Source organism: Streptococcus acidominimus, assembly GCF_001921825.1.
Lineage (GTDB): Bacteria > Bacillota > Bacilli > Lactobacillales > Streptococcaceae > Streptococcus > Streptococcus acidominimus.
Genome location: NZ_MSJL01000009.1, coordinates 1 through 57,671, shown reverse-complemented (window position 1 = coordinate 57,671; position 57,671 = coordinate 1). Strand labels below are relative to the sequence as shown.

The following is a 57,671-nucleotide window of genomic DNA, read 5'->3' as shown; positions in this document are numbered from 1 at the left end:
CACGCTCTGCTTCTGGAATACCAATTCTCTCAAAGGTTTCCTTGATTTTTTCAGGCACATCATTCCAAGAGCGGGCTGGCTTATCTGATGCTTTTTGGTAGTAAATCAAGTCATCAAAATCAATCTCCGACAAGTCTGCCCCCCATGTTTCAATGGGCATTTTTTTAAAGGCTTCATAGGATTTGAGACGGAAGTCCAACATCCATTCTGGCTCATTTTTGGCTGCCGACAAGGCACGGATTACCCCCTCATTCAAGCCCTTTCCTGTCGATATAATCGGCTCTACATCATCATGAAAACCAAATTTGTATTCGCCGAGGTCAATCGGCTTTGGCTCTACTCTTTCTTCTGTCATTCTTTCCTCCTCTATCTAGTCTATCGTCAATGAACAGCAACTTCAGATCCGCAGCGAAATTGCGGCGCTTTAAGCAGTTGGTATCTATTTCAAACAAGCAATATAGTCATTTAGTTTATATTTTTATTACTTCGTTAACTCGTCTTGCTGTACCCCAGTACTACCTGCGACTCGTTGCCTAGTACTAAAAATAAACTAAACGGCTATAAAAGTAGTATAGTCATTTCGTTTATTTTTAATACTAGCTCAAACAGTCTATTCCTAGACTGGGCGACACGAGTTGCAAGAGTTGCGTCTCTTTTTCCGAGGTTTTAGGCTGAACTCATATTCTATAAAAATCAATTACAAAATAGAAACGAAATAACTATACTTTGCGCCTTACTCTTCTCCTAAGCCTTTTTTGAGGGCATTCCAAGCCAGCGTAGCACATTTGATCCGCTGAGGGAACTTGGCAACACCCGCTAGAAAAGCGGCATCTCCCAGTTCTTTCTGACGCTCATCTGTCTGTCCTTGAACCATCTCTGAAAAAATCTTTGCTAACTCAAGCACTTCTGCCTTGGTTTTACCTAGTACCAGATCGGTCATCATACTAGCTGCCGCGGTTGAAATAGTACAGCCGGCATTGATAAAGGCAATATCTTCAACGATTTCCCCCGCTTCATCCAGTTTCAAAGACAGGCTGATCACATCACCGCAGGTGGGATTATTCAAATCTACCTGATGGGCACCCTCGATGCTTCCTTGATGATGAGGGTGCTTGGAATGGTCTGCCACCACCGCCATATAAAGGCTTTCTAGTTTAGAAAGTGCCATTGAAAAACTCCTTCGTCTTTTCTAGTGCGTCAATCAACTTGTCACTGTCTTCCTTGGTGTTGTAAAGATAAAAACTAGCCCGGACAGTTGACTGCACGCCCAAATGGGCTAAAAGTGGTTGTGCACAATGATGTCCTGCCCGAACAGCTACCCCCTCATAATCAAGCGCCGTTGCTACATCATGAGGATGTAGCCCTTTCACATTAAAAGAAATCACACCTGAACGCTGGGCTAGCTCCTGTGGCCCATAAATCTCAATCCCTTTCATTGCCTGTAATTTTGGAAAGAGATATGACATCAATTCTTGCTCGTGAGTCGCAACATGCTCCATACCGATTTCTTCCAAGACATCAATGGCTTTGGCAAGTCCAATGGCACCTGCCATATTGGGCGTCCCTGCCTCAAACTTCCAAGGCAAGTCTTTCCAAGTAGCAGATTGCTCATAGACAAAGTCAATCATTTCACCGCCAAACTCCACCGGCTCCATCTGCAACAACCACTGCTCCTTGCCATAGAGAACACCGATTCCTGTGGGCCCCAACATCTTATGGCCTGAAAAGGCAAAGAAATCCACATCTAAATCTAGCACATCAATCGCTATATGAGGGGTTGATTGGGCTCCGTCTACCACCATGATTGCTCCTACTTGATGAGCAAGTCGGGTGATTTCCTTAATCGGATTGACCACGCCTAAGACATTTGACACATGAGTAATAGAGACAAATTTGGTCTTGGACGATAACTTGGACTGCAGATCCTCCATGTCCAAGTATCCATCTTTCAGATAGACATAGACCAGTTTGGCTCCTGTCGCTTGACAGACCTGTTGCCAGGGAATGATATTGGCATGGTGTTCCATGATGGAAATCAGAACTTCGTCACCCGGTCGCAGCATTTGAGCTGCAAATTGGGCTACCCAGTTGAGGCTACTTGTCGTCCCCCTTGTGAAGAGCACTTCCTTGGTAGACTTCGCGTGGATAAACTGCCTCACGCGTTCGCGCGCTGCTTCATAGCGACTGGTTGCTCGCTCTGCCAAGCTATGAACACCTCGGTGAACATTGGCATTGTCTGTCTGGTAGTAGTCCAGTATCTCTTCTAATACGACTTGAGGTTTTTGGGTGGTTGCTGCATTATCGAGATAGACCAAGGGCTCATCATGAATCAACTGGTCTAAAATCGGAAATTCTTTTTTGATGGCATGGCTATCTACTGGCATGGCTTCTTACCTCTTATTTAACTTTTCTTCAATCCCGTCAATCATCTCATCACGGGCTTCCTTAACAGGAATTTCTGTAAGCACTGCTCCCAAAAAACCACGTACGACCAAGCGTTCTGCTGTCGCCTTGTCCAAGCCGCGACTCATGAGATAGTACATGTCTTCAGGATCCACCTGACCGATAGAGGCAGCGTGTCCTGCTGTGACATCATTTTCATCAATCAAAAGGATCGGGTTGGCATCGCTTCGAGCCTTATCAGACAACATCAAAACGCGGCTTTCTTGCTGGGCATCCGCTCCCTTGGCTCCCTTGATAATGTGGCCAATTCCATTGAAGGTAAGCGTTCCTCTTTCAAGGATCACCCCGTGCTGGAGGATATTGCCAATCGAATGCCGACCGTAGTTCGTCACTCGTGTATCGATCCCCTGCACTTGCTTATCGCTTGACAGGGCAACTACCTTCATATCCGCATGGCTACCATCACCGTACAGGTCACTGTCAAAATCTGCTACGACATTGCCCTCATTCATAACGCCAAGCGCCCAATCAATGCTGGCATTATGAGCCAGATTTCCACGGCGGCTCATGTAGGTGGTAAGCTGCTGGCCTAGGCGGTCAATCGCCGCAAATTTAATCTGACTACCAGCTCCTGCAATGACTTCTACCGTAATATTCGCCGTTGCTTTTTCACTGCCTGTACCGATACTTTCAAAGCGCTCTAGGTAATTCAACTTGGTATTTTTACCCGTAATCACGAGAATGTGCTTATTAAAGGGTACCGTGCTATCACTGTCTTGGTAGAAAATGCCCTCAACAGGCACATCAATCTCAACATCATCAGGCACATACAAGACCGCTCCACTGTTGAAATAAGCTGTATGGTAGGCTGCCAATTTATCCGTATCATAGGCGACTGCCTTGGTGAAATACTGCTCCATGACTTCTGGGATTTCTTCCAAGGCTGTATAAAAGTCGGTAAAGACAACGCCTGCTTCAACCAATTCTGGGGACAATTGCTCAAAAACGGTCTTCGTGCCTACTTGCACCAGCTTAGGATTGGTACCCAAGGCTGTGAAATCAGGAACCTTGTTCGTTACTTCTGATTCTACAATGGTTCCGTCCCCAAGATTCCAGCGGTGGAATTTCACCCGCTCAATGGTCGGCAAGGCCAGTTTTTCAATCTTTTCAAAAGCTGCTTGACGAAGGTCGCTCAACCAAGTAGGTTCTGCATGTGCTTGTGAAAAAAGTTTAATGGCTTCTTTGGTCATCTTTTTCTCCTTTCTGAACAAGTTTCACCTTAAACTTCTTCTTCATAAGTCAAGCCTAGCTCTTCTGCAATTTTCGCATATCCCTCTTTTTCAAGACGGATAGCAAGTTCTGGACCACCTGATAGCACGACACGACCCTCCATCATGATATGGACAACATCAGGTGTAATATAGTTTAAGAGACGTTGGTAGTGGGTGATAATCATAGCACCAAAACCTTCTCCACGCATGGCATTCACTCCCTTTGAAACAACTTTTAGGGCATCGATGTCAAGACCAGAGTCAATCTCGTCCAACAGAGCAAAGGTCGGCTCCAACATCAAGAGTTGCAAGATTTCATTGCGTTTTTTCTCACCACCTGAGAAGCCTTCATTGAGGTAGCGCTCTGCCATTTCCTCTTTCATGTTGAGCAACTCCATTTTTTCATCAAGCTTGGTGATAAAATCACGGACAGAAATCTTCTCTTCCTCTTCTTTTCCAGCATTCATGGCTGCGCGTAGAAACTCTGCATTGGTGATGCCTGGGATCTCACTCGGGTACTGCATTGCAAGGAATAGCCCCATACGAGCACGCTCATCAACTTCCAACTCCAAGACATTAACACCGTCAAACAAAACCTCACCTTGGGTCACTTCATAGTTCGGGTTCCCCATAATCGCAGCTGAAAGGGTTGATTTTCCTGTCCCATTTGGTCCCATGATCGCAGCAACTTCCCCTGTTTTCAGGGTTAAGTTCACTCCCTTTAAGATTTTCTTGCCTTCGATCTCCACGTGAAGATCCTTGATTTCTAGTACTGACATACCTGCCTCCATTCCGTTTTTATACTCTTTGAAATCAAAAGGTTACTTATACTCGTCAAAAATCAAATTCTAACGTCGTTCATTCACCTGCTGAGTAAAAAGCTCCAGTGGAGTTTTTTAGCCTGTTCCCTTAAAACAAGAAAGAACAGAGTTCTGCCTGCTTCAACAGTCTAGGAATAGACTGTTGAAGGTTGGAAATAAAACGAGTGGAACTCGTGTCAAGCGTGCCCCTTTGGGACATAACTGTTTCAGCTTTAGTCAGTTCCAGATTTTGCATTTTATAGAGTATAGCCGTTTAGTTTATTTTTAGTACTAGGCAACGAGTCGCAGGTAGTTGAAATAGTTGATAACTATTTCAAGTGATAGATAAGAAAAGTGTAACTTTTCTCAATAGTACAACTCAAGATACGAGAGCGTTAAGCAACTCCTAGACAAAATAGGAAATACGACGAAGAAGCTGTGGCTTCTAGGAGTATTTATCTTTTTGTCAGTGAGTTGTAGCTAAAGTTCAATTATACAAGACGAGTTAACGAAGTAATAAAAATATAAACTAAATGACTATATTAGTTAAAGTCAGAATCAGACCTTAACTTTGATCAAGCATGATATTCAAAGAGTACTACCTGATTATTATATCAAAAAAGAGCCAATTAGGCTCTTTCTTTGTTTTGAAATATTCTTATTTTCCTTTTTTCCACTTGTTTGCTTTCTGCGCTCGTTTTTTTGCCAGATATTCCTGACGGGCATCACTATTGCCAATGAAGCGCAGCAGGGTTAGAATCGGGGTTCTGTTTTCCCCAAAGATCCCAATTAACTCGCTGAGAATTTCTACTCCCAGCAAAAGTGCGATCATCAAGAGGACACCGCCCAATCGGCTCGATACATTTAGAAGAAGGGATATGAGGGAAAAAATAAAGGAAATGGCATAGATGACGAGAACCGTCCCTCGATGGGTCAAGCCAAGTGACAGGAGACGGTGATGCAGGTGCATCCGATCTGCCTCATAGATTTTTTGTCCGGACAAGGTTCTGCGGATAATCGCTACTAGGGTGTCGGTAATCGGCACTCCCAGAATAATCATCGGCGTCACTACGGCAACAGCCGTGGAATTTTTTAGACCTTGGAGAGACAAGACCCCTATCATAAAGCCGATAAACAAGGCTCCCGTATCGCCTAAGTAGATGATGGCAGGATGATAGTTATAGGGAAGAAAACCAACAATTGCAGCAACTAGAACAAAGACCGTTAGGGTCAGATAGATATTGCTGTCGTGCAGGAAAAAGTAGGATACAATTCCCATGGTCGTTAGGGAAATAATGGACACACCCGATACCAGACCATCAAGCCCATCAATCAGATTGACCGCATTGGTAATAGCTACAATCCAAAGAATGGTCAAACAAAAAGAGAGCCAGACCGGAAAGTGAAGCATGGGACCGCCAAAAGGGATTTTGAAATTGTCAAAGCGAAATTCGGTAAAGGTCCAGATAATCGTAGCCGCAAGGAGCATTCCTACCATCTTGGGCAACGGACGCAACTCCTTGATATCATCAATCAAGCCAGTGATAATGATGATACCGCTAGCAATAACTAGGGGTAGGATATACTCAAAATAGGTCCCTCGAGGGGAAAGACGTGTCACCACAAAGGGCAAAAAGCACATGGTGGCTATAAAGAAGGCTATAAAAATCGCCAAGCCACCGGCAGTGGGCATTGGAACCTTGTTGATACGGCGGGCATTTGGATTGTCTACTGCATCAATCCTAAGCGCTAAAAAACGGACCAAGGGGGTTACCATAACGGAGACCATCATTGTGAGCAAAACGACAATGATGTACTGCAAAGCAAAGGGTATCATACCAAGCTCACCTTCCCAAGCTCATCAACCGCACCGACCGGTATCAAGAGAACACCGTGTTCCTGAAGGACTGCACGCGAGATAGACGCATCATCTGCATGCTCTAGCATCCGTGACAAGATATAGTCTGGATAGCATGTCGAACGATTTTCGATATTGATTAAGACAGTCATATAGTAACGACCATCCATCTTGTAAAGTTCCGACTCCTCGATAGTGAAATCCACCAGCGAGACAAATTGGACTGCCTCCTGTAAACTTGCAAAGTTCAAGATATAGTAAATGTATTGGCGTTCTACTCTATCGACTTCCTCAACTTCATCTGCTTCGACTTCTTCCAGATGTTGGATAGCCTTATCGTCTCCTGCACTCTTTTCTCGAATTGTCTTTTCGAGTGTCTTTAAAAATTCATCTGGTGTCATTTGCGAGAGCTCATCAAAGTCTGCCATATCCGTAAAATCATCAAAGTTTACATGTTGATCAATCTCTGATTTGGTGACAAAGATGTCCACCTTGTCTGGTTTTGGCGTCACACGAAAACTCAACATCCCGCTCTCGCGGAAGGTTACTGGCAAATCCAATTCATCTAAAACAGTATAGAAAAACTCCTCTGTTTTTTCCTGCGGCACTAGAAAATCCGCGATTTCCATTCCCCGCTCTTCCAAGTCTTCTATTTTGATCGTGATTTTCAAGGTCGAATCACTAATTTGTTTCATCTTCATTTCGCTACTCCGTACTTTACCATTCTTCCCAAATCTGCAAAAAGCATTTGAGAACCCGTAGTCCATTCATTATACAAAAAAATAAGCCCTTTTACAAAAGAAAAGAGAGGGAATAAAACAGAAATCGCTGACAGCTAGCTACCAATCTTTGATACGCTATATAGTCATTTAGTTTATATTTTTATTACTTCGTTAACTCGTCTTGCTGTACTCCAGTACTACCTGCGACTCGTTGCCTAGTACTAAAAATAAACTAAACGGCTATAAAAATCAAAAACCAATAATTAAGGCTCGAAAAAAGAGCCAGACCTGTAAACAACTAAAATTGTAACCCTCATGGCTCTTTCATACAATGATAATCCGAACTCTTGACAGAGTATCCTTTTGATTTTCAAAGACTATTAAAAGATAAGTGTCACCAAATAGTAGAGAACCAAGAGTGTTCCCAAGGCAATTCGATATTTTCCAAAGAAGGTGAAGTCGTGTTTTTTCACATAGTCAGTCAAAAAGCGAATCACCATCAGAGAGACGCCAAAAGCGGTCACCATTGCAAGTAAGAGCAAGAGCCACTGACTCGCGGTTACACTCAAGCCTTTCACGAGGAGTTTAACGACTTTCAACAGACTAGCACCAAACATAATAGGAATCCCCAAGAAAAAGGTAAACTCTGTTGCTACTTCACGGCTAGTGCCAAGGAGAATCCCACCTAGGATTGTTGCACCCGAACGGCTAGTTCCGGGAATTAGGGCAAGGACTTGGAACAAGCCAATAGAGAAAGCTGTTTGATAAGACATCTTGCCTAGCGAGGCCACTCGTGGCTGGCGATCTTTCTGCCACTTTTCTACATAAATAAATGCAATACCATAAGCAATCAACATCAGGGCAACAACGATAAAGTTATATAGATGATCATCCAACCAATCGTCGAATAAAAGTCCCAGAAGGGCTGCTGGCAAGGCTGCAATCACAACTTTTGCCCATAATTGCCACGTCAACTGAATATCACGACTTGATTTGCCGGGCTGAAAGGGATTGAGCCGGTCGAAGTAGATGACCATAACCGCTAAGATTGCCCCCAGCTGGATAACGACATTGAACATGGAGGTGAAATCAGCACTCACGTTCTTAAAGGAAACAAATTCCTGCACTAAAATCAAGTGCCCCGTGCTTGAGATGGGCAACCACTCGGTCACTCCCTCTACAATCCCAAAGAAAATCGCTTTTATAATCTCGACAAACATAGCTTACTCCTTCTTCATTTCATTCATTATATCATAAAAAGAAGATATGAGGGCATGAAAAAGCGAGCGAACATCAGGAAACTTTAAGATACGAGGGCGTGTGACACGAGCTTCACTCGTTTTATCTCCAACCTTCCACAGTCTATTCCCAGACTGTGGAAGCGAGCAAAGCAAAAATAGGAGTTTTGACGCAGAACTACAAGTTCTAGGAAAAACTATCTTTTTTGCACTGCTCGTAGCCCGAGTTCAGTTACACAAGATACGAGGGCGTGTGACACGAGCACTGCTCGTTTTATCTCCTACCTCCCACAGTCTATCCCCAGACTGTTTGACACGAGCATTGCTCGTTTTATCTCCTACCTCCCACAGTCTATCCCCAGACTGTGGGAGCAACTCTTAGACAAAATAGGCGGCCGAACAGAAGCGGTTCGCTTCGTTGTGAAACCCCCACAAAGGCAACTAGATTGGCGTGGTAGCGGCAATCAGATGCCTACTGTGTCTTATCTAGGTTTCTCAACCTTTTGACTACGCTTTGTCAGCGAGTTGAAGTCCGAGTTCAATTACACAAGATACAAGGGCATGTGACACGAGTTACACTCGTTTTATTTCCAACCTTCAACAGCCTATTCCTAGACTGTTTGACACGAGCACTGCTCGTTTTATCTCCTACCTCCCACAGTCTATTCCTAGACTGTGGAAGCGAGCAAAGCAAAAATAGGAGTTTTGATGCAGAACCACAAGTTCTAGGAAAAACTATCTTTTTTGCACAGCTCGTAGCCCAAGTTCAATTACCAGAACGAAAACATATCTTTTTTCAATTAGTTTGCAATCTGTCTACATTTTTTATACAATATAACTACTTTTGGAAAAGGAGAGACTATGAAAAAACGATTGTTACTGCTGCTTGTAGCACTCATAACTGTTTTCCACATCAGTACGAGAGTCCAAGCAGATGATTACCTCCGTGTCGGTATGGAAGCTGCTTATGCACCTTTTAACTGGACACAAGAGACAGATGAAAATGGGGCTGTTCCAATTGAAGGAACCAACCAATTTGCTAATGGTTATGATGTTCAAGTCGCAAAGAAGATTGCGGAGAAGATGGATAAAAAGGTCTTGGTCGTCAAGACCAAATGGGAAGGACTCGTTCCTGCTCTAACTTCTAGCAAAATCGACATGATTATCGCAGGAATGAGCCCGACAGAAGAACGCAAGAAAGAAATTGCCTTTTCTTCTAGATACTATACCTCCCTGCCTACGCTAGTCGTACGCTCGGACAGCAAGTGGGCGGATGCAAGGAGTATCCAAGACTTGGCAGGAGCAAGGATAACTGCACAGCAGGGGGTCTACCTCTACGATTTGATTGACCAAATCAACGGTGTTGACAAGCAGACGGCTATGGGGGACTTCTCTCAAATCCGCCAAGCCCTAGAGGCCGGTATCATTGACGCCTACGTTTCAGAACGTCCCGAAGCTCGTACAGCTCAGGAAACCAATCCTGCCTTTCGCATGGTAGCCTTGACCAGTGGTTTTGAGACCAAGGCAGAAGACGTCACCATTGCTGTCGGTATGCGTAAAAACGATAGCCGTATTGCGACAGTCAACCAAGTCTTAGAAGCCTTTACAGAGCAAGACCAGCTGGCACTCATGGATAAGATGATTGAAAGTCAACCAGTTGAAGCAGCTAGCGGAAAAGCATCAGCATCTTTCCCCGTTCAAGTATGGAAAATCTTGGTCAATAACTGGCCACAGCTACTCCGCGGAACAGGCATGACCCTACTCATTTCAATCCTTGGAACAGTTATTGGAACTGCTATCGGTTTATTGATCGGAGTCTTTCGCACTGCTCCAAAGGCTGACAATAAAGGACTTGCCTTTCTTCAAAAAACACTTGCTATTCTCATCAATGTCTATATCGAAATCTTCCGTGGTACACCGATGATTGTACAATCCATGGTCATCTACTACGGAACAGCCCAGGCCTTTGGATTGAATTTAGATCGAACCTTGGCTGCGATTTTCATTGTATCCATCAATACCGGAGCCTATATGAGTGAAATCGTCCGTGGAGGAATTTTCGCTGTGGACAAAGGACAATTTGAGGCGGCAACCGCCCTTGGCTTTACCCATAACCAAACCATGCGAAAGATTGTCTTACCGCAAGTTGTCCGTAATATCTTGCCTGCTACGGGAAATGAATTTGTCATCAATATCAAAGATACGTCCGTATTGAATGTGATTTCCGTGGTAGAGCTTTACTTTTCTGGAAATACCGTTGCTACCCAGACCTACCAGTATTTCCAAACTTTCACTGTGATTGCCATTATCTACTTCATCTTGACCTTTACGGTCACTCGTATCTTGCGCATGATTGAAAAGCGCTTGGATACAGATACCTATACGACTGGCGCAAACCAGATGCAAACGGAGGTGCTTCATGACTAATACGATTTTAGAAATCAGTCATCTGAAAAAAGCTTTTGGTCAAAATCTAGTCCTAAAAGACATTTCAATGACGGTCAAAAAAGGAGAAGTGATTTCCATTATCGGTTCTTCTGGATCTGGAAAATCGACCTTCCTGCGCTCCATCAACCTTTTAGAAACACCGAGCGAGGGGGAAATCCTCTATCATGGTGAAAATGTATTGACAAAAGGCTATGATTTGACCACCTATCGCGAAAAATTAGGCATGGTCTTCCAGTCTTTCAATCTTTTTAATAATCTGAATGTCTTAGAAAATGCCATTGTTGCCCAAACGACCGTCTTGAAACGCAGCCGTACTGAAGCTGAACAAATTGCGAAAGAAAACCTTACCAAGGTTGGCATGACCGAACAATACTGGACTGCCAAGCCTAGCCAGTTATCCGGTGGACAAAAGCAACGGGTAGCAATCGCCCGCGCCCTATCTGTCAATCCAGAAGTGATTCTCTTTGATGAACCTACTTCTGCCCTTGACCCTGAAATGGTGAACGAGGTCTTAAAAACCATGCAGGATCTTGCTAAGTCTGGCTTAACTATGATTATCGTGACCCATGAAATGGAGTTTGCCCGTGATGTTTCAGACCGCGTCATCTTTATGGACAAGGGACTGATTGCAGAAGAGGGCACCCCACAACAAATCTTTGAAAATCCACAAGAAGCACGAACAAGGGAATTCTTACAACGCTTCCTTGGTCATACTCTTTGAAATGATAGCCGTTTCGTTTCTCTTTTATAATGGAACTTGAGCTAATACTCTATAAAAATCAAAATCTGGAACAGGCTAAAAAGCTCCAGTGGAGCTTTTTACTCAGCAAGGTGAATGAATGACGAGATTTTGATTTTTGACGAGTATAAGTATTCTCACAAAAACACCAGCTGGAAAACCAGCTGGTGTTTTTGTGAGAGTAAAAGAGGAGAAAATCCCCTCTCTTACTTTAACATTAGTTCTCAAATTTTTTATGATTTTTATCATAAAAGTCAATTAGGCCCAAAGCGGTAGCAAATGAAATATTGTCAATCTTTGCACGACCTTGTGCAAGGGCGATAACTGACATCTCACGTGCGTTTGTCTCTTTGCTGATACGGTATCCTGTGATTTTCTTATCGCGTACCCAGCCGACAACTGCGGCCACTTTTTCATAACTAGTCATGAGAAACCCCTTTCTTTTTATTCGTTCAATTCAGTTTATTATATCCTGTGTCACTTGTCAAGTAAAATGTGCAATAAATAGGTATTATTTCGCTTTTAGGGCAGATAATATCTGTGTGCGAACATCTTCCATCCCTTCAGGACTGGCTGGTAGGAAGATTGTGCTGTTTCCTGAGTAGGAAAAATTATTAAGCGTATCCAAATATTGGTTCGTCAAGAGGATAGACATAATCTGCTCCTCTGTCAAGGCAATGTCTGAATCCTTCAACTCTTTAATGGAATCAGCCAAGCCATCGACAATGGCTTTCCGTTGTTGGGCGATCCCCACACCATGTAGACGATCCTTTTCAGCCTCTGCTTCAGCGGCTGTAACAATCTTGATCTTATCTGCTTCTGCCAGTTCTTGAGCTGCTGCCCGCTTGCGCTGTGCGGCATTGATTTCATTCATTGACTGCTTGACTTCTGCATCAGGCTCGACCTTGGTAATCAAGGTTTTGACGATAATATAACCGTAGGTAGACATCTCTTCTGCCACTTGTTTTTGGACTTCAAGGGCGATCTCGTCTTTTTTCTCAAACAATTCATCCAAGGTCAACTTTGGAACAGATGAACGAAGAGCGTCTTCAATATAGGACTTAATCTGCGCTTCTGGACGCATGAGCTTGTAGTAGGCGTCTGTGACATTATTCTCGTTAACACGGTATTGCGTCGCCACGTTCATCGTCACAAAGACATTATCCTGCGTTTTGGTTTCAACGACAATCTCACTTTGGAGCAGACGCAATTGAATGCGAGCTGCAATGTGATCAATTCCAAGTGGAAGCCTCAAGTGAATCCCACTCGTACTCAACTTTTGATATTTACCAAATCGCTCTATAATGACAACCGATTGCTGGCGAACGACATAGAGCGAGCTCAAGGCAAGCGCTGCAACCAACAAAATAATTAGGACGAACACAACACTAAGAATGTTCATTACCATAATACTTTCCTCCTTTTCTTTGAGGAATATTATACTACTTTATTTAAGAGTTGACAAGCAAAAATAAGCAATCTTTACAAAAAAGATATACGCTTACACGAGGAGACTATACAGCGTTTCATTCCCGCGCAGATTGATAAAGGAGGGATCAAATTTCTCCATCCGCTCGATCAAGCCCGCATAGCCGTGCTTATCTCCGAGAGCCACCCCGATAAGAACAGGTCCTGTCCCCTTGCTGGCACGTTTGATATACTCAAAACGAGTAATATCATCATTAGGCCCCAAGATGTCCGTTACAAATTCTCGGAGCGCTCCTGGACGTTGTGGGAAATTCACGACAAAGTAATGTTTGATCCCGTCATAAATAAGCGCCCGTTCTTCCATTTCTGGCATGCGGTTGATGTCATTGTTGCCTCCTGATATGATACAGCAGACCGTTTTGCCCTTGATGTATTCGCTCAAAACTTCCAGCGCCGCAATGCTGGCAGCACCTGCTGGCTCTGCCACTATTCCTTGCTTGGAATACAGGTCAATCAAGGTTTCAGAAATCAAGCCCTCATTGACACCGATTAGATTTTCTACATGCTGCCGCGTCACTTCATAGGTCAACTGTCCTACCTTTTGCACCGCGATCCCATCAGCAAACTTGTCAATCTCCTTTAACTTGACAGGTCCTCCAGCTTCAAAGGCTGCTTTCATACTACGTGCCCCTTCAGCTTCCACACCGATCACTTCAATGGCTGGATTTTTTTCCTTGACATAGGTCGCAACTCCCGCAATCAAGCCACCGCCACCAACTGGCACCAAGAGGGTATCAAAATCGATCGACTCCCGCTCGGCTTCCTCCATGATTTCATAGCCTACCGTTCCTTGACCTGCCTGCACATTGACATCATCAAACGGTGCGATAAAGGTGCGATTTTCACGCTCGGTAAAGTCCTGTGCCGCTTTAGCAGATGCGTCAAAGGTATCACCGACCAGCTTGACATCCACCATATCGCCACCAAAGAAGCGAACCTGACCAATCTTCTGCTGCGGAGTGGTAATCGGCATAAAAATCGTTGCAGGAATTTTTAATTCGTTGCAGGTAAATGCCACCCCTTGCGCATGGTTGCCCGCACTGGCACAGACCACTCCTCGCTTGCGTTCCTCTTCACTTAACTGCGAAATCGCGTAGTAGGCTCCCCGGATCTTGAAAGAGCGCACGCGCTGAGCATTTTCACGCTTGAGATAGATCTTTGCTCCATACTTTTCTGACAAATAGCGGTCATAATCGAGCGGTGTATACACTACTACATCTTTCAGTACCTTATGAGCACGGACAACGTCCTTGGCTGTTAACATAGATTCTCCTTTTACACAAATGGTCTACTATGAAAATAAAGTGAGAAAAATCGCGTTTCTACCACCAATTTCCCTCACTTCCTCTATATCTGTCAGATGTTTACACCGACGTCCCCATCTGACTATTTTCCTTGCTTAATTGTAGATTTTGAAAGCATCATCATCATTTTTGCCGACAAATGGCATCGCTTTCCGAAGTTCTGCTCCTACTTTTTCAATTTCAAGGTTAGCTGCTGCTTTGCGGTATTCTTCCATGCGTGGACGACCCGCCTTGTAGTCTTCAACAAAGTCGTTGGCAAATTTACCAGATTGAATGTCTGCAAGAACGGCTTTCATATTTTCTTTGACTTGGTCAGTAATCACACGAGGACCTGATACATAATCGCCAAATTCAGCAGTATTTGAGATAGATTGGCGCATTTTCTTGAAGCCACCCTCATAAATCAAGTCTACAATCAGTTTCATTTCATGAAGTACTTCAAAGTAGGCAAGTTCTGGCGCATAGCCTGCTTCTGTCAAGACCTCAAATCCTGCTTCCATAAGAGCTGTCAAGCCTCCGCATAGAACCGCTTGCTCCCCAAACAAATCTTCTTCTGTCTCTTCTTTAAAGGTTGTTTCAAGAAGTCCTACACGAGCTGAACCGACACCTTTTGCCCAGTCCATAGCGATATGTTTCGCATTGCCAGTCGCGTCTTGGTAAACTGCATAGAGAGCTGGTACCCCGAAGCCTTCCTCAAAGGTACGACGAACCAAGTGACCCGGACCTTTCGGCGCGCACATGAAAACATCCACATCTGCTGGCACTTTGATAAAGCCAAAATGAATGTTGAAACCATGAGCAAAACCAAGTGCATTACCCGCTTCCAAGTTGGGAGCGACCTCTTCTGCATAAAGGTCTGCTTGGATTTCATCTGGTGCAAGGATCATGATCACATCTGCTTGCTTAGCTGCCTCTGCTACTTCAAATGTGGCAAAACCATCTTCTGTTGCCTTGTCAAACGACTTACCAGCACGCACACCGATGATGACATCATGACCTGTATCCCGCAAGTTTTGCGCATGGGCATGTCCTTGTGAACCATATCCGATCACGGCAATTTTTTTACCGTCAAGTGCTGCTACTGTTACATCTTTTTCGTATTGCATTTCTACTGTCATCTTTTCTCTCTTTTCTATTTTATATGATATGTTTATAGTCGTTTAGTTTATTTTTAGTACTAGCTCAAACAGTCTGGGGATAGACTGTTTGAGGTCGGAAATAAAGAAAACGAAGTTTTCGTTAAAAGTCGCAGGTAGTTGAAATAGTTGATAACTAGACAAGTGATAGATAAGAAAAGTGTAACTTTTCTCAATAGTACAGCAAGACGAGTTAACGAAGTAATAAAAATATAAACTAAACGACTATAAAATCAAAAGCTCACTGGGAGAGCTGAGGCTCAACAAGGTGAGCGAGCGGTGTTAGGGTTTGACTTTGACAAGCATCAATCTCTGCTAAATCCTGTCGCCCCTGTGCGAGCAATGTTTTTGATACCATAAGGTTGAATAACCCGAAGAAGGGCTTCAATCTTATCCCCGTCTCCCGTCATTTGAATGGTAATCGAATGCGGGGCGACGTCTACGACGCTGGCACGAAAAGGCTGGATAATCGCTAAAATTTCTGCCCGCTTAGCTGGCGGTGCCACGATTTTGACCAAGAGTACCTCGCGCTCCAGATGGGGAATATCGGTAATATCTCGCACGCGCACGACATCGATCAGGCGGTTGAGCTGCTTGATGATTTGCTCCACCTCATCCATGGTTTGGACATCAATAATAACGGTAACTCTTGAAATTTCAGTGATTTCAGTCGGGCCGACCGAAATGGATTCAATGTTAATCTGTCTGCGGGATAGAACCCCGGTAAAACGATTCAAGACCCCAGATGAATTTCGCAATTTGGCTGTTAACATTCTACGCATTGAACTTCACCCCCAACATCTCTGCATTACTCTTTCCTGCTGGAACCATGGGCTGAACATGCTCTTTATTAGAAATATGAACCTCGATCAACATCGGTCTATTTTCCCTGATCACCTCCAAATCCTCCACCAAAGTAGAGGGGTTGGTACAGCTGGTATAGCTGATACCATAGGCTTCTGCCAGAAGTCTGAAATTCGGTTCTGCGTCAAAGACAGACTGGCTGCGACGCTCGTCATAGAAAGACTCCTGCCACTGGCGCACCATACCGAGCGAGTGATTGTTGAGCAAGACCACCTTGATTGGGATACCATAGCCGTTTAAAATGGCTAGTTCCTGATTGGTCATTTGGAAACCACCATCACCTACAAAGAGAATGACTTCTTGATTTGGATTGGCTAATTTGGCACCGATAGCCGCGGGGATCCCAAAGCCCATCGTTCCCATACCACCAGAGGTAATCAGCTGTCTGGCATGTTTGTAAGGATAGAACTGAGCTGCCCACATCTGGTGTTGTCCCACATCGGTGACCACGATGGCATCTCCATTTGTCATCTCACCAATTCGTTCGATGACTTTCTGCGGCTTGATATACTCTTCATCTTCGTCATAAGCAAATGGTGCCCGACGCTTGTTCTCGAGCGTGTGTTGGGTCCATTCTTCGTAATCGGTCTCAACTGTCTCTAAGGCCAGTAAGGCTTCAAGACTTGCCTTGGCATCTCCAACGACTGGAATGTGGGTCTTGACGACCTTGCCAATCTCGGCTGGGTCTATATCAATATGTGCAACCCTTGCATGTACTGCAAAGGTGGTCGGATTGCCCGTCAAACGGTCATCAAATCGTGCGCCGATATTGATGATATAATCCGCCTCTGTCAATGCCATATTGGAAGCGTATGAACCGTGCATCCCTCCCATACCGAGCGCTAATTCGTGCTGAACTGGTATTGTTCCTAGACCTAGAAGGGTCGAAACGACTGGGATCCGATAGCGCTCCGCAAAGGCAATCAATTCCTTATGTGCATCTGCATAGTTAACCCCACCACCTGCTAGAATAAGAGGCTTTTTAGAAAGCGAGAGTTGCTGCAAAATCTTCTTGACCTGCAAGCCATTTGGGATAACCGTTGGCTGATAGCTTGGTAAGTGCACTGTATCATCATAGTAAAAATCAACCACCGTTTCTTGGACATCCTTGGGAATATCGAGGACAACTGGACCTGGACGACCTGTTGTTGCGATATAAACAGCCTCTGTAATCACACGAGGAATATCTGCCGCATCCCGTATCTGGTAATTGTACTTGGTAATCGGCATGGTAATACCGATAATGTCTGCTTCCTGAAAGGCATCTTTTCCGATTCCACGCGTTGCGACCTGTCCTGTAAAGACCAGCATTGGCACGCTATCGCCCATGGCATCTGCAATTCCTGTAATGGCATTGGTCGCACCGGGACCACTGGTTACAAGTGCAACACCGATTTTTCCAGTTGATTTGGCATAGCCTTCTGCTTCATGGGTCGCCCCTTGTTCGTGACGGGCTAGTACGTGCTGGATGTCTTTATAGCGGTAAATCTCGTCATAGAGAGGCAAGACAGCGCCGCCAGGATAACCAAAAATGACATCAACACCTAACTTTTTCAGGGTGTCTAGTATTAGATAGGAGCCCGAACGTGGTTCCTCTAATTGAATTTGATTCAACTCTCTTCCTCCTCTCATCAATCGTCAAATATTATCTAATATAGTACCATGTTCTTGCTCGAGATACTAGATAAATTTTACTTATGTACTATAATAGCACAATGATAGATAAAGTCAATAAAATTTTCTGAAAATTCCAAACTTCAGAGAATTTCTTATAATTTCCCAACACTATTGCTTGATCAGTCCGTCTTTTAGTCTTCTTTTTTGATTTTCTCTCTGTCCCAATGCTGATAAAGACGAACTTTTTCTTCAATCCGAGGAAAGTCGAAAAATGTTCAATCCTTTATCGGTCATATTTTCAGAAATGTCTATTTTTTTAATCAAATAGCTTTTCTCACAAAAATTTATGCTATAATATAAGCAAGAATAGACGAAAGAGAGACTTCCTATGACAGAAAAAGATACTCTGACCCACCTCAAACATCGTAGCTCTGTCTATGATTCCATGGTCAAATCCCCCAACCGCGCCATGCTACGGGCTACTGGAATGACCGACCATAGTTTTGATAGCCCTATCGTGGGGGTCATCTCCACTTGGGCGGAAAATACTCCCTGTAATATGCACTTACACGATTTTGGAAAATTAGCCAAGGTCGGAGTAAAAGATGCCGGTGCTTGGCCTGTTCAATACGGAACTATCACTGTGGCAGATGGTATTGCAATGGGGACACCTGGAATGCGCTTCTCCTTAACCTCACGGGACATTATCGCAGACTCGATCGAGGCAGCCATGGGCGGTCACAATGTAGATGCCTTCGTAGCGATTGGTGGCTGTGATAAAAATATGCCCGGCTCTATGATTGCCATTGCCAACATGGATATTCCCGCTATCTTTGCCTACGGAGGTACCATTGCTCCCGGAAACTTAGATGGAAAAGACATTGACCTCGTCTCCGTCTTTGAGGGAATTGGAAAATGGAACCACGGTGATATGACTGCTGAAGAAGTCAAGGCCTTAGAATGCAATGCCTGTCCAGGACCGGGTGGATGCGGCGGTATGTATACGGCTAATACCATGGCGACAGCAATCGAAGTTCTGGGCATGAGCCTACCGGGTTCTTCTTCTCATCCCGCCGAATCACCAGAAAAGAAAGCTGATATTGAAGAAGCTGGTCGTGCAGTCGTCAATATGCTGAAAATGGGCTTAAAACCGTCTGATATTATGACCCGCGAAGCCTTTGAAGATGCCATTACTGTCACTATGGCACTAGGGGGATCTACCAATGCAACCTTGCACCTCCTCGCTATTGCACATGCTGCTAATGTGGATTTGACCTTGGAAGATTTCAATGATTTCCAAGAAAGGGTACCTCACTTGGCTGACCTCAAACCATCTGGACAATACGTTTTCCAAGACCTCTATGAGGTTGGCGGTGTCCCTGCTGTTATGAAATACTTGCTCAAACACGGTTTCCTACATGGCGATCGCATCACCTGTACGGGGAAAACTGTGGCAGAAAACCTAGAAGCCTTTGATGATTTGACACCAGGTCAAAAAGTCATCATGCCACTTGACAATCCAAAACGGGCAGACGGACCACTTATCATCTTGAAAGGAAACTTGGCACCTGACGGGGCTGTTGCCAAAGTTTCAGGGGTCAAAGTGCGCCGCCACGTCGGTCCTGCTAAGGTCTTCGACTCCGAAGAAGAAGCAATTGAAGCTGTATTATCTGACGAAATCGTAGACGGTGATGTCGTTGTTGTTCGCTTCGTTGGTCCAAAAGGTGGTCCCGGTATGCCAGAAATGCTCTCCCTCTCTTCCATGATTGTTGGTAAAGGGCAGGGAGATAAGGTTGCTCTTATCACAGACGGTCGTTTTTCAGGTGGTACCTATGGTCTCGTCGTCGGACACGTTGCACCTGAAGCCCAGGTCGGTGGTCCAATCGCCTATCTCCGTACAGGTGATCTGGTAACCGTTGACCAAGATACCAAGGAGATTTCTATGGCGGTATCTGACGAAGAGATCGAGCGCCGTAAGGCTGAAACCACACTCCCACCACTCTATTCACGAGGAGTTCTTGGAAAATACGCCCATACCGTCTCTTCTGCTTCAAAAGGAGCTGTGACAGACTTCTGGAAACCAGAGGAAACTGGAAAAAGCAAACGCGAATGATGAATAAAAACCAGTCAAGGACTGTTTTTTAGAAAGGATAGTATGAACTATACAGTTGAACTAACCCGCTTCAAGGTCAAGGAAGGGAAATCTGCTGTCGTTGATGAGTGGATGGACTTCCTAAATTGTCATATAGAGGAGACGCTCTTAACGCTTGAGGGCGAAAAGATGTATATCGAGACGATTTTTCGAGAAATCTTAGACGGTCAAGAATACCTCTACTGGTACTCCGTCCAAGGTGTCGGTGGTATCACTGTCGAAAACTCTGATTCCGCCATTGATAAAAAACACCTCGAATATTGGGCAGAATGTATCGATCCTAACTTTGGCTTTAAAGATCTTGATACACAAGTTGTGATGATTCCAAAACCGATGATGGACACCATGGAAAAGCTGTACGAGGAGGAAACATAGTGGGAATTGAAATGTATCTAGGATCCTCTGACCAACAAGCCCAAAGTGTTGGTTCAGTATTGAGAAATCGCCTAAATGCCTATCAGTCTTTACAGGCTAGTTTGAGCCAGTTTATCCATGATAGCGCAAGTTTGTCAGGTCATACCTACGATTCAGCCAAGGCTTATAGTCAACAGATCCTGCACCCCTTAATCAAGGGGTGCATTCTCCTAGATGAAGCGGTGAACACGGCTTGTAGTAACCTGCCAAGTCAATACCGCAGTCAGGTAGACCAAGTGGACTTGAAGGAAGATGAGCTGGTGGAGCAGATTTATAAGGCAGATCTTTTTATCAGTCGCTACATGGAGCTGATTGCGTTAGAGTACCGTCAAGACCCACCCAGCTACTCCTATATCTCATCTCTACGCTCTTCTGAAGATAGGTACCGAAGTTTAAAGCAGAAGCTGGAGGAGAAATTACAGAAACTACGGGCTTTTGATGGCTCTTCTGTGTATTTATTTTCCCATATCCAGCCCTTGATAGCCGCAGTCCAAGCAGGCATGCGCCAAGCCACCAGCTCATGGAATGCCGAAACCAAGGTCTTCACCCTCCCACCTGCCAAGGATATGGAGTGGGTCAAGCAGGTGGATAAGAGGTGGACTTCTTATAAAACTGAAAATGATTATAAATCTATTATAGAGAAAATAAAAAATGGAGAAGATGTAACGGAGCAGGATTTGATTGTGATTGAAAACTATATCAAATCAAATCCTAATGAGGCATTGGATTCATCAATTGTTCATTTCTTGTTTGAAAATGAACTGAACCGCTATACCTCTTACTTTAATGCAGGAAGCTATGCAAGTACTGGCAGATTAGCTGGTGCAGAAGCACTAGCCAGTATTAAGAAAATAAAAAATGGGACATGGTGGCGAAAGCCAGTCTCTACCACCTATTCGAAAACTGGTTATAAAACCTGGAAACAGGTCAGCGGAGATGTCTCACGATTTAATAATGTTAAGGCAGCAAAGCATACGGAAGATTTACTGAATGGTACCGGAACATTTGTTAAAGGTACAGGAGTTAAGGGAGCTGCAAAAAGCGTTGGTCTACTTGGTAGTTCGCTAGCAGTTTTAGATGGTGTATCAACCTACTTTGAACGTGTCGACCAATATGGTGCTACAAGTGCTGCGATTGATGGAGTTGCACATACCGGAACAGCCGTAGGAGCTATGTATGTAGGAGCAGCGATAGGTTCTGCGATTCCAATACCAGTTGTTGGAACGCTTGTTGGAGCTGCAGGTGGTGTAATCGTTAATAATCTATTTAATATTATTTATGATGGATTTTCTCATGGAAAATGGGAATGGGAAAAATGGAATGATTTTTGGTGATATATGTTTTTTAGAAAAATCGTTTATATGGGCGAATGTGGCGAGGGGGCTGTCTATTTTGATACAGAGAGAAATCTTGCTCTGCTTGCCCCGCCAAGTAGGCTTTTGAATACGGCAGGTGCAGGAAAAACAAATCTGTTGATTCCTGCCTTAGTTGCCTTGGGATTTGGTGGAACAGGGTTAGTGGTTGCCAATCCCTTTGGTGGCTATTACAGCTATGCGACACTGATTTATTTAGTTCTTTTATGGCTAATAGAGTGTTTTGGCTTGATTTGGCTCTTGGAACGCGCCCTTTACAAGAATGTGAAGCAGGCGCAATCAACGACACGACAACATTTTCGGACAGCTGTCTATGGCAATCTTTTTTGGAATAACTTTGGTGATAAAAGAGCAACTGTTGGGAAGAAACTATTCTTTGTTTTTGTTATTATTAGTATGATTATTGTAAATATTGCTCTAATTCCTGTTTTTCTAGAATCGATTCTACCAGATATTAATAATAATGCTCAAATTGATAATGGGATCATTTTGACTAGTCTGTTGGGTTTGATGCCAGCTATTTTGGTCATCTTAGTCTGGCAAAATAATCCCATTCGCTGGTTTAATATAGTTGGCAGATACCAGCGACGTGAAATTCCTTGGGGAAAGAGTGTGAACTAGCTAATAAATGTGGCTTATGCGAAAGGATGATTAGAAATGGTTGAAAGAATTTTACCACTGGGTAGTGTTGTTTGTTTAAAAAATGGAGATGGTACAGAATTGATGATTGTAGCTCGAGCTAGCGTCGTTCTTGAACAAGATAGAGAAATTTACTATGATTATGGTGCAGTTGTCATTCCGCAGGGTATGGTCACACCAGAGCAAGTTTTCTTTTTCAATCGCGAGAATGTCGAGACTATTATTTTTAGGGGATTTGAGAATAAAGCCGAGAAGAAATTTGCCGAGTATTATGAGGAAATGCTCTCTCAATCGCCATATTCTAAAGGTGAAGTCTAATATTAAGACTTCCAGATACAGAACTATTATTTCCTTAGTGTCACTAAGGAAATTTTTGGTATAATAAGTATGAGGAAATTCTTCTTAGACTTAGATAAAATGTGGACAATTCTACATTGTTAGAGTAGCTTTAAGTGAATCTGAAATTAGAGCCGTAAGTGCAGACCTTGGAGTTGCTGAAGCGCTTAAGAAAGAAGTGATTATTTATGACAATTTCTTTGGCGTGCAAGGAGAAGAGAAACTAGCTCTTGATGAATTTCTGAAAGAATATTATCCTGACCAACTGGAACGGTAACTGGATCCTGCGAGAAACTTTAATTTTTTGCGGAAAAATCCAAGCTTCTTGAACCTATTTGCATGGAGGAAATTCATGATATGACGGAAATAATTGGCAAGATTTATAATCTAAGTCTTAATAAGAGACAGATACTTAGAGGTTGGTATGTGATTATATCTGATACTGGTACAGAGTACCTAGTAGAAAGAAGTTACAGTCTTAGTTCGAACTGGTATCGTAATGTATATAAAATTGATGGTACCTTGCAGGACTATTTAGTTACTGAAGAGATTAGAGAACAGTTTAGTCGTAAAAATAATTCTTTTTATATAGGTATAGGACTTGTAATTACTAGCTTTTTAAATATTTTTCTAAGAAAATGGTTACCTCTTAATTTTTGGTTTGGTCACTTTAATAGCACATTTGATATGGCTAGAGGAGCTATCAATATAGTGTTAATGATACTAGGAGTAACTATTTGGAGCTACGGTCTATTGATATACAGAAGAATCCACTTGCAAAAAGTATTTCCAAGTCTGAAGAAAATTGGTCAAATCAAGTCTTTAAGTGCTTTAATTATATTAGACAACAAGAGAGAGTTTTGGTAATGAGAAAAATAGCTTATATTATCATGTTTTTAATGACAGTACTCCCATTCTTAGTATTGGCATATATTATTCAATTACGTCTGTTTATTTTAATTCCAGCTTTATGGATAACATACTTGTTTTTTAGGGGTGTCGAAATAAAAGAACATGATAGAACAATAACATTTTCTATGGAGGAACCTAAGCATGAATGAGAAATTACTAACTTTATGAAGTGTAGTATTCTTAGAAGAAAGCAAGATAAAGGACTTTAGGTAATCGGTTCAGCCAAGGCGAGCTTACGTCTCTTCTTTGCGCTCCTCTGTCATTTATTCAATCCGTAAAAGATTTTAAAGACTATCTAACTAGAGGTGAATTTAAAAATGTGGGAACGTAAAAAAATAATATTCATTACAATTATACTATCCATAGGATTATCTATAATGCTTTATAAAAAGAATGAGAGCTATCAGTTTAAGAGAGATTACGAACAGCATGATAGGATTGCTGCTTTATATGATGCCCTAGGAACACCGAAGTATGCCGAAGCTATTAGAGAATTAGGCTATAAAATTCCTAATAATAGCACATTAAGATACGATGGATTCATTTATCCTTTAGAAATAGAAGCATCGTTTTCTATAAAAATAGGGCGTCCAGACAGTAGAGAGGATACAGATTTCAATGTTTGGTTTACTATTAAAAAAGAAGGGACTGTGATAAACGGGTCATATTACTTGAACTCTGATTTTGCTATCTTAAGTAGTAACTATTATGATACGAACAATAAAACGATTTTTATCCCAAAAACGGAAGAAGAAGAAATAAGACAAGAGATAGAGCGAGAAATTGACAGTTTTTTACATTCTTTATACGAATACCTCTATTAGTCTTTTTCTACTGTTTTTTGAACATCTGTATATCAACCTGATATTTGTGCAAACTACCAACCAATAGGACTTCTTGTCAACATCTATTGGCTAAATAATCTCGGGAGTTCTATTATACGGAAATAGCTGTCAGTACTACTGCTAGATATATTGTAGGTAGACTTGGTAATACAATTTAGCTTTTCTCATGGAAGATGGGAATGGGAAAATTTATTTAAATTTTGATGATATATGTTTTTTAGAAAAATCGCTTATATGGGCGAATGTGGCGAGGGGGCTGTCTATTTTGATACAGAGCGAAATCTTGCTCTGGTTGCTTCCCCACTCTAGACGTCCCTCTATCCTAGAGGCGTCCTTTTGGTGGTGTTTAACGCTCATCATTATCGGAATAGTGGGCTATATGTCTTTCAAACCTCTTATAGTCTTTTGGGGAGGGATAATTCTCTATCATAGTTCTATTTTCATCAACAATTGGGGCGAAAAAATAAATAAAGAGTGAGCAAATGTTGCTCACTCTTTATTTTGGGCTAATTCCTAAGGTAATCCGACCAAGGCGGCTGATGCGGGTCATCTTCCAAGCTGGAGACCAGACGACTTCAACGCCTGCGTTTTCAATACCATCAATTTTCTTCAAGGCATCAATCAGATCACCCGGCAGGGTCTCCGAACAAGCACAACCTGCATCTGTGAAGGTCATGACCACCTTACAAAAGCTATTCTCATCTAGATCGATTTCATAAATCAAGCCTAGATTGTAAATATCCAGTTCGATTTCTGGATCATAAATGCTTTCCAAGGTTGCAATTAGCTGACTTTCAAGCGCCAAGGCGCGGTCATTGATTTTAATATCGTCTCTCATCTTCCACCCCACAACAAGATTGTAGTGATACTTACCCAATAGCACCATATACCTTTAATCGTTTTCAGAACTATCTACGGATTTCTCACTTCCAACAACTTTGTCATTGTGCAGAACTCCAGCGACTACAAAGCCATTATTTTTAACTCTCTTCCATGCTATGGAAAGAAAAAACAACAGCTATCTTTCTGATCTTTATTGAGTAGGAACTATTTTCTCATATTTCCTACTATTTTTCAAGAAGGATTGAAAATTTTCACAAAAACAGCCTTGCGGCTGTTTTTAGTCTTTATTATCTAATGCACGTAACAGTTGATCAATCTTGTTCCCATATTCAATGGATTGGTCTTTTTCAAAGACCAAGTCTGGGATTTTATACAGGGCGAGCTTACGGCCTAGTTCCCGTTTGATGGTTCCTGTCGCCTTTTCAAGCCCTGTCTGCGCCTTTTGATTGTCAGAAGCCAGATCACTCATGATAGAGTAGTAGACTTTGGCAACCGACAAATCCCCCAGCATTTGAACATCTGTTATCGTGACACCTTGAACACGGGGATCACGGACTTTCTTTTGCAAAATCTCATTGACTTCACGCTTGATTTCCATGCCCACGCGGTCTGTACGAAAATGATTTGCCATAACCTTCTCCTAACATGTTACATTTCGAACTCTAGAGGATATTGAACAATCCCTCCTAGGTCATTTGATCCATTTGTCAATTCATAGACCATGAAATAAGAAGCCGGAACATCAAATGGAGGAAAAATCCCTTTCTCACTGGCGGATACATAACCAAACTTAGAATAGTATTGATCATCTCCCAAAACGATAATTGCATGATAACCTGCTTGCTTCGCTCTTCTATGAGCTTCTTCAATCAGGCTACTTCCAACTCCCATTTTTTGAAAATCCACGCGTACAGCTAGGGGAGCTAAGCCTAGTTCCACAGAATCTGCAATCCTAATCTCTGAAAGAAGAAGATAGCCTACTATTTCTCCATGGATTTCTGCAAGCAAAGAGAGGTCGGGAAGGTAGTCGGAACTTTCCCATAAACGCCTTACCAGCTCTTGCTCCTGACCGTCTGAATGTTCTGCCCTTGAAAATGCCTCTTGAACCAAACTATAAATGGTCTTAAAATCTGTCTGCTCTGCCTTTCGTATACGAATAGCCACTATTTCTTCACTTCTTCCATGATATAGGCTTCAATGACATCATCAATTTTGAGGTCATTGTAGTTTTCAATCATGAGTCCGCCTTCGCGACCGTTGGTGATTTCTTTGACATCATCTTTGAAGTGTTTTAAGCTGGCAAGTTTGCCATCAAAGATAACAACGCCATCACGGATAACACGGACGCTTGAGTCACGGGTAACTTTCCCGTTAATCACCATAAACCCACCAATGGTTCCCACTTTAGAAACTTTGAAGGTTTCACGGATAAGGGCTTCACCAATGATTTTTTCTTGGTACTCTGGATCAAGCATTCCCTTCATGGCGTCTTCCATTTCCTCGATCACCTTGTAGATAATGCTGTGAAGACGGATTTCTACGTCATCAGCTTCTGCCTGTTGGCGCGCCTGTGGTGTCGGACGGACACTGAATCCGATGATAAAGGCATTTGAAGCTTCTGCCAAGGTAACGTCAGACTCATTGATCGCACCAACTGCTGAATGGACAATGTTGACACGGACACCTTCAACTTCAATCTTTTGAAGTGATGAGGCAAGCGCCTCTACCGAACCTTGCACATCAGCCTTGATGATGACATTCACAGACTTAACCTCACCCGCTTTAAGGGTATCAAAGAGATTTTCAAGACTGACACGTTGGGTTACCTGACGTTGTTTCAAGAGGGCACGTTTGGCACGTTCTTCACCTGCTGCACGCGCTGATTTTTCATCTTCATACACCGCAAAGTGGTCGCCCGCCATTGGCGCCTCATTCAAACCAGTAATCGAAACAGGGGTAGATGGACCTGCCAACTTGACACGACGTCCAAGATCATTTGTCATTGCACGAACACGTCCAAAAGTGTTTCCAACAACGATTGGGTCTTGTACGTTCAAGGTTCCTTGTTGAACAAGGAGGGTTGCCACCGCACCTTTTCCTTTATCCAAATGGGCTTCGATAACCGTACCAATCGCACGAACAGTTGGATCTGCCTTCAATTCTTGGATTTCCGCAACAAGGAGAACTGTTTCCAACAATTCATCAATATTTTGATTGAATTTAGCTGAAATTTCAACAAACTCACAGTCTCCACCCCAAGCTGTCGAGATAACACCATGCTCTGCCAATTCACCGATAACACGCTCAGGATTTGCTCCCGGTTTATCAATCTTGTTGATGGCTACAATAATTGGAACGTTGGCAGCTTTTGAATGGTTGATCGCTTCAATGGTCTGAGGCATCACACCATCATCTGCTGCAACAACCAAGATGGTCAAGTCCGTCACGGACGCTCCACGCGCACGCATGCTCGTAAAGGCCGCGTGTCCTGGCGTATCAAGGAAGGTGATTTTCTTGCCACTTTCTTCGATCTGATAAGCACCGATATGCTGTGTGATCCCTCCTGCTTCACCTGTGGCAACACGTGAATTACGAAGAGTATCAAGAAGCGTGGTTTTCCCGTGGTCAACGTGTCCCATGATGGTCACAACTGGTGGACGTTCGACCATTTCTTCTGGATTGAGGTAGCCTTCTTCAACGAAGAAGCGCTCAATATCCGCATTATCCACTTCCACCTTTTCTTTGGCTTCAATCCCGTAGTCGACCATCAGCAATTCAATCGTGTCTCCATCTAGGGGTTGGTTTTGGGTTGCCATCACTCCCATCATAAAGAGTTTCTTCACGATTTCAGCTGGTTCGCGCTTGATACGTTTTGCGATTTCAGCCACTGTCATCCCCACTGTATATTCAAATTCAGTCGGCAATTCGTGGAACTTACGTTCAGTGACAGGCTTGCTCGCTTGTTGCTGCTTGCCTTTTTTATTCTTCTTGTTTGGATTCCAATTACTATTTCTTTGATTTCTCACTTGATTTTGACTATTTCGATTCTTCTGTTGTTTTCTTGGACCATCTTCTTCGTGATCAAAATCATCACGGCGTTTATCTGGTCGAGCTTGTTTTTTCCGACGTTTATCCGCAGCAGGCGTTGCTTCAACTGCCTCTGGCACTACCTTTTTCGGCTTCGCTTCTACTACTGGTTCTTCAAACTTAATTTCTTTTGGCTTCTGTGGCTGCTTCTTCGCTTCTTGAGCTTGGCGGAAGCGTTCTTCACTTGTACGTGCATACTCCTGCAACTGCTCTGCCTTTAGGGCAGCAGCTCGCGCCTTGAAATCAATTTTGGTACGTGTTTCTTCCACTCTTGAGCCTTGTTCCACACGGTTTGGACGTTGACCACCTTGAGCCGAACGCTTATCAAAGCCTTGATTGCGGCCTCCTCTACGCTCTTGGTCCTTGTGGTCACGACGGGGGTTTTGCTGTCCATTTGACCGGTTGTCCTGCGGACGGCCTCCTTGAGCCTTTCCTTGATTGCGTCTTGCCGCTTGTTCTTTGGCACGCGCTTCACGCTCTGCCTTAAAATTACGGCTTTTTGGGCGATTCGGGGCAGCTTGAGGAGTTGGAGGCACAGCTTTGGTCTCTGCAGATTCTGGTGCCTGCTTTTCTTTCTTGCTAGGCGCCTGCTCAACCTTTTCTGCTAGCTTCTCAACTGTTTTTTTCACTCCAGAAAATCCAGCAACGATCCGTTGCGCAATATCTGCCTCTACGCTTGAAGAGTGACTTTTCACCTCAATGCCTAATTCCTTTGCCTTAGCGACAACTTCCTTACTTTCCTTACCCAATTCCTTGGCAATCTCATACAATCTCTTCTTAGACAATATCTTGTCCTCCTGTTCTATTCCATAATAGACCTCATTTTCTTAGTAAATCCAGCATCTGTTACAGCCAGTGCCTTGCGTGGCTTTCCGACTGCCGAGCTTAATTCCAGCGTTGAAAACGCGGTAACGACTTCTACCTGATAGGTACGACTTTTATCTGTAATTTTTTTACTTAGGTTGGGACCTGCATCATGGGCTAAAAAGACGAGCTTTGCCCTTTGCTTTTGAATGCTTTCAACGACCAATTCTTCGCCTGAAATCAAGCGACCAGCCCGTTGTGCCAACCCGAGTAAATTCAATATTCTTTGCTGGTTATTCAAGACCCAGTTCTCTCCTTTTGACCTTGTGATCAACGTAGGCAATCAGTTCGTCATAGAAGGCTGGTGCTACTTCCATGCCAAAGGCACGGTCAAAGACACGTTTTTTCTTAGCATGGGCTGCTTCAGCATTATCCAGCTTGATATAGGCTCCACGACCATTTGCCTTGCCTGTTGGATCGATAAAGACTTGGCCTTCCTTGTTTTTCACAATCCGCAATAAATCACGCTTATCAATAATCTCTCCAGAAACAACTGATTTTCGTAAGGGGATTTTTCTAGCCTTTGCCATAAGTACCTCCAGACGGGCTTACTCGCCTACTTCTTCTGTTTCTGCAACAGCTGCTTCACCATAGAGCTCCGCTTCCATTGCTTCGTATTCTGAAGCAGATTTGATATCGATACGAAAACCTGTCAAGTGAGCTGCCAAACGGACATTTTGCCCGCGGCGACCAATGGCAAGAGAGAGTTTATCATCTGGTACGACCACTGTCGCATGCTTGCCATCTTCTGTATCAAAGATAACTTGGTCAACCTCTGCTGGAGCAAGGGCATTGTAGATAAACTCTGCTTCATCTGGCACCCACTCGATCACATCGATATTTTCTTCGATTGGGATCATGCGATCCAGTCTTGCATCATAGCGTGCTGGGTGGAATTTACCTGTAACCTTCTTGATATTTGAACCACCACGACCAACAATTGTTCCGATAGCATCTACGTTTGGATTGTGGCTACGCACCGCCACCTTGGTTCGGTCACCTGCTTCACGGGCAACACTCATGATTTCCACCGTTCCGTCATAGACTTCTGGGATTTCTTGCTCCATTAGACGCTTGATCATTTCTGGATGACTACGGCTCACAAAGACATTGACACCACGCGCATTGTCCTCTACCTTGTAGACATAGACTTCGATACGATCATGCGATTGGAAGACTTCTCCAGGAATCTGGTCTTGTTTGGATAATTGAGCCTCGATATTCCCTAGGTTGACATAGATAAAGCGATTGTCAAAGCGTTCAACCGTTCCAGACATGATTTCCTTTTCATGTGCCTTATAGGTATTGTAGGTAATTGCCCGGGTCTGCTTGCGCATTTTTTCCATGATGGTCTGCTTGGCAGATTGGGCTGCTACCCGACCAAATTCTGCTGGTGATTCTTCAAACTTAATCTTATCTCCTAATTCGTAGGCTGAAGAAATGGCCAAGGCGTCTTTCAAGCTAATTTCAAGCCGACTATCAAAGACCTCATCTACTACCTCGCGAACAGTATAGACGCGAAAATCTCCTTTTTTTTCATCAAACTCGATCGCAGCTGACTCCGATTGACCATAGCGGCGTTTGTAGGCTGAACGGAGTGACTCCATAACCGCCTCAATGATGTCTTCTTTTTTTATCCCCTTGTCTTCCTCTAAAATACGGAAGGCTTCTAGCATCTCTTTACTCATTTTGTTTTCCTTTTTTTCAAAAGGTCCTTTCTGTTAAATTTTTACAGCCAGACGAGCTTTTGCGACTGTCTGATAGGGAATGTTCACTTGTTTTTTCCTCGTTTTATCCATGTATTCAATCACTAATTCTTGCTTATCAAAGGAAAGGAGCGTCCCTTCAAACACCTTATTTTTATCAATTGCTTGGTAGAGTTTCACATGGACGTACTGACCGACCGCCTTCTCAACGGCATCCGCATTTTTTAATGGCCGCTCAAGACCGGGACTGGTCACCTCTAGCATGTACTGGTCAGGAAAGGGATCCGGTTGAATTTGATCCAAAAGTGGGCTAATCACTTCTGATAGTTCGGCTGTATCATTGAGGGAAATACCACCCTCCTTATCGACAAAAATAGACAGGACATAGTCGCCCCCCATTTTGCCATACTCCACATCCACCAACTCGTAGGGAGCCTTAATATGAGGAGTAATCGCCTGTGTGACAATGTCTACAATCGTTGCCATTTAAAACCTCCTTCTAGAGACACATCGAAAGGGCTGGCACAAGACCAACCCTCCTTTTCTCTATTTTTTAATAGTATAGCATAATTTTAAGGCTTTGTAAAGGGATATGCACCTTATTTAGCCTTTACTCTCATTAAATCCAGATTTTCCCCAAAAAAGAAAAAGGGAGACTTCCATTTCTGTCTCTCCTTAAAATCTTGCTTCTACACGGTAGATGACTTGCCCTTTTTTTGAGAATTTTTCTTCATACTCGGTCATGACATTGCCTTCCATGACACTGGCATGTAAGTCGAGCCAGACACCATTTAAGGTCATGCCATACTGGGAAAAGCTGACCAGACTGTACTCAAACAGACCTCGGTTATCCGTCTTAAAATGAATTTCACCCTGCTCTGGTAAAATTTCCTTATAGGTATCCAAAAAGCTCTTATAGGTCAAGCGTCGTTTTTCATGGCGTTTTTTCGGCCATGGATCCGAAAAGTTCAGATAAAGGCGGTCAATCTCTGCTGGCGCAAAGTAGTTGGTCAAACTAGAACCATCCACCTGCAAGAGCTTAACATTTGGCGAGCCTGCCTCTACCACACGATCCAAGGCATAGCTTAGAACCGTCATCTGAATATCAATCCCGATATAGTTAATATCCGGATTTTGAGCTGCCATTCCTGTGATGAAGCGCCCCTTTCCAGAACCAACTTCAATATGAATGGGATTGCTATTGCCAAATATGCTTGCCCATTTTCCTTTACAATCCTCCGGGGTCAAAATGACATATTGAGGATATGCCGCTAGTAGATCACTAGCTCCTTTACGATTTCTTACTCTCATACTTCCTTGTAATAGCTCTTACGGAAATACCGCAAGGCATAAATTTCTTTATTTGCCGCTTCCATATCATAGCTTTCGACATGTTTTGCAATTTGGTTAAGATAGCCTAGCTGACCATACCAGTAAATCTTATTCAATACTGTCTGGTTGTATTTGTAGCCATAGCTTTTCAGCCACTCTTCCCAAGATTGTCTTGGAATGTAGTGGGTCAGTAAGTAGGCTACATCCATCATGCGATCTGTTACGCAAGCCGTCTCCCAATCCGTCAGATAGATCAAGCCACTCGTTGTCTCTACCCAATTGGTATGGTGCAAATCCCCGTGAACAAAGGTTGCCACATCCCTACGGAAAGTTGGCAAATGATCCAATAAATCACTACAAATCGATTGAAGATAGCTATTTTTTGCCAGCCGTGCTGGCGCTTCCCGTTGCCACTTACGAACCAAGTCCTGCGGTTCCTGATAGGTATAATTGAGCTGCAAGGCTTGATTGAGCAGCATCTTCGAATAATGCATGCGCACTAAAATCTGCTGAACCTGCTTGCCTCCCATTTCAAAACGGGTCAGGGTATGACCATTCAGCCATTCCTGCTCAACACGTTGCCCAACCCCGAGCTCGCGATTGGCTGATAGGACTGGAGGGGTAATCTGTTCATGCGCCAAGGCTGAAACAATCGGCGGCATTTCATATTTGACAAAAACAGGCGTTCCATCTGTTCGCATACCCTTAAATGCTTTACCACTATTTCCTGCGATCGATTGCAGACGAAGTCCGCTTGTCTCAAATTGCATGCCAGTTCTCCTTTAAAAAATTCTTTACTATTTTACTAGTTTTCATCCCATTAGTCAATCAATTTCTTTGATTTGAACAATAGATATACATGCACCAAGAGGATTCCCACTCCTGCTAATACTAGCAGATAGCCTTTGTCTTCTAATACCAGCATTCCTACAAGTAGCTGTGGAATGAGGACTAGATACATGAGCCATTGCACAATGAAGGTAAAACTTGCAACCTTATCCTGCTGGCTTAGAGGATAGAGGCGTGTCAGATACTGGTAATCGTAGGCATGGTAGAGCGGCAGCAATTGAAAGAGCAGAAGATAATCAAACAGGAGAGCTAAGCCCGTTGCCAGCCAAGATTCTTGAATCAGCAGAAGACTAGCCAAACTCAAGCAGAAGAGGCGAAGGCTGAGCCAGAACAAATCTCCCGAACGCAAAAAGCTACGGACAAATAAGTAGGCCCATGTTCTATCCTGACGTTTCTTGACGACTGCGAGCAGAAGATCCAAATACTGACGCCGTTTAACGACGCTACTGATTCCCTTGACATGCGTAAAGAGAGAGTAAAAGCGTAAGATGCCCTGCTTACGTCTGGTTTCATACTGCACCACCCTATCCCAGTCCAAATGCCCTGACGGGGTCAAAAAAGCCGTCTGAAAGACCAGCCAAGCGTATTTGCCCACGGTCAGAAGCACAAGATAAAGCAGAAAGAATGGCAGAACCCAGCCCAATTTTAAATAGAGCGGCAAGAGCAAGACCTGTCCCAACCCCTGCACCAAGCCCCAGAGCAAGATGGCACGCAGGCGTGCTGCCTGGATGAGGCTAAGAAGGTTCTCTTCTTTTGGCAAGAGGAAGATACGGTCAGCTGGCTCCAGATAGGTGGCAACCCGTCCTGCAAAAAAGAGCAGCAGGGTCGCAACAGCTACCAATAGATAGACCAGCCAGGGATTTGCTGGAAAATGCTCCAAAAGCGAGCGGTATTGCAGGGCTAAAAAACCGAGCAAGACCATTAGCACAAGGACGAAGTGGTCGTTTAAAACATAGCGGAGATACTTGAGGCAGCGCTGGTTAAAAGCGAGTCTGCGCTCCTGAAACAGTTCTTTCATGCTCCTGCTCCTTCTTTGGTAAGCGCAAGATAAAGCTCATTTAGGCTGACATCTGCCCTGCCAAAGGCTGTCCGTAAGGCTTCCAGATTTCCCTGCGCCCGCACCTGACCTTGGTGTAATATGACAAAGCGGTCACACATTTTTTCAGCTGAGTCCAGTACATGGGTCGACATCAAGATAGAAGTCCCTTTCGCTTTCTCTCTTTCTAATAAACCAATCAAGTCATCAATGGCTACGGGATCTAGACCCAAAAAGGGCTCATCAACAATCAATAGGCTTGGATTGACCATAAGTGCGCAAATAATCATGACCTTCTGCTTCATCCCTTTTGAAAAATGAACTGGGAACCACTCCAATTTTTCATCCAAGCGGAAGATCTTGAGCAATTCTTCTGCACGTGCAAAAGCCTGATCCCACTCCAAATCATACGCCATGGCTACCACTTCCAAATGCTCTTTCAAGGTCAACTCCTCGTAGAGGCTCGGGGTCTCTGGAATAAACCCAATTTTTTTACGATAGTCTTGCGGATTGGACTGAAGACTTTCACCGTCAATCAGAATCTGTCCTTGGTAGGGCGACAACAGACCGATGATCTCCTTGATCGTCGTCGACTTCCCCGCACCATTTAGACCGATCAAACCGACCAGTTCTCCATCAGCCACTTGAAAGGAAATATCTTTCAAAACAGGAATATTGAGATAACCACCTGTCACATTTTTTACTTCTAACATACATTTTTTCCTATAATTTGATATACTTATTATAACAGAATTTTGGAAAAGGGGTTTGCTTTATGTCAGATTGTATTTTTTGTAGTATCGTTGCTGGGGAGATTCCCTCATCTACCCTATATGAAGATGAACATGTCCTTGCTTTTTTAGACATCACTCAGGTCACAAAAGGTCATAGCTTGGTCGTTCCCAAAAAACATTCTCGCAACCTGTTAGAGATGGATGAGCAGGCAAGTAGCGCACTATTTGCCAAGATCCCAGCTATCGCTCAGCAGCTGAAAGAAAAACTCGGAGCAAGCGGCGTGAATCTCCTAAGTAATATGGAAGCAAGTGCGGGGCAGACCGTCTTTCACACCCATGTCCACCTCTTGCCTCGCTTTGATGATCAAGACGGACTACACATTTCCTTTGATGCCAAGGAACCAGATTTCCCAGCCTTGGCACAATTAGCAGATCAATTACGGATGGAGACAGTATGAAACTAAGACACCTACTGGCAGCGGGAACAGCTGCCACTATCGCCTATCTTGCAGTGAAACATCGGGAACAAATTGCACGGGAGACAAGAGAAACCGTCGCCAGCACCCGGCGCATGCAGGACAGCTACCAGAATATCCAAGAGCAACTTGCCCTTATCCAATCCTATCAGAAGCCACTCCAAGACATGGCAGGAGACCTCCAATACAAGTTGCGGGTCTACCAACAATCTATCGCTGGCAATCTGAATGAGATCCAATCTCTTCTAAAGTAAAAACCAAGCCATCTGCTTGGTTTTTATTATTGAGCATCAAGTCCAGTAGCCACTGCCGACTCTACACCTTCCCCTGCGGGGAGAGTGATACCCGGCAAATTCGTATAGGTATTGATCACCGAAATAGGGGTCGCTGTCGTTGAAACTCTGACATTGGTTTTTAATTCAGTAGAGGTTGGTAAGTCCAGAGAAGCCTTGATGACATTTTGAATTTCAAGTAGTTCTTCACTGGTTGGAATTTGGTAATACAGACCGTCGATCATCTGCCCATTGCCGACTAGCTGGTGGGTTTCAATCGTCTTTAAGGAATCCTTATAGCCTAAAAGCGACGGGAAAGAAGATGGCGTAATTGATACATTCGTCCGCATATTGTGCGAAATAGCATCTAGGATTGGTTTGTATTGGGTAATTCCGTCTAGGTTCAGCAATTTCTTCACAATTGCTTGGATGACCTCGCGTTGGCGCTTTTGACGACCAACATCCCCCTCTGGGTCATCATAGCGCATCCGAGAATAGACCAGAGCTTGATTCCCGTTGACATGCTGCTCTCCGGGTTCAACCACCGCTGTATAGGCTGGCTCATATTCACTGATGGAAATCGGAAAACCTAGGGTGTTGTTCACGGTTATACCCCCTATGGCATCGACCAGCTCAATCAAACCATCCATATTGATCTCGACATAGCGGTTAATGTCTACGCCAAGCATCTTCTCGACTGTTGCAATTGCCATTGGAGCCTGACCGTAGCTATAAGAATGGTTGAGTTTTTCAACAGTTCCACTTGAGCTTCCGTCAGCATTGGCAATTTCGACCATCATATCACGCGTTAAGCTGACCATGGTCGTCTTTTGAGTTTTGGGATTGACTGTTACCAGAATCATGGAGTCGCTTCGGCCGTCTTCCCAATTGCCACCACGGCTAGCCTGATCCATATCTACCCCCATCAATAGGACTGTCAGAGGTTCTGTCGCTTCAATCACATGATCCTCTTTCTGCCCCTCAATCGATTTGAAGGTCTTAGAAAAACTATCCGTTGAGTAGTTCAATACCGTTGTTGCGTAGAGCGCCCCAGCCCCCACCGTTAAGGTGATAATGGCTAGGAGCATGAGAAAAATTTTCTTACCAATACTCATTTATTCGTCTATCAACTTGCCCATGTAGTACAGGTCAAGCCATTCTCCTTCATCTGTTCTTGCACCTCGTTTTTGAGTGCCTTCTATTTCAAATCCCATCTTCTGATACAGGGAAACTGCACGGTCATTGCGAACCTGAACAGTCAACTCAAGTCGCTTGATCACATCATTTTCACTTGCCCATGTGATGACTTCTTCTAATAAGATGTGCCCGATCTTCTTGCCCCAATACTCTTTTCGTACAGCGATAAAGATAGTACCGATATGGCTAACGCGGTACTGTCTAGAGCCACGAACGGTCACAGCTCCAATGACCTCATCGCCACATAAAGCAAGGAGGTGGAGTTGATTGGGGCTACTGATACTCTGTTCAAAAATCCTAGCCAACTCATCTGGTGTGAAACGAAAACCACTTTCATCCATCACGAGAAAGTCGGTTTCTCCTGCTACTTGATTCATAAAGTCAATAAAGGCTGCTGCATGTGAACCTTCTGCTTCTTCAAAGAAAATCTCTTTCTTAACCTGCGCCATATTCAATCTCCTCTAGCAAGGCTTGACTACGCTTCCCTTGAGGCTCAAGGGATAGCCTACGACCATCACCCACTTTTTCGATAACGATCCTTAAAACATCATCCAAGAGCGAGGCAGCAAGAAGCTCCCCCCATTCAATCACTGTCACACCATCCCCGTAGAGAAAATCATCCAAGTCAATCGAATCAGGATCATCCCCAATCCGGTATACATCTAGATGATAGAGGGGCAGACGCCCCTCATACTCACGGACAATGGTATAGGTTGGACTCTTAATCATCTGCTCAATCTCAAGACCGCGGGCAATCCCTTTCGTCAAAGTCGTCTTTCCGGCTCCTAAATCACCTGACAAGACCAACACATCACCTGCCTGTAACTGTCGACCGATTGCCTCCCCTAGGGCTATCAATTCTTCTTCATTATGACTATACATGTTCCCTATTATAGCACAGAGCAGCCACTTTGTCATTTTATAGTTGTTTATACTCATCTAAAAATCAAAATCTGACGTCATTCATTCACCTTGCTGAGTAAAAAGCTCCAGTAGGGTTTTTAGCCTATTTCCTAAAGAACCTTCACCAGCTAAAACTGAAACAGTTATCGCTCTTTTTTGCACAGCTCGTAGCCCGAGTTCAATTATACAAGACGAGTTAACAAAGTAATATAGTCATTTCTCTTTAAAAAAATCCTATTCAGACAATCTACAACTCGGTAGGAGAGTATCTAAATAATGTATTTTAAAGTAGAACGACTATAAAAATAAACTAAACGGCTATATAAAGTTAGTTTTATGTTCAACTAGCTCATTTTTCGCTCACATAAGAGAAAAACTGCGCTCAAACACCTCACCTTATTGTTCGCACTGACTTTGACTGATTCGGGTAACATAAGTCAGCAGAGTACAAAAAACGGGAGGGAATCGTTTGACCCATCCCGTCTTTATGTCCATTAAAGAATGGCTAAGATAATGAAGTTCAGAATGAACAAGGCTGTTGCTCCCCAGAGGATTGGGTGAATCTCTTTTGCCTTGCCTGTTGAAACTTTGACCAAGCAGTAGAAAATAAAGGCTGCTGCAATTCCGTATGAGATAGAGAAGCAAAGTGCCATAAAGAAGGCTGCAAAGAAGGCTGGTAGCGCATCTTCAAACTTGCTCCAATCCACATCAAGGAATGAAGAGACCATCATGACCCCAACGATAATCAATGCTGGAGCTGTTGCTGCGGCAGGGACGATACCAATAAATGGCAAGATCAGAATGGAAAGCAGGAACAAGACAGCTGTTGTCACCGCAGTCAAACCAGTTCGTCCACCTGCTGAAATACCAGCTGCGGATTCAACATAGGTCGTTGTATTGGATGTCCCGAAAATCGCACCGATAGAAGTACCGATAGCATCCGCAAAGAGAGCCTTGTCCATTTTTGAGTTGAAGCCTTTCCCATTTTCAAGCGCCGCTTCATCTTCTGCTGAGAAAATCCCTGTCTTACGACCTGTACCGATAAAGGTTCCAAGTGTATCAAAGGTATCCGACAAGCTGAAGGCAAAAATGGTCATGAGTACCAATGGCAAACGCTCGGTATTGCTAAAGAGCGACGACATTCCATCAAAGGCTGCTAGGAAGGTTGTACCTAATTCTGCAAAGGCACTTCCGATATGATTTTCTGCAAAGTTAATAGAAGAAAGATCAACCACACCTGCTGGAATACCGGCAAGCGTTGTTGCCACAATCCCAATCAAGATAGCACCGCGGACATTTTTCAGTACCAAGATAGCGGTTAAAATCAAGCCAAAGACTGTCAAGAGAACGCTTGGATCTGTAAAGGTTGAAATGGCTGGAACCACTCCTCCACCTGCTAGGACTGAAAAGACACCATTTGAGAAAGTATCAGCCGTTGCATCTGCAGGAGCTACACCATTTACTGTCATAATATCAGAACCTGAAGTCAAGAAAGTGATCAGATTAGCATTTTTGAAACCAAGGTAGGCAACAAAGACACCGATACCACCACCGATAGCATGTTGCAAGCTAATTGGAATCGCCTTGATAATGCTCTTACGCACCTTGGTCACGGTGATAAAAATATTGAATAAGCCACAGAGGAAGACCATTGCTAAGGCTTCCTGCCAGCTAAAGCCGAGCCCGATAACCACTGTATAAGTGAAGAAAGCATTCAAGCCCATTCCCGGAGCTAGGGCATAGGGAACGTTGGCAAACAAGCCCATGATAAGGGTAGACACAGTACTTGCAATAATGGTTGACAAGAAGACCGCTTGCGAAGGCATGCCAGCAACACTAAGTACGCTTGGATTAACAAATAAAATATAAGACATGGCGAAGAAAGTCGTCAAACCTGCCATGATTTCCGTTGAAACAGTTGTTCCATGTTCTTTTAGGCCAAAAAACTTGTCCATTTTTCAAAATTCTCCTTTATTTACGAACAATAAATACATTATATCCAAAAAACATTCACTTTTCAACTCTGATGTCGTGAAAATGTTTTCTTTTTTTCCAACAACACCTCTTTTTATAGAAGAATGTTCGGATTTTTCTTGCTCTGCCTGACATCCTATAATAGCACTGATGTAGCGAATGAATAGGACAGTTTCCCTGCTCATCCTCGTTATCCCGTAGGAGAAAGGAGGAACAGTAGACATTTATATAGCCGTTTAGTTTATTTTTAGTACTAGGCAACGAGTCGCAGGTAGTTGAAATAGTTGATAACTAGACAAGTGATAGATAAGAAAAGTGTAACTTTTCTCAATAGTACAGCAAGACGAGTTAACGAAGTAATAAAAATATAAACTAAATGACTATAATAAACGATACTTTGCCAATGATGGTTTATTCTGCTATACTATACTCAACTCACTGAAAATCAAAGGCATACCTACTTTCAGAAAAAGTGGGAAATAAAACGAGGATAAACGCAAAAGTTTACGAAAAAGGAGTATTACTCGCATGACGAAAAAGATGATTGCTATCGATTTGGATGGCACCTTATTAAATAAAGACAGCCAATTGAGCCACTATACTATTGAAACAATCCGTAAGGTTCAAGAAGCTGGTCACACCGTGATTATCGCAACCGGTCGCCCCTACCGCATGGCCTACGATTATTATAGACAGCTAGAACTCTCCACCCCCATGATCAACTTCAATGGTTCTCTGATCCATATTCCAGACCAAAACTGGGAGTGGGAGCAAAATATCCTCATTGATAAGCAGTATTTAATCGACTTTCTAAAAGAGGAAGAACGATTCGAAGCCGACTTTATTGCTGGAGAATACAAAAATAAATTCTTCATCACCCAGAATTATTTGGAAAACTTTAGCCCTGCCCTCCTAGGCGTAGAGCGAATTACACCTGATACCTTGATCCATCCTGAGCGGATCACATCAGACCCGCACTCCATCTTGATGCAGACCCGCGCAGCCGATAAATATGCCCTAGCAGATGACATCAAGCGCTATTTCAATGATGAATTGGAAATCAATACCTGGGGCGGTCCGCTCAATATCCTTGAGACCTGTGCCAAAGGTGTGACCAAGGCTTCTGCCCTCACATATTTGCTTGATCTTTACCGGATGGATGCTAAAAACTTGATCGCCTTTGGGGATGAACACAATGACATCCAAATGCTAGCGCTAGCAAACAGGGGCTACGCCATGAAGAATGCCAGCGCTACTCTCCTCCCCTACGCCGATCGCCTGACCGATTACACCAACGACAAAGACGGTGTGGCAAGAGAGCTTCGCAAACTATTTTTAGACTAAACGATACAACTTCCGCTACTTCGGGAGTTTTTTTTGTGTTCAACCAAGCAAAATAGGATACCCATTTTTTGCACCTTATGGGAGAATATTTGGGGTGTACATCGCCTTTATTTATACTCGTCAAAAATCAACATCTGATGTCGTTAACTCGCCTTGCTGAGTAAAAAGCTCCAGTGGAGGTTTTTAGCCTGTTCCAGATGTTGATTTTGATTTTTTATAGAGTATTATCACGGCAGTTTGGAAAACATTATTGTAAATGTCTAGACCGATTTCAGAAAGTTTCTATAAAATTTACTCGAAAATAACACATATTTACTTGACAGAAAACTTGAAAACGTTTTATAATAAGACAGTTCAAAACTGCTGTCTCCATCGACAGCAAAATGGAGAACTTAGCCAGATAAACAATCCGAAGTTCAGTACCGAGATAGGCCGGCACTAAGCACTAAAGAGTGAAGGCGTTTTTTCTGGCCAACAAAATTTTTAGGAGGAAACATAATGAGTATCGGAATCATTATTGCAAGCCATGGTGAATTTGCTGCTGGTATTCATCAGTCTGGTTCCATGATTTTTGGCGAACAAGAGAAAGTTCAAGTTGTTACGTTCATGCCAAATGAAGGACCAGATGACCTATACGCTAAATTCAATGATGCTGTGGCTACTTTTGATGCGGATGACGAGGTCTTAGTCCTGGCCGACTTGTGGAGTGGATCACCATTCAACCAAGCTAGTCGAGTAATGGGAGAAAATCCAGATCGTACATTCGCCATCATCACTGGCTTAAATCTACCAATGTTAATTCAAGCCTATACAGAACGAATGATGGATGCAAATGCAGGCGTTGCTGCTGTTGCTGCTAACATTATCAAAGAATCAAAAGACGGAATCAAAGCGCTTCCAGAAGAATTGAATCCCGTAGAAGAAGCAACTGCTGCACCAGAAAAAGCAGAGGTCGCACAGGCTGCTATTCCTGAGGGAACAGTTATCGGGGATGGTAAATTAAAGATCAACCTCGCTCGTATCGATACGCGCCTCTTGCACGGTCAAGTTGCAACTGCTTGGACACCTGATTCAAAAGCAGACCGTATCATCGTTGCATCTGATTCAGTAGCTGCTGATGCCCTTCGTAAAGAATTGATCAAGCAGGCTGCACCAGGAAACGTGAAAGCAAATGTCGTACCAATCCAGAAATTGATTGACGTGGCAAAAGATCCTCGCTTTGGAAATACACATGCCCTCATCCTATTTGAAACACCTCAAGATGCCCTTCGTGCAGTTGAAGGTGGTGTGCCAATCAAGACCTTGAATGTTGGCTCAATGGCTCACTCAACAGGTAAAACAATGGTCAACAATGTCCTTTCTATGGATAAAGAAGATGTCGCTACCTTTGAAAAATTGCGCGACCTCGGCGTTGAATTTGATGTTCGTAAAGTACCGAACGACGCGAAAAAAGACTTGTTTGACTTAATTAGCAAAGCAAATGTGCCTCACTAAGCTCTAGTCAGAACGAGAAAGACGATTGATTGCTCAAACCAGATTAAAACGAGAGCTGTTGCCTATCACACTCAAGAGCTTCATCTGCTGAAAAGAAAGAGAAATCAATCTGCACACCAAAAGAGGAAACTATCATTTCCAACTTGTTTCTATTTATATAAAGAAAGGATCTATCATGTCATTCATTTCAATGATTTTGGTCGTTTTAGTCGCATTCCTTGCTGGTATGGAAGGAATCCTCGACCAATTCCAATTCCACCAACCAATCGTTGCATGTACTCTTATTGGTCTTGTAACAGGTAACCTTACTGCTGGTGTCATACTAGGCGGTACTCTTCAATTGCTCGCTCTTGGTTGGGCAAACATCGGAGCTGCAGTCGCACCAGATGCTGCCCTTGCCTCTGTTGCTGCAGCAATCATCCTCATAAAAGGGGGGGACTTCTCTCCAGCTGCGATCAGTGTCGCACAAGGGATTGCTATCCCTCTAGCGATTGCTGGACTTTTCCTTACCATGCTTGTGCGTACAGCTTCTGTCGCTCTTGTACACGGAGCTGATGCTGCTGCTGAAAAAGGAAATTTTGCTGCTCTTGAGCGCTACCACTTAATCGCCCTATCGCTCCAAGGACTTCGGATCGCTGTTCCTGCTGCCCTTCTTCTTGCCATTCCTGCTGAATCTGTACAGGCCATGCTTGAACTCATGCCTGAATGGCTCAAAGGTGGTATGCAAGTCGGTGGTGGTATGGTTGTAGCCGTTGGTTTTGCCATGGTTATCAACATGATGGCAACGCGCGAAGTATGGCCATTCTTTGCCATTGGTTTCGTTCTTGCTGCCGTAACTCAAATCACTCTGATTGGTTTTGGTGCCCTTGGGGTTTCAATCGCTCTTATCTACCTTCACCTTTCAAAAACAGGTGGAAACGGTGGCGGAGGTGCTACCTCTAACGATCCAATCGGCGATATCCTAGAAGACTACTAAGAAGGGAGATTTACAATGTCAGAAAAATTACAACTTTCCGTAAACGACCGTAAAAAAGTATGGTGGCGTTCACAATTCCTTCAAGCTTCTTGGAACTACGAGCGTATGCAAAACTTGGGCTGGGCTTATTCTTTAGTACCTGCTCTTAAAAAACTCTATACCAAGAAAGAAGACCAAGCCGCGGCTCTAAAACGCCACATGGAATTCTTCAATACACACCCATACGTTGCAGCTCCTATCCTCGGAGTAACGCTTGCCCTTGAAGAAGAGCGTGCAAACGGTGCTGAAATTGATGATGCCGCTATCCAAGGGGTTAAGATCGGCATGATGGGACCTCTTGCAGGGATCGGTGACCCGGTTTTCTGGTTTACTGTTCGTCCAATCCTTGGCTCTCTCGGAGCTTCACTTGCTCTTTCAGGGAATATCTTAGGCCCAATCATCTTCTTCCTAGCATGGAACCTTATCCGTATGGCTTTCTTGTGGTACACACAAGAAGTTGGCTACAAGGCTGGTTCAGAGATTACAAAAGACATGTCAGGTGGTATTCTCCAAGATATTACGAAAGGTGCTTCTATCCTTGGGATGTTCATCCTCGCTGTCTTAGCACAACGCTGGGTATCTATCAATTTTACCTTCAACGTATCAGAAGTTCCTCTTGCAAAAGAAGCCTATATCCACTGGGATAAACTAGCAAACGGTAGCGAAGGTATTCGCCAAGCCTTTGAACAAGTCGGTCAAGGACTTTCACAAACTCCTACCAAGATCACAACCTTCCAAGATAACTTGAATGGTTTGATTCCAGGACTTATGAACTTGCTTCTTACCTTCCTATGTATGTGGTTATTGAAGAAAAAAGTTTCGCCAATCACCATTATCATTGGACTCTTTATCGTTGGTATCCTTGCTCGTCTAGCAGGTATCATGTAAGAAAAAGAAGGTCTCGGCCTTCTTTTTCTGATAGAATAAAGAGAAAACAGTAATACTCACTCAACACCACAAAAAGACTAGCGCTCACAATTGAGAATCGTGAAAGGTGAGAGATGGAACGAGCGAAACTCATTTTCATATAGTTGAAGGTGGGAGATAGTATGAGTAGCGCTCGTGTCAAACGCTCTCGTATCTTGTAATTGAACTCGAGCTACAACTCACTGACAAAGCCTAGTCAGAAAGTTGAGTAACCCTAGATAAGACACAGTAGGCATCTGATTGTCGCTACCACGCCAATCTAGTTGCCCTTGTGGGGGTCTCACTACGAAGCGAACCGCTTCTGTTCGGCCGCCTATTTTGTCTAGGAGTTGCTCCCACAGTCTGGGGATAGACTGTGGAAGGTTGGAAATAGAACGAGTGAAACTCGTGTCAAACGCTCTCATATCTTGTAATTGAACTCGAGCTACAACTCACTGACAAAAAGATAAATCTCATTGGGTGCAAGACACCCTGCTTCGATTTCCTATTTTGTCTAGGAGTTGCTCCCACAGTCTGGGGATAGACTGTGGAAGGTTGGAAATAGAACGAGTGAAACTCGTGTCAAACGCTCTCGTATCTTGTAATTGAACTCGAGCTACAACTCACTGACAAAGCCTAGTCAGAAAGTTGAGTAACCCTAGATAAGACACAGTAGGCATCTGATTGTCGCTACCACGCCAATCTAGTTGCCCTTGTGAGGGTCTCACTACGAAGCTATCCGCTTCTGTTCGGCCGCCTATTTTGTCTAGGAGTTGCTTCCACAGTCTGGGGATAGACTGTGGAAGGTTGGAAATAGAACGAGTGAAACTCGTGTCAAACGCTCTCGTATCTTGTAATTGAACTCGAGCTACAACTCACTGACAAAAAGATAAATCTCATTGGGTGCAAGACACCCTGCTTCGATTTCCTATTTTGTCTAGGAGTTGTTTAACGCTCTCGTATCTTAAAGAGCAATAAAGGATGGATTATGGTACAATCACAAAATAAACAGGTGACATTACAGACAAGTGGTGTTTCTTACTTAGGAACAGGTGGTAAGGTCGGAAAATTTCTCATTGGTGATCAGGCCTTAGAATTTTACGCTGATGCCAATGTCGAAGATTATATTCAAATTCCTTGGGAAAATGTCCACAAAATTGGTGCCAATGTCTCTGGTAAACATATCAGCCGACATTTCCAAGTCTTTACAGACAGCGGAAACTTCCTCTTTGCTTCCAAGGATTCCGGCAAGATTTTAAAAGAAGCCAGAGAACATCTCGGCAATGAAAAAGTTGTAAAACTACCGACACTCTTGCAGACAATCGGACGTTTTTTTAAAAATCTATTTGCCAAAAACTAAAAAATCAAGTATAATAGTCGCAACGGATAAGTAGTATCAGGCGTTTTTCAGAAAGTCTGCGGTCGCTGTGAGCAGATAGGCAAATGGTATGAAATTCTACCGTTTATCACATTTTTATATAAAACAAAGTGCACTCATGTGAAGTTGGATGGAACCGTGGCTCTCGTCACTCCAACACTTTCATGGGTGCGTTTTTTATAGGAGGAAGTTATGTTAGACATCAAACGCATCCGAGCAGATTTCGACGGAGTTGCAGAGAAGCTCGCAACCCGTGGTGTAGCCACTGAAACCCTTGCAACTATCAAAGAATTAGACGCAAAACGCCGTGAAACCCTGGTCAAGGTTGAAGAATTAAAGGCAGAACGCAACACCGTTTCAGCCGAAATTGCCCAAGCTAAACGCAACAAAGAAAAGGCAGATGACAAAATCGCTGCCATGCAAGAACTGTCTGCGACCATTAAAGGATTGGACGCTGAACTCCTTGCTATCGACGAAGCATTACAGGCTATTCTGGTGATCTTGCCAAATACACCGCACGATAGCGTACCTGTTGGTGCAGATGAGGAAGAAAATGTAGAAGTTCGCCGTTGGGGAACACCACGAGAATTTGACTTTGAACCAAAAGCCCACTGGGACCTTGGCGAAGACTTAGGGATTCTCGACTGGGAACGTGGGGCAAAAGTAACGGGTGCTCGCTTCCTCTTCTACAAAAATCTCGGTGCCCGCTTGGAGCGTGCCCTCTACAACTTCATGCTGGATGAGCATATCGCAGAAGGCTATCAAGAAGTCATCACCCCTTACATAGTCAACCATGACTCCATGTTTGGAACAGGGCAATATCCAAAGTTCAAGGAAGATACGTTTGAATTAGACGACACCAATTTCGTTCTCATTCCAACAGCTGAAGTCCCATTAACCAACTACTACCGCGATGAGATTTTAGATGGTAAAGACTTACCAATTTACTTCACTGCCATGAGCCCATCTTTCCGTTCAGAAGCTGGTTCTGCTGGTCGTGATACCCGTGGTTTGATTCGCTTGCATCAATTCCATAAGGTGGAAATGGTCAAATTTGCCAAGCCAGAAGAATCTTACGCAGAATTGGAGAAAATGACGGCTAACGCAGAAAATATTCTTCAAAAGTTAGGGCTCCCTTACCGCGTTCTCACTCTCTGCACAGGCGATATGGGCTTCTCTGCAGCTAAAACCTACGACTTGGAAGTCTGGATTCCAGCTCAAAACGCCTATCGTGAAATCTCTAGTTGTTCTAATACGGAGGATTTCCAGGCACGCCGTGCCCAAATCCGCTATCGTGATGAGGCGGACGGCAAGGTCAAACTCCTACACACCTTGAATGGTTCAGGACTTGCCGTAGGCCGTACCGTTGCAGCCATCCTCGAAAACTACCAAAACACAGATGGCTCTGTCACCATCCCAGAAGTCCTCCGTCCATACATGGGTGGAGCAAGCGTTATCGCACCAAAATAATACAGATTTATAAAGAACAAAGGTTGAGTGAAGTCTCAACCTTTTGCTTTATTTAATATATAAACAAATTATAAAACTAGCCCAATTATTTCAGCAATGCGGATTCTTCTATCTGTAAATTTCCCAAATCTTCAAAAGAATAGCGCTGACTTCCTTTCTCAAACCAAGGTTTTAATAAGATTTCATTCAGTACAAAACTTGATTTTTCACGTAGCCATTTTTGACGAGTATAAATAAGTAAACCAACCTGCTTGCCTACTTTTCTTGACTATAACAAACATAGATAACTCCAGTGGTGATGTGACAAAACACCTATGGAGTGTCCTCCATAGGTGGGCGGAGAGCTAGGAAAGAGAGGACGGAAAACGGTATGTTTTCAAAGTCCTCGCTGACTAGCTCAAGCGCCAACAGCACCACGGAATACATTCTAACTTAAGCTTAGTTCCTGTCTTTGTAAGCTGTATTAGGTTTGGTACTTAATATTATCAAGTGGGATACTTGAATAATCTTCAATATCAAATCCTGCTGCATCAAAAATTTCAAGTTCATCTACATAGCCATCAACTACATGTAATAAAAATTCTATTGGTCTATATCCTTTAAGATCATCTATATACACTAACATCGTAATGGGTACTCGTTCTGGGAAAGGATAGCGTATTTTTGTAAAGGTTCCTAACTTAATCGAAGCGAATCCTCTTGTTATTTCCTCCGAAATAACATATGCATTGGATAATTGCTCAGTAATAATTTTTTTACCTTTAAAATCAGCCTTGAGCATTAATTTAATCCATTTTTTTTCTGAAGAATATAGTTCTCTCATTTCTATTTCCTCACTCATTTTTAGGAATATATGTCCCAATATTAATTCTTCCATCCCCCAAATTATAAGGTCTGTATTCTACAATTTGCCCATTTACATTAATTTTAACTCTAGGAGATTCTCCTATCTTTGGAGGATTTTTAAAAACATGTTCAGCAATAGCATTCTCCACATCCGAAACATCTATATTAGGGATATCTTCAAAATGTCTTGCCCCATGACCAAATGTTATCGTCTTGTCTCCTTTGATAATAGTAGAGGTTGTTCCTCCGCCTCCTTTGGGCGCTTTATATCCCTCTGATACATTCCCAACTTTAGCTCCAGCAATATTGGAAATTGCTTTACCGACTAGACCAATGAGGGCGTTGGCTGCTACGTTACCCACAAAGGAACTTACAAGCTCTTCTGGACTGACACTCTCACCCTCTAATCCTGCAAGAACCACATCAAGAGCGGTTTCTCCTGCACCATCCACAAGGGCAGCACCTACCTAGCAAACTTTGAGTCCCAAGAACCAATTCTCTGTATCATAGATGTAGTCTGACTGCTCATGGTTCCGACTTTGAGAGATGTGGTTATCATTCTTGTCGTAGATATAACTGGTTGTCTCGTCCTTATTTTATAATTAGGTCTGGAGATTATTACCATAAATCAACTACTCTATTATAAATACATTTTTTAATATAAAAATTTATTTATAGCTTATTTTTTAAATTTCTTTACGAATAAATAAGTAAAACAACCTGCTCGCCTACTTTTCTTGACTATAACAAACATATATAACTCCAGTGGTGATGTGACAAAACACCTATGGAGGGTAGCTCCATAGGTGGGCGGGGAGCTAGGAAAGAGAGGACGGAAAACGGTACGTTTTCAAAGTCCTCAATGACTAGCTCAACGCTAACAGCACCACTAAAGCCAGATAATGACCAATTTCTATTTAAAAATCAATCGGATAGCTTACTCCATTAATAATAATTGTTTCAGCTTCTATAACTAATAAATTGCTCCAAAATTCCAAAACAATATTTCCAGATCCACTATACTGATTCAACCATGTATCTTTAGAAGATTCTATGTCTATATTAACTAATTCTGATAAAGCATAAATACTTGTCATTTCCAAAAAATCATCTTCTTCAGGTAGCCAAATATTCTTTCTACTTTCAGTTGTATTATTAATAAAGTAAAAACAACTCACCCTCGTAAAATCAATTCTATGGGATATATAATCCGCCTCTGCTAAATACCCCTCCAGCACAATACGATTTCCAAGTATATCTACATTAAATTTAGTTATCACCATTTCAAATAAACTATTCAATTTTTCTTGTAAAAGCATACTTAATCTCCTCTATATTTTTCAATCATATCCAAAATTTGTTCAACAGATTTACCGGATATATCAATATGGGTGTCAGCTCTATTAGAAGAAAGTTGACCGTTTATATCTAAAGACCCTCGTCCATCAATACTTACTCTGAAGTATGGTTGAAGTCGTTGTCCACTTCCAGTATCCATCAATCTAATAACTATTGGTTTACTACCATTTGATACCTCAACTTTATAACCATTCTTTAATTGCTTCACTACACCACCAGTCTTCTCGGCAATTTCATTTGCCATATCATTCAAAGTTGATAAATTATAATGTTTACCTACTTCTTCCGTAAGTTCAGTCGCCACTCCTAATTTAGCTCCAGCAATATTGGAAATTGCTTTACCGACTAGACCAATGAGGGCGGTGGCTGACACATTACCTACAAAGGAACTTGCAAGCTCTTCTGGACTGACATTCTCACCCTCTAATCCTGCAAGAATCACATCAAGGGCGGTTTCTCCTGTCCCGTCCACAAGGGCAGCACCTACCTAGCAAACTTTGAGTCCCAAGAACCAATTCTCTTTATCATAGATGTAGTCTGACTGCTCATGATTCTTACTTTGAGAAATGTGGTTATCATTCTTATCGTAGATATAACTGGTTGTCTCGTCCTTATTTTATAACTAGGTCTGGAGATTATTCCCATAAATCAAATACTCTATTATAAATACATTTTTAATATAAAATGTATTTATAACTTATTTTTTAGATTTTTTACGAATAAATAAGTGAGGCAAACATATTCCCCTGTTGTACTTGGTTATGACACACTTGGTAATTCTAGTGGTGATGTGACAAAACACCTATGGAGTATAACTCCATAGGTGGTCGGGGAGCTAGGAAAAAGAGGACGGAAAACGGTACGTTTTCAAAGTCCTCGCTGACTAGCTCAATCGCCAACAGCACCACGGAATGTTACGTTGAAACCTAAATAAAATAATGTACTATTTAGTTTTGTCAGTTTTCATCCCAGAAAAAATGTTGATCTGCAATTAAAACTTTAGAAACCTCAATATCTTGGCAAACAATATTGATAGACATATTGGCTAATATAACTTTACTCTCATAAAAATTATCATCCGTATTTACTATTTGAATATCATGCCCAGAATAGCCTAAAAGCTGACCATCTTTTAAAGTTTTTACAGCCTCTGTTCTCCATAATATTTTTGTGCCTTGAGATTCTGTAACCCAACTAGCATCCGTTTCATAGTTAACCTTTGCACATCGTAAAAAGCTTATTTTCCAACAAAATTTTTTGGAGTCTTCTGATTCATAGCTTTCTATGAATAAATTTGCTTCATCTCCTAAATATTTTATTTCAAAATCTAAGATTTGTGCGTCGCAATAGTCAGTCTGTTCAATTGCTTTTAGGATTTGTGTAATGTTCATTTAATTTCCTCCATTATTCCAAGGAATATGCCCTTCGGGAGAATCAATAGCTACAATATTCCCATCTAAATCTAATAAATTTTTATTTTCATCATAAATATGCATGTGCGGGTATGTAGTCGTCTTATCTGGCGGATCTAATCTTATTCTCATCTTCCCTAATTCATCCTTGATATGTACAAAACCATTATTTTCGTAAATACGCCAGCCCTTGTCTGTTGGTACTGCTTTCCGAATCTCATCAAGCGACATAGACTGGATATCTCTAGGAGACAATTGATCCAGTCCCGTTACTATCCGATTAGTATCTCCAATATCATCAACAGCATTCCCAACTTTAGCTCCTGCAATATTGGAAATTGCTTTACCGACTAGACCAATGAGGGCGTTGGCTGCTACGTTACCCACAAAGGAACTTACAAGCTCTTCTGGACTGACACTCTCGCCCTCTAATCCTGCAAGAATCACATCAAGAGCGGTTTCTCCTGCACCATCCACAAAGGCAGCACCTAACAAACTTTGAGCGCCAATTTTTGCGCCTATCTTACCTAGGGCATAACCTGAAACAGCTCCTATAACGGACTTTGCAAGTACCTGACCAAGTGGTTCTTTCTTTTGGGCACTCGTTAAGCCTGCATTGACTCCACCATACGTAGCTAGAGTATAAATTGGGTTCTTATAAACAAGTCCAACAATTCCAGCGGCGATAATAGCTCCTGCTTTCGGGGCTGATTCAAATCCCTCATAGGCTGGGGCATAGCGTTGTTGTGCAATAAGCTGAGAAAGAGCTTTCGAATCACCTTGATTTGCCCTCCGAATAGTTTCCGACAATTCCTTGTCAGATAGCTTCTTCTTGCTAGGCTTTTTCGACTTAGCTGATACAGAAGCATTCGGCTGATAACGAGAACTTGGTCCAGAGGTGCCGTCCCAGCTGGCAACGCCTCCTCCGCCAAAGCTAATCGGTTTAGGGCTTCTTCCCTTATCCCTTGCTTTGGTCGTTTTCGGGTCGCAGACATGGCGTATCGTTTCTTCAAATGACTTGGTCCAGTTATGGAAAAGATTTGTCGCTTCACGCGATTTTGGAGTACCATATTGTCCAGTTGCTTGCGCATACTCACTGCGGATCTGTTGCTGACGGCGCTGAGCAGCTTGGGCTCTGGCTCGAGCATAGGCTTGCGCTCTAGCTTGGGCTTCCTGTTGCTGAATATACTGATAAGCGGAAGCTGTTGGAACATAGGTTGGGACATAGGTGTAACTATACACACCTGTCTGTTGTTGACGGATTTGATGAGCCCTATTTTCAGGTGTATTAGGCGCATAAAGTGTTCCATCCTCATAGTTAATCAGCGGTCTAGGTTGACTATATCGAGGTGCAGGGAGCGGATTTCCACCATCCCGAAGCATCATAAATGGAGAAGCAGCGATATGCCCGCTCGGATCGGTGTAATTAACTGGGTTGTTGTGGACATAAGCATAGCGGTTCTGGCTAAGCGGGTTAGTCACTTGACCTTGATAGCTGTCTTCTGTGAGGAATGTTCCTGCTTGGCTATCATAATATCTTGCTCTTAAATAGTCAAGTCCTGTGATGTCTCAGGCTTCCCCATTGTAGGCATAAGGATTACCTGTCTCATCTGTCGTTCTTGTCGTAGAACCATAGAGGTTGTAGCTGGTTGACGCTACGGCTTCTCCCTCCTTGGTCAAGCCTGTCACAGAGCCAGACTGGTTGGTCAAGTAGTTGTAATGGTCGCCTGTTTCATGGTTGTGATAAGACGTTCTACCATGACCATAGGTGTAGGTTTCTCTTCCCTTGAGTTCCCGGTCATAGGTCTGGAGAACCTCGGTGTGCTGACGATTGACATCATTGACGTAGTTACGTTCTTCGTAGTAGTTAAAGCTATCTTCCCGTGTGGTGTAAGGAATAAGCACTTCCTTGACTTGGCTGGCGTAAGTTACTTCACCCTCACCCGGAAGCTCCCCGATACTTGGTGGGTTGACTACTAACCCCTCTTCATTGGCTCGATCCTTGGCTACCTTCTTGTGATAAGCGGTGGACACGTCGTCAAAGATCTCATGCCAGATGGTTCCCACTGTTTGCGGAAGACTGGAAAGAGCCTGTAAAACATTCTGACTAAAGCCATACCAGAAGAGGCTGTGTTCCTCCCCATTTGGGGCAGTGTAAGGAGACTTCTTCTCCTCGCGTTTGAAGAGTTTATAGGTGTACTTGCCCTCCTTACGGCTAGCGGTAAATACCCGATTGTCGTCCCCGTCATAGAGGGCTGCCATCAGAAGCCCGTCCTTGTCTTTCACAGCTAGGAGACGGTTCTCCGTATCGTAGATGTAGTCTAACTGCTCATCACTCTTCTTAGAAGAAATCCGGTTGCCGTTCTTGTTCTCCAACTGGAACAAGAGATTACCACTATAAATTAACTACTCTATTATACATTTTTTCATATAAAAATGTATTTATAGCTTATTTTTTAGATTTCTTTACGAATAAATAAGTAAGAGAACCTTATCCCCTCGGCATAATTAAGTATGACACACCAAATAGCTCTAGTGGTGATGTGACAAAACACCTATGGAGTATAGCCTCCATAGGTGGGCGGGGAGCTAGGAAAGAGAGGACGGAAAATGGTACATTTTCAAAGTCCTCGCTGACTAGCTCAATCGCTAACAGCGCCACGCAACATCACTTTGTATTCTAATTTTATTCCTAGGATTAAAGAATGTGAGAAGTAACTTTTCACAGTAATCAAAATATATCTGCTTATTTTTATTAGATATCTAAGTTGTTTATTCGTAAAATACTCAATTACCTACGATTCTTCATTCTCACTTTCTAATAGCTCCGTATCTTCAATGTTGTCTTTAACTATAGAACGAAATGTTTTACTAATTTTAGTATGAGCCTCTCTCAAGTCAATAAAATGGTTTTCTAGACGATTTAAAGACGTATATATAGCTACCATATTTTTTACATATTCCTCATTATTAGGACTATTTAAAGTGGATAGGTTTATTTTTTCCATACCACTAATCCCCTTGAGCAACACGTTATATTCCTTAGCAAATGAAGCATTTATATCATTTTCTATATCAATCAACTCACTATTATCTATCAAACACCCATTAAAAGTTTGATTCAAATTTATATAAACTTTGATAAGACTGAGTAAGTTTTTCTTAATCATTTAGGTAACCTTCTTCCTATTCCTCTATCTGTCTTAATATTATTCGTAGTTCCGTCCAAGTTTAACACCTGCTGGAATTTTCCACGTTTATCAAACACTTCCAAATGATCCTTATGTAAACCATCTAAATATAGCTGGTCTCCCTTTTTTAAATCACCTATGTCTTCTGTTACTTTATAAACTGTCTGACCATCATATCTCTTTTTAGTTTTTTGTAACTTATCGCCTATTTCCCTACCAAAATCCGAAGATAGGAACTCATTCATATTGCCAACTGATTTTGAAGTTCTACTACTGCCTTTCCCAGTTCCTTGCGCAACTTCATCCCCATTCTTCGCAAAGGCTTGAACAAAATTGTCAAAGCCTTTCTTGACATTCTGCCCAGCTTCTCGAAGAGTAGTCCCTCCCATATTCATGGCAGAACCACCTGCTGTTGCTAGTCGTGGAGAGAGGGAAAGAGGAGTGTCGAGTAGTTTATTAGCTCCGGATTTCAGATAGGCTTTACCAGAATCAATCACTTTATTCGCTTTAGATACTGCCTTAGAGCTCTTGACAACATCTACTGTTTTATTAACTCGTGATACAACCTTACTTCCTTTAACGACATCAACTAGCTTATTCGCCTTGGTCGCGACTTTGGCAACCTTACCTGCCTTGCTACCGCCTAAGGTTAGAACGTCTAATGTCAACCAAGCGGCTGCCTCTAAACGACTAGCCTTTTCACCCGTCAGAGGATCTTTACCAGTAACCAACCGATAAATATCATTGACAGATAAGAACTCTCCAGCAATGTATGCCGATACGCTTACAACCTTTTTCCAATCAATTGTCTTAGAGAAGTTCACTGTCTGCTTCCCAACACGCTTGGCTGTTTTACAAACATGCGTATAGGTCTCTTTGAGAGCCTTACCCCAATTTCTTAAAAGATTCTTCGCTTCACGTGTTCTAGGGGTGCCATCAGAAGACCTTGCTTGTCTTTCATAGCTAGGAGACGGTTTTCTTTATTGTAGATATAGGTAATCGTGCTATCTTTATTTTCCAACTGGAACAAGAGATTGCCACTATAAATTAACTACTCTATTATACATTTTTTAATATAAAAATTTATTTATGGCTTATTTTTTAGATTTCTTTACGAATAAATAAGTAAGAGAACTTTATCCCCTCTGCATAATTAAGTATGACACACCAAATAGCTCTGTGGTGATGTGACAAAACACCTATGGAGTATAACTCCATAGGTGGGCGGGGAGCTAGGCGAGAGAGGACGGAAAACAATATGTTTTCAAAAGTCCTCACTGACTAGCTCAAGCGCTGACAGCACCGCAGAACACTTTTTTATACAAGCCCCAACTGAGTAAAATTCATTGTTTGCCAATTATTGTCTTTAAAAATCTGCTTCACTTTTTCAGATACAAAAATTGACATAGAAGCCTTTATATCTATGAATATATCTACTCCATCAATAATATTAGAGTTAAAATAAATACAATTCCCCAAAAATGAATAACTATTGTACTTTGGATTATAATAAAATTGACTATTGTCTAAGTTCACAGCATCTAATTTAGTTAGAAAGTTAACAACGTAATAATCTGTATTCTGTTCACCTGTATCGATATCCTCAATAATTACAGGAATATATTGTACATTCGTGATTCCATTTTCTACCAGTGCTTCCTTGACATCTGTTCGGATTGTTAACAAGCTAAAAGCATTGATTACAGTTTCATAAAATTCCCACCCCTTAGCATAGCTATAATAAAATACCAATTGTGGAATTAAAGAAGTATCTATAGGTTTCCCTGCGTTAAAAGCCAGATTAAACCATCAATAAATTAAAGCCAGTGTATCAATAGCCAAAGCCCTTCAAGCTCTCCATTTTCATTCACACTTGCAATACAATTTGGACAAAACTCTATATATGTCACTCGTTTAGACAATGACTCTTTTCCAAAATATAAATAATCTGTTCTTTCCGAATAAAATGTAATCCATTCTTTAGAGCTTTTCAAACGAATACTCTCACCTGATGAAATTTCAAATTCTTTAATATCTAAAGTTAGAATACCTTTTTGAGATTGTGGAATAACAAAATCTTTTTTGTCGCAAAATAACAATTGAGGAAAATATCCAAATATTTGTGTAAAGTAACCCGTTGTCAAATCAAAACCAATTTGAAGGTCATCCACCAAAATATATATATCTGAATTAACTATTGGTACAGTATCAATACTATATTCAGATTTTTTATACACTATTTTTTTGTTATCTAACTGTTTTGTAATAATATAGCTAAACATCTTTAATCACCTCGTAAAATTGAAGTGAGTTACAATATTATTATCTAAGTCAATAACTAGTTCGAAATTCCCCTCACTTCTTCCATTAAATGAACCAGGTACATCCCAACGCCAACCATTTGGCAAATATTTATCTTTAACTGGTATACCACTATCAATAATCTCTTTTATTAATAATCCTGTACCAGTTGAATCGATATAAGGTCTATTTAGTTCCCCTTTATATTTACCTTTAGTAGCAATATCAGAAGCATGATTCTTAACTGTTTGTGTCATTTTAAGATTGAAAGGATCAATCTTACTCTTAATATCATTTAACTTGAAAGCAGTCACATCCTTACGAGCTTTCATAATTGGTACATCCCCAGCTTTCGGCTTGTTCTTGGCTACATCTGGCTTTGCCACACGGGCAGATACACCCTCTGTAACCGCATTAATGGCTAGATTGGTCGCAATACTTCCCGGTGTGACATCGCCACCTGTCGCAGAATCTACAAGCGTATCCACTACCGTTTCAGAAGCTGTATCTGCTCCATAGCGCAATAATGGATTGGAAAGTCCAGCAGTGCTACCTGTAAGAGTACTACCCAAACCACCAGTTAAGCCTCCTGAAACAAAACCATTCAGTCCGCCACTAAGAGTATTTTGAGTAATTGTTTTGCTACTTCGTCCAGATAGGTTCCCCTCTAACCAGCCATAGGTTGCACCTCCAGCAGCACCACTAACAGCTCCAGTAGCTACTCCTATCGCAACCGTTGTACCAAAACCAACAGTCCCCATGGCTAGCGCTGATGAAGTGACTCCCATCATTCCCGCAATAAGAGGGGCTGCAGCTCCTGCTGTTAGTGCCGTAACTGCTACTGCTGCTACGGTGGCAGTTGCCACAATCGCAACCTTTTTCCAATCAACTTTCTTCAAGAACTTCATTGTCTGCTTCCCTACACGCTCAGCTGTTGTACACACATGCTTCAAGGTATTGGCAAGGGCTGTACCCCAATTTCGGAGAAGGTTCTTTGCTTCACGGGTTCTAGGGGTGCCATAGTATCCTGTTGCTTGCGCATACTCACTGCGGATCTGTTGCTGACGATACCGGACCGCCTGTGCATGGGCTTGAGCTCTGACTTGTGATTCCTGTTGCTGAA

Annotated in this window: 61 protein-coding genes (1 of these 61 running past the window's edge); 17 read left to right on the top strand and 44 right to left on the bottom strand. The window is 42.8% G+C overall.

Going from position 1 to position 57,671, the window contains the following annotated elements:
• The 8 genes from sufB to BU200_RS03195 all read right to left on the bottom strand — a co-directional run.
• Positions 1–355: the 5' end (the start) of a Fe-S cluster assembly protein SufB gene (sufB, locus tag BU200_RS03230; RefSeq protein ID WP_075098793.1), read on the bottom strand. Its footprint begins 1,058 nt before the window's first position; 355 of the gene's 1,413 nt are visible here — the first part of the coding sequence; the start codon lies at positions 353–355; its stop codon lies off the left edge, out of view.
• A gap of 378 nt (positions 356–733) precedes the next feature.
• Positions 734–1,168 carry a Fe-S cluster assembly sulfur transfer protein SufU gene (sufU, locus tag BU200_RS03225; RefSeq protein ID WP_075098792.1) on the bottom strand — a complete coding sequence of 145 codons (435 nt, stop codon included), beginning with the start codon at positions 1,166–1,168 and terminating at the stop codon, positions 734–736.
• Positions 1,155–2,384, bottom strand: coding sequence for a cysteine desulfurase (locus BU200_RS03220; protein WP_075098791.1), 1,230 nt, complete (start codon positions 2,382–2,384; stop codon positions 1,155–1,157). Before BU200_RS03220 ends, sufU begins: the two co-directional genes overlap by 14 nt.
• Positions 2,385–2,390: 6 nt before the next feature.
• Positions 2,391–3,653: a Fe-S cluster assembly protein SufD gene (gene sufD / locus BU200_RS03215; RefSeq protein ID WP_075098790.1), complete on the bottom strand. Its 1,263-nt coding sequence runs from the start codon at positions 3,651–3,653 to the stop codon at positions 2,391–2,393.
• 29 nt (positions 3,654–3,682) lie between these two features.
• Positions 3,683–4,453, bottom strand: coding sequence for a Fe-S cluster assembly ATPase SufC (gene sufC / locus BU200_RS03210; protein WP_075098799.1), 771 nt, complete (start codon positions 4,451–4,453; stop codon positions 3,683–3,685).
• A 679-nt stretch (positions 4,454–5,132) separates the two neighbouring features.
• On the bottom strand, positions 5,133–6,311 hold the full coding sequence (locus BU200_RS03205) for a glycosyltransferase family 4 protein (protein WP_075098789.1): 1,179 nt from the start codon (positions 6,309–6,311) through the stop codon (positions 5,133–5,135).
• Positions 6,308–7,033 (bottom strand): adaptor protein MecA, encoded by a 726-nt coding sequence (mecA, locus tag BU200_RS03200; RefSeq protein WP_075098788.1) that lies wholly within the window; start codon positions 7,031–7,033, stop codon positions 6,308–6,310. The genes BU200_RS03205 and mecA overlap by 4 nt, the downstream gene beginning before the upstream one ends.
• 401 nt (positions 7,034–7,434) lie before the next feature.
• Positions 7,435–8,274, bottom strand: coding sequence for an undecaprenyl-diphosphate phosphatase (locus BU200_RS03195; protein ID WP_075098787.1), 840 nt, complete (start codon positions 8,272–8,274; stop codon positions 7,435–7,437).
• Between the two features lie 879 nt (positions 8,275–9,153).
• On the opposite strand from BU200_RS03195, the gene BU200_RS03190 reads away from it, so the two are divergent.
• Both BU200_RS03190 and BU200_RS03185 read left to right on the top strand, forming a co-directional pair.
• A complete protein-coding gene (locus BU200_RS03190) occupies positions 9,154–10,719 on the top strand; it encodes an ABC transporter substrate-binding protein/permease (protein ID WP_075098786.1) in 1,566 nt (521 codons plus the stop codon).
• Positions 10,712–11,461, top strand: coding sequence for an amino acid ABC transporter ATP-binding protein (locus BU200_RS03185; protein ID WP_075098785.1), 750 nt, complete (start codon positions 10,712–10,714; stop codon positions 11,459–11,461). Before BU200_RS03190 ends, BU200_RS03185 begins: the two co-directional genes overlap by 8 nt.
• Before the next feature lie 235 nt (positions 11,462–11,696).
• Here BU200_RS03185 and BU200_RS03180 read toward each other — a convergent pair whose 3' ends face one another.
• From BU200_RS03180 to BU200_RS03155, 6 genes are all read right to left on the bottom strand, one after another.
• Complete coding sequence (locus BU200_RS03180) at positions 11,697–11,906, bottom strand: capsule biosynthesis transcriptional regulator (protein ID WP_075098784.1); 210 nt, start codon at positions 11,904–11,906, stop codon at positions 11,697–11,699.
• 84 nt (positions 11,907–11,990) lie between these two features.
• On the bottom strand, positions 11,991–12,887 hold the full coding sequence (locus BU200_RS03175; protein WP_075098783.1) for an SPFH domain-containing protein: 897 nt from the start codon (positions 12,885–12,887) through the stop codon (positions 11,991–11,993).
• Positions 12,888–12,980: 93 nt separating this feature from the next.
• The gene (gene ilvA, locus BU200_RS03170; protein WP_075098782.1) at positions 12,981–14,231 is read right to left on the bottom strand and encodes a threonine ammonia-lyase IlvA; all 1,251 of its coding nucleotides are present in this window, start codon (positions 14,229–14,231) and stop codon (positions 12,981–12,983) included.
• A 135-nt stretch (positions 14,232–14,366) separates the two neighbouring features.
• Positions 14,367–15,389: a ketol-acid reductoisomerase gene (ilvC, locus tag BU200_RS03165; protein WP_244912638.1), complete on the bottom strand. Its 1,023-nt coding sequence runs from the start codon at positions 15,387–15,389 to the stop codon at positions 14,367–14,369.
• A gap of 323 nt (positions 15,390–15,712) precedes the next feature.
• Positions 15,713–16,189 (bottom strand): acetolactate synthase small subunit, encoded by a 477-nt coding sequence (ilvN, locus tag BU200_RS03160; protein ID WP_075098780.1) that lies wholly within the window; start codon positions 16,187–16,189, stop codon positions 15,713–15,715.
• Complete coding sequence (locus BU200_RS03155; protein ID WP_075098779.1) at positions 16,182–17,885, bottom strand: acetolactate synthase large subunit; 1,704 nt, start codon at positions 17,883–17,885, stop codon at positions 16,182–16,184. Before BU200_RS03155 ends, ilvN begins: the two co-directional genes overlap by 8 nt.
• Before the next feature lie 391 nt (positions 17,886–18,276).
• Between BU200_RS03155 and ilvD the strand changes: the two genes are divergently transcribed.
• From ilvD to BU200_RS03110, 7 genes are all read left to right on the top strand, one after another.
• A complete protein-coding gene (ilvD, locus tag BU200_RS03150; protein ID WP_075098778.1) occupies positions 18,277–20,001 on the top strand; it encodes a dihydroxy-acid dehydratase in 1,725 nt (574 codons plus the stop codon).
• Positions 20,002–20,043: 42 nt separating this feature from the next.
• Positions 20,044–20,415, top strand: coding sequence for a DUF6176 family protein (locus tag BU200_RS03145; protein WP_075098777.1), 372 nt, complete (start codon positions 20,044–20,046; stop codon positions 20,413–20,415).
• Positions 20,415–21,788, top strand: a complete 1,374-nt coding sequence (locus BU200_RS11465; protein ID WP_244912637.1) for a T7SS effector LXG polymorphic toxin — start codon at positions 20,415–20,417, stop codon at positions 21,786–21,788. The genes BU200_RS03145 and BU200_RS11465 overlap by 1 nt, the downstream gene beginning before the upstream one ends.
• A 3-nt stretch (positions 21,789–21,791) precedes the next feature.
• Entirely contained in the window at positions 21,792–22,448 is a 657-nt protein-coding gene (locus tag BU200_RS03130) for a hypothetical protein (protein WP_075098776.1), read from the top strand.
• 36 nt (positions 22,449–22,484) lie between these two features.
• On the top strand, positions 22,485–22,784 hold the full coding sequence (locus tag BU200_RS03125) for a DUF4176 domain-containing protein (RefSeq protein ID WP_075098775.1): 300 nt from the start codon (positions 22,485–22,487) through the stop codon (positions 22,782–22,784).
• A 375-nt stretch (positions 22,785–23,159) separates the two neighbouring features.
• The gene (locus BU200_RS03120; protein ID WP_075098774.1) at positions 23,160–23,669 is read left to right on the top strand and encodes a hypothetical protein; all 510 of its coding nucleotides are present in this window, start codon (positions 23,160–23,162) and stop codon (positions 23,667–23,669) included.
• A 362-nt stretch (positions 23,670–24,031) separates the two neighbouring features.
• Entirely contained in the window at positions 24,032–24,538 is a 507-nt protein-coding gene (locus BU200_RS03110) for a hypothetical protein (protein ID WP_075098772.1), read from the top strand.
• 517 nt (positions 24,539–25,055) lie between these two features.
• On the opposite strand, the gene BU200_RS03100 is transcribed toward BU200_RS03110, so the two are convergent.
• The 12 genes from BU200_RS03100 to BU200_RS03045 all read right to left on the bottom strand — a co-directional run bounded on the left by BU200_RS03100 (position 25,056) and on the right by BU200_RS03045 (position 34,989).
• A complete protein-coding gene (locus tag BU200_RS03100; protein WP_075098797.1) occupies positions 25,056–25,397 on the bottom strand; it encodes a metal-sulfur cluster assembly factor in 342 nt (113 codons plus the stop codon).
• Positions 25,398–25,679: 282 nt separating this feature from the next.
• Positions 25,680–26,033, bottom strand: a complete 354-nt coding sequence (rbfA, locus tag BU200_RS03095) for a 30S ribosome-binding factor RbfA (protein WP_075098770.1) — start codon at positions 26,031–26,033, stop codon at positions 25,680–25,682.
• A 17-nt stretch (positions 26,034–26,050) separates the two neighbouring features.
• Entirely contained in the window at positions 26,051–26,566 is a 516-nt protein-coding gene (locus BU200_RS03090; RefSeq protein ID WP_075098769.1) for a GNAT family N-acetyltransferase, read from the bottom strand.
• The gene (gene infB / locus BU200_RS03085) at positions 26,566–29,274 is read right to left on the bottom strand and encodes a translation initiation factor IF-2 (RefSeq protein ID WP_075098768.1); all 2,709 of its coding nucleotides are present in this window, start codon (positions 29,272–29,274) and stop codon (positions 26,566–26,568) included. Before infB ends, BU200_RS03090 begins: the two co-directional genes overlap by 1 nt.
• 17 nt (positions 29,275–29,291) lie before the next feature.
• Positions 29,292–29,594, bottom strand: a complete 303-nt coding sequence (locus BU200_RS03080; protein WP_075098767.1) for a YlxQ-related RNA-binding protein — start codon at positions 29,592–29,594, stop codon at positions 29,292–29,294.
• Positions 29,587–29,883 (bottom strand): RNase P modulator RnpM, encoded by a 297-nt coding sequence (gene rnpM / locus BU200_RS03075; protein ID WP_075098766.1) that lies wholly within the window; start codon positions 29,881–29,883, stop codon positions 29,587–29,589. The genes BU200_RS03080 and rnpM overlap by 8 nt, the downstream gene beginning before the upstream one ends.
• 18 nt (positions 29,884–29,901) lie before the next feature.
• Positions 29,902–31,041 carry a transcription termination factor NusA gene (gene nusA / locus BU200_RS03070; RefSeq protein WP_075098765.1) on the bottom strand — a complete coding sequence of 380 codons (1,140 nt, stop codon included), beginning with the start codon at positions 31,039–31,041 and terminating at the stop codon, positions 29,902–29,904.
• 33 nt (positions 31,042–31,074) lie between these two features.
• Positions 31,075–31,545: a ribosome maturation factor RimP gene (gene rimP / locus BU200_RS03065; protein WP_075098764.1), complete on the bottom strand. Its 471-nt coding sequence runs from the start codon at positions 31,543–31,545 to the stop codon at positions 31,075–31,077.
• Positions 31,546–31,734: 189 nt separating this feature from the next.
• Positions 31,735–32,370, bottom strand: coding sequence for a tRNA (guanosine(46)-N7)-methyltransferase TrmB (gene trmB, locus BU200_RS03060; RefSeq protein WP_075098763.1), 636 nt, complete (start codon positions 32,368–32,370; stop codon positions 31,735–31,737).
• Positions 32,367–33,161, bottom strand: a complete 795-nt coding sequence (gene ccrZ / locus BU200_RS03055; RefSeq protein ID WP_075098762.1) for a cell cycle regulator CcrZ — start codon at positions 33,159–33,161, stop codon at positions 32,367–32,369. The genes trmB and ccrZ overlap by 4 nt, the downstream gene beginning before the upstream one ends.
• Positions 33,162–33,211: 50 nt before the next feature.
• Complete coding sequence (locus tag BU200_RS03050) at positions 33,212–34,258, bottom strand: ABC transporter permease (RefSeq protein WP_075098761.1); 1,047 nt, start codon at positions 34,256–34,258, stop codon at positions 33,212–33,214.
• Positions 34,255–34,989, bottom strand: a complete 735-nt coding sequence (locus tag BU200_RS03045) for an ABC transporter ATP-binding protein (protein WP_075098760.1) — start codon at positions 34,987–34,989, stop codon at positions 34,255–34,257. The genes BU200_RS03050 and BU200_RS03045 overlap by 4 nt, the downstream gene beginning before the upstream one ends.
• Before the next feature lie 62 nt (positions 34,990–35,051).
• Here BU200_RS03045 and BU200_RS03040 point away from each other — a divergent pair, with 62 nt between their 5' ends.
• Positions 35,052–35,468, top strand: a complete 417-nt coding sequence (locus tag BU200_RS03040; RefSeq protein WP_075098759.1) for an HIT family protein — start codon at positions 35,052–35,054, stop codon at positions 35,466–35,468.
• On the top strand, positions 35,465–35,740 hold the full coding sequence (locus tag BU200_RS03035; RefSeq protein ID WP_075098758.1) for a chemotaxis protein: 276 nt from the start codon (positions 35,465–35,467) through the stop codon (positions 35,738–35,740). Before BU200_RS03040 ends, BU200_RS03035 begins: the two co-directional genes overlap by 4 nt.
• 26 nt (positions 35,741–35,766) lie before the next feature.
• On the opposite strand, the gene BU200_RS03030 is transcribed toward BU200_RS03035, so the two are convergent.
• From BU200_RS03030 to BU200_RS03015, 4 genes are all read right to left on the bottom strand, one after another.
• Positions 35,767–36,873 (bottom strand): LCP family glycopolymer transferase, encoded by a 1,107-nt coding sequence (locus BU200_RS03030; protein ID WP_083609344.1) that lies wholly within the window; start codon positions 36,871–36,873, stop codon positions 35,767–35,769.
• Entirely contained in the window at positions 36,874–37,404 is a 531-nt protein-coding gene (locus tag BU200_RS03025; RefSeq protein WP_075098757.1) for a GNAT family N-acetyltransferase, read from the bottom strand.
• Positions 37,391–37,837 carry a tRNA (adenosine(37)-N6)-threonylcarbamoyltransferase complex ATPase subunit type 1 TsaE gene (gene tsaE / locus BU200_RS03020; RefSeq protein ID WP_089503545.1) on the bottom strand — a complete coding sequence of 149 codons (447 nt, stop codon included), beginning with the start codon at positions 37,835–37,837 and terminating at the stop codon, positions 37,391–37,393. Before tsaE ends, BU200_RS03025 begins: the two co-directional genes overlap by 14 nt.
• A gap of 515 nt (positions 37,838–38,352) precedes the next feature.
• The gene (locus BU200_RS03015) at positions 38,353–39,813 is read right to left on the bottom strand and encodes an NCS2 family permease (RefSeq protein ID WP_075098756.1); all 1,461 of its coding nucleotides are present in this window, start codon (positions 39,811–39,813) and stop codon (positions 38,353–38,355) included.
• A gap of 547 nt (positions 39,814–40,360) precedes the next feature.
• Between BU200_RS03015 and BU200_RS03005 the strand changes: the two genes are divergently transcribed.
• From BU200_RS03005 to serS, 6 genes are all read left to right on the top strand, one after another.
• Positions 40,361–41,176, top strand: coding sequence for a Cof-type HAD-IIB family hydrolase (locus BU200_RS03005; protein WP_075098754.1), 816 nt, complete (start codon positions 40,361–40,363; stop codon positions 41,174–41,176).
• Positions 41,177–41,674: 498 nt separating this feature from the next.
• Positions 41,675–42,670, top strand: coding sequence for a PTS sugar transporter subunit IIB (locus BU200_RS03000; protein WP_075098753.1), 996 nt, complete (start codon positions 41,675–41,677; stop codon positions 42,668–42,670).
• Positions 42,671–42,845: 175 nt separating this feature from the next.
• The gene (locus tag BU200_RS02995; RefSeq protein ID WP_075098752.1) at positions 42,846–43,646 is read left to right on the top strand and encodes a PTS mannose/fructose/sorbose transporter subunit IIC; all 801 of its coding nucleotides are present in this window, start codon (positions 42,846–42,848) and stop codon (positions 43,644–43,646) included.
• 15 nt (positions 43,647–43,661) lie between these two features.
• On the top strand, positions 43,662–44,573 hold the full coding sequence (locus BU200_RS02990) for a PTS system mannose/fructose/sorbose family transporter subunit IID (RefSeq protein ID WP_075098751.1): 912 nt from the start codon (positions 43,662–43,664) through the stop codon (positions 44,571–44,573).
• A gap of 1,006 nt (positions 44,574–45,579) precedes the next feature.
• On the top strand, positions 45,580–45,951 hold the full coding sequence (locus BU200_RS02985; protein WP_075098750.1) for a DUF956 family protein: 372 nt from the start codon (positions 45,580–45,582) through the stop codon (positions 45,949–45,951).
• A 210-nt stretch (positions 45,952–46,161) separates the two neighbouring features.
• Positions 46,162–47,439: a serine--tRNA ligase gene (gene serS / locus BU200_RS02980; RefSeq protein ID WP_075098749.1), complete on the top strand. Its 1,278-nt coding sequence runs from the start codon at positions 46,162–46,164 to the stop codon at positions 47,437–47,439.
• An 85-nt stretch (positions 47,440–47,524) separates the two neighbouring features.
• On the opposite strand, the gene BU200_RS11760 is transcribed toward serS, so the two are convergent.
• The 14 genes from BU200_RS11760 to BU200_RS11100 all read right to left on the bottom strand — a co-directional run.
• Positions 47,525–47,674 (bottom strand): TipC family immunity protein, encoded by a 150-nt coding sequence (locus BU200_RS11760; protein WP_142758328.1) that lies wholly within the window; start codon positions 47,672–47,674, stop codon positions 47,525–47,527.
• Between the two features lie 228 nt (positions 47,675–47,902).
• A complete protein-coding gene (locus tag BU200_RS02975) occupies positions 47,903–48,262 on the bottom strand; it encodes a hypothetical protein (protein WP_142237016.1) in 360 nt (119 codons plus the stop codon).
• A gap of 10 nt (positions 48,263–48,272) precedes the next feature.
• Positions 48,273–48,737, bottom strand: a complete 465-nt coding sequence (locus tag BU200_RS02970; protein WP_075098747.1) for a hypothetical protein — start codon at positions 48,735–48,737, stop codon at positions 48,273–48,275.
• A 465-nt stretch (positions 48,738–49,202) separates the two neighbouring features.
• Complete coding sequence (locus BU200_RS02965) at positions 49,203–49,604, bottom strand: YxiG family protein (RefSeq protein ID WP_075098746.1); 402 nt, start codon at positions 49,602–49,604, stop codon at positions 49,203–49,205.
• A gap of 2 nt (positions 49,605–49,606) precedes the next feature.
• Entirely contained in the window at positions 49,607–50,116 is a 510-nt protein-coding gene (locus tag BU200_RS02960) for a hypothetical protein (RefSeq protein WP_075098745.1), read from the bottom strand.
• 484 nt (positions 50,117–50,600) lie between these two features.
• Positions 50,601–51,035, bottom strand: coding sequence for a hypothetical protein (locus BU200_RS02955; RefSeq protein WP_075098744.1), 435 nt, complete (start codon positions 51,033–51,035; stop codon positions 50,601–50,603).
• Positions 51,036–52,622 carry an RHS repeat-associated core domain-containing protein gene (locus tag BU200_RS11365; protein ID WP_244912666.1) on the bottom strand — a complete coding sequence of 529 codons (1,587 nt, stop codon included), beginning with the start codon at positions 52,620–52,622 and terminating at the stop codon, positions 51,036–51,038. It abuts the gene before it with no gap.
• Between the two features lie 3 nt (positions 52,623–52,625).
• Positions 52,626–53,432 carry a hypothetical protein gene (locus BU200_RS11460; RefSeq protein WP_075098743.1) on the bottom strand — a complete coding sequence of 269 codons (807 nt, stop codon included), beginning with the start codon at positions 53,430–53,432 and terminating at the stop codon, positions 52,626–52,628.
• A gap of 419 nt (positions 53,433–53,851) precedes the next feature.
• Positions 53,852–54,226, bottom strand: coding sequence for a hypothetical protein (locus BU200_RS02935; protein WP_075098742.1), 375 nt, complete (start codon positions 54,224–54,226; stop codon positions 53,852–53,854).
• A complete protein-coding gene (locus BU200_RS10605; protein WP_083609343.1) occupies positions 54,223–55,071 on the bottom strand; it encodes a pre-toxin TG domain-containing protein in 849 nt (282 codons plus the stop codon). Before BU200_RS10605 ends, BU200_RS02935 begins: the two co-directional genes overlap by 4 nt.
• 74 nt (positions 55,072–55,145) lie before the next feature.
• Positions 55,146–55,268: a hypothetical protein gene (locus BU200_RS11650; RefSeq protein ID WP_282956228.1), complete on the bottom strand. Its 123-nt coding sequence runs from the start codon at positions 55,266–55,268 to the stop codon at positions 55,146–55,148.
• 296 nt (positions 55,269–55,564) lie between these two features.
• Entirely contained in the window at positions 55,565–55,999 is a 435-nt protein-coding gene (locus tag BU200_RS02920) for an imm11 family protein (protein ID WP_075098741.1), read from the bottom strand.
• A gap of 65 nt (positions 56,000–56,064) precedes the next feature.
• Positions 56,065–56,529: a hypothetical protein gene (locus BU200_RS02915; RefSeq protein ID WP_075098740.1), complete on the bottom strand. Its 465-nt coding sequence runs from the start codon at positions 56,527–56,529 to the stop codon at positions 56,065–56,067.
• Between the two features lie 6 nt (positions 56,530–56,535).
• Positions 56,536–57,671, bottom strand: a 1,136-nt coding sequence (locus BU200_RS11100; protein WP_211268956.1) for a hypothetical protein, incomplete at its 5' end; no start/stop codon positions are given.

Excerpts from the sequence above, each read along its gene's own strand:
- BU200_RS03195 (WP_075098787.1), bottom strand. The coding sequence starts at position 8,274 with ATGTTTGTCGAGATTATAAAAGCGATTTTCTTTGGGATTGTAGAGGGA.
- BU200_RS03045 (WP_075098760.1), bottom strand. The coding sequence starts at position 34,989 with ATGTTAGAAGTAAAAAATGTGACAGGTGGTTATCTCAATATTCCTGTT.
- sufU (WP_075098792.1), bottom strand. The coding sequence starts at position 1,168 with ATGGCACTTTCTAAACTAGAAAGCCTTTATATGGCGGTGGTGGCAGAC.
- BU200_RS03130 (WP_075098776.1), top strand. The coding sequence starts at position 21,792 with ATGTTTTTTAGAAAAATCGTTTATATGGGCGAATGTGGCGAGGGGGCT.
- BU200_RS02975 (WP_142237016.1), bottom strand. The coding sequence starts at position 48,262 with ATGAGAGAACTATATTCTTCAGAAAAAAAATGGATTAAATTAATGCTC.
- BU200_RS03110 (WP_075098772.1), top strand. The coding sequence starts at position 24,032 with ATGTGGGAACGTAAAAAAATAATATTCATTACAATTATACTATCCATA.
- BU200_RS03190 (WP_075098786.1), top strand. The coding sequence starts at position 9,154 with ATGAAAAAACGATTGTTACTGCTGCTTGTAGCACTCATAACTGTTTTC.
- BU200_RS03120 (WP_075098774.1), top strand. The coding sequence starts at position 23,160 with ATGACGGAAATAATTGGCAAGATTTATAATCTAAGTCTTAATAAGAGA.
- BU200_RS03185 (WP_075098785.1), top strand. The coding sequence starts at position 10,712 with ATGACTAATACGATTTTAGAAATCAGTCATCTGAAAAAAGCTTTTGGT.
- BU200_RS03030 (WP_083609344.1), bottom strand. The coding sequence starts at position 36,873 with ATGAGTATTGGTAAGAAAATTTTTCTCATGCTCCTAGCCATTATCACC.
- BU200_RS02990 (WP_075098751.1), top strand. The coding sequence starts at position 43,662 with ATGTCAGAAAAATTACAACTTTCCGTAAACGACCGTAAAAAAGTATGG.
- rbfA (WP_075098770.1), bottom strand. The coding sequence starts at position 26,033 with ATGGCAAATCATTTTCGTACAGACCGCGTGGGCATGGAAATCAAGCGT.
- BU200_RS03100 (WP_075098797.1), bottom strand. The coding sequence starts at position 25,397 with ATGAGAGACGATATTAAAATCAATGACCGCGCCTTGGCGCTTGAAAGT.
- ccrZ (WP_075098762.1), bottom strand. The coding sequence starts at position 33,161 with ATGCAATTTGAGACAAGCGGACTTCGTCTGCAATCGATCGCAGGAAAT.
- BU200_RS03015 (WP_075098756.1), bottom strand. The coding sequence starts at position 39,813 with ATGGACAAGTTTTTTGGCCTAAAAGAACATGGAACAACTGTTTCAACG.
- BU200_RS02995 (WP_075098752.1), top strand. The coding sequence starts at position 42,846 with ATGTCATTCATTTCAATGATTTTGGTCGTTTTAGTCGCATTCCTTGCT.
- BU200_RS03005 (WP_075098754.1), top strand. The coding sequence starts at position 40,361 with ATGACGAAAAAGATGATTGCTATCGATTTGGATGGCACCTTATTAAAT.
- rnpM (WP_075098766.1), bottom strand. The coding sequence starts at position 29,883 with ATGGCAAAGGCTAGAAAAATCCCCTTACGAAAATCAGTTGTTTCTGGA.
- BU200_RS03025 (WP_075098757.1), bottom strand. The coding sequence starts at position 37,404 with ATGGCGCAGGTTAAGAAAGAGATTTTCTTTGAAGAAGCAGAAGGTTCA.
- sufD (WP_075098790.1), bottom strand. The coding sequence starts at position 3,653 with ATGACCAAAGAAGCCATTAAACTTTTTTCACAAGCACATGCAGAACCT.
- ilvC (WP_244912638.1), bottom strand. The coding sequence starts at position 15,389 with ATGACAGTAGAAATGCAATACGAAAAAGATGTAACAGTAGCAGCACTT.
- BU200_RS03220 (WP_075098791.1), bottom strand. The coding sequence starts at position 2,384 with ATGCCAGTAGATAGCCATGCCATCAAAAAAGAATTTCCGATTTTAGAC.
- serS (WP_075098749.1), top strand. The coding sequence starts at position 46,162 with ATGTTAGACATCAAACGCATCCGAGCAGATTTCGACGGAGTTGCAGAG.
- BU200_RS02955 (WP_075098744.1), bottom strand. The coding sequence starts at position 51,035 with ATGAACATTACACAAATCCTAAAAGCAATTGAACAGACTGACTATTGC.
- BU200_RS03050 (WP_075098761.1), bottom strand. The coding sequence starts at position 34,258 with ATGAAAGAACTGTTTCAGGAGCGCAGACTCGCTTTTAACCAGCGCTGC.
- ilvD (WP_075098778.1), top strand. The coding sequence starts at position 18,277 with ATGACAGAAAAAGATACTCTGACCCACCTCAAACATCGTAGCTCTGTC.
- BU200_RS03125 (WP_075098775.1), top strand. The coding sequence starts at position 22,485 with ATGGTTGAAAGAATTTTACCACTGGGTAGTGTTGTTTGTTTAAAAAAT.
- tsaE (WP_089503545.1), bottom strand. The coding sequence starts at position 37,837 with ATGTATAGTCATAATGAAGAAGAATTGATAGCCCTAGGGGAGGCAATC.
- ilvA (WP_075098782.1), bottom strand. The coding sequence starts at position 14,231 with ATGTTAACAGCCAAGGACGTTGTCCGTGCTCATAAGGTACTGAAAGAT.
- BU200_RS03175 (WP_075098783.1), bottom strand. The coding sequence starts at position 12,887 with ATGGTAATGAACATTCTTAGTGTTGTGTTCGTCCTAATTATTTTGTTG.
- BU200_RS02965 (WP_075098746.1), bottom strand. The coding sequence starts at position 49,604 with ATGCTTTTACAAGAAAAATTGAATAGTTTATTTGAAATGGTGATAACT.
- BU200_RS02985 (WP_075098750.1), top strand. The coding sequence starts at position 45,580 with ATGGTACAATCACAAAATAAACAGGTGACATTACAGACAAGTGGTGTT.
- BU200_RS03000 (WP_075098753.1), top strand. The coding sequence starts at position 41,675 with ATGAGTATCGGAATCATTATTGCAAGCCATGGTGAATTTGCTGCTGGT.
- sufC (WP_075098799.1), bottom strand. The coding sequence starts at position 4,453 with ATGTCAGTACTAGAAATCAAGGATCTTCACGTGGAGATCGAAGGCAAG.
- rimP (WP_075098764.1), bottom strand. The coding sequence starts at position 31,545 with ATGGCAACGATTGTAGACATTGTCACACAGGCGATTACTCCTCATATT.
- BU200_RS02915 (WP_075098740.1), bottom strand. The coding sequence starts at position 56,529 with ATGTTTAGCTATATTATTACAAAACAGTTAGATAACAAAAAAATAGTG.
- trmB (WP_075098763.1), bottom strand. The coding sequence starts at position 32,370 with ATGAGAGTAAGAAATCGTAAAGGAGCTAGTGATCTACTAGCGGCATAT.
- BU200_RS03205 (WP_075098789.1), bottom strand. The coding sequence starts at position 6,311 with ATGATACCCTTTGCTTTGCAGTACATCATTGTCGTTTTGCTCACAATG.
- BU200_RS02935 (WP_075098742.1), bottom strand. The coding sequence starts at position 54,226 with ATGATTAAGAAAAACTTACTCAGTCTTATCAAAGTTTATATAAATTTG.
- BU200_RS03040 (WP_075098759.1), top strand. The coding sequence starts at position 35,052 with ATGTCAGATTGTATTTTTTGTAGTATCGTTGCTGGGGAGATTCCCTCA.
- mecA (WP_075098788.1), bottom strand. The coding sequence starts at position 7,033 with ATGAAGATGAAACAAATTAGTGATTCGACCTTGAAAATCACGATCAAA.
- ilvN (WP_075098780.1), bottom strand. The coding sequence starts at position 16,189 with ATGCGTAGAATGTTAACAGCCAAATTGCGAAATTCATCTGGGGTCTTG.
- nusA (WP_075098765.1), bottom strand. The coding sequence starts at position 31,041 with ATGAGTAAAGAGATGCTAGAAGCCTTCCGTATTTTAGAGGAAGACAAG.
- BU200_RS03035 (WP_075098758.1), top strand. The coding sequence starts at position 35,465 with ATGAAACTAAGACACCTACTGGCAGCGGGAACAGCTGCCACTATCGCC.
- BU200_RS03180 (WP_075098784.1), bottom strand. The coding sequence starts at position 11,906 with ATGACTAGTTATGAAAAAGTGGCCGCAGTTGTCGGCTGGGTACGCGAT.
- BU200_RS03145 (WP_075098777.1), top strand. The coding sequence starts at position 20,044 with ATGAACTATACAGTTGAACTAACCCGCTTCAAGGTCAAGGAAGGGAAA.